We start from the raw sequence: 57,474 nt of genomic DNA on the forward strand, positions 1-57,474 counted from the left end.
CAGGGCAGGGGAGTAGCAGGCATAAAAAACCCCGGCGAACCGGGGTTTTTGTCGGACTTAATCGTCGAGGAAGCTACGCAGCACTTCCGAGCGGCTCGGATGGCGCAGTTTACGCAGGGCTTTGGCTTCAATCTGACGAATACGCTCACGCGTTACGTCAAACTGTTTGCCCACTTCTTCCAGCGTATGGTCGGTGTTCATATCGATACCGAAACGCATGCGCAGCACTTTCGCTTCACGCGCGGTCAGGCCAGCCAGTACGTCATGGGTGGCAGAACGCAGGCTCTCTGACGTAGCAGAATCCAGCGGCAGCTCCAGCGTGGTGTCTTCGATAAAATCGCCCAGATGTGAATCTTCATCATCACCAATCGGCGTCTCCATCGAGATCGGCTCTTTAGCGATTTTCAGTACTTTGCGAATTTTATCTTCTGGCATCAGCATGCGTTCAGCCAGCTCTTCCGGCGTCGGCTCGCGACCCATCTCCTGCAGCATCTGGCGCGAAATACGGTTGAGCTTGTTGATGGTCTCAATCATATGCACCGGAATACGGATGGTACGTGCCTGGTCCGCGATAGAGCGGGTAATCGCCTGACGGATCCACCAGGTCGCATAGGTCGAGAACTTGTAACCACGGCGATATTCAAACTTATCGACCGCTTTCATCAGGCCGATGTTACCTTCCTGAATCAGGTCGAGGAACTGCAGACCGCGGTTGGTGTATTTCTTGGCAATTGAAATAACCAGACGCAGGTTCGCTTCCACCATCTCTTTCTTGGCGCGACGCGCTTTGGCTTCACCGATCGACATGCGACGGTTGATATCTTTAACCTGCTCAATGGTCAGGCCGGTCTCTTCTTCGACCTGCGCCAGCTTCTGCAGGGAACGCATAACGTCATCCTGCACTTCCAGCAGCTTCTCAGACCACGGCTTGTTCATCGCCAGCGCCGCTTTGAACCAGCTCTCATTGGTTTCGTTGCCGGTGAACAGGGTGATGAAGTTTTTCTTCGGCATTTTGCACAGCTCAATACAGAGCTTCATGATCAGACGTTCCTGGGTACGGACACGTTCCATCATGGTGCGCATGCTGCCTACCAGGTAATCGAACTGCTTCGGTACCAGGCGGAACTGTTTGAAGACGTCAGAGAGGTTCTGGATTTCAGCAACGGCGGCGGCATGGCTGCGACCTTTGCTTTTGATCACGCTGCGGGTGGTTTCGTACTGCTTGCGCAGATCGGAGAACTTCTCGCGCGCCAGTTCCGGGTCGATGGAGTTATCGTCCTCGGAGTTGTCGTCTTCGTCTTCGTCTTCATCCTCGTCGTCGTTACGATCGGCTTCAGACAGCTCGGAGCCCACGTGCGTAGCTGTTGGGGCCAGATCTTCTTCTGCGTTAGGATCGACGAAACCGGTAATCAGATCGGAAAGGCGTGATTCACCTGCTTCAACTTTGTCGTACTGATCCAGCAGGTAAGTAATCGCTTCAGGGTATTCGGCAACGGAACACTGAACCTGGTTGATACCGTCTTCGATACGCTTCGCGATGTCGATTTCGCCTTCGCGCGTCAGCAGTTCAACGGTACCCATTTCACGCATGTACATGCGAACCGGGTCAGTCGTACGCCCGATTTCAGATTCAACGCTGGATAACACCTGAGCGGCAGCTTCCGCGGCATCTTCGTCAGTATCGGAGCTGTTTTCGTTCAGCATCAGATCGTCGGCATCAGGGGCTTCTTCAACCACCTGAATACCCATGTCGTTAATCATCTGGATGATGTCTTCGATCTGATCGGAGTCGACGATATCTTCCGGCAGATGGTCATTGACCTCAGCATAGGTCAGATAGCCTTGCTCCTTACCACGGGTGACAAGAAGCTTGAGCTGTGACTGCGGGTTTTGCTCCATAAGACGGTATCCACACTTCTGTTAATTAGATTGGTGTCGGTCGGCAGCGAGCCAACAATAGCAGTGAAGGCCTTTAATTCTTGCCGCTGCCTTCGTCGCGGCGTGGGCTTTGCCCATCAGTAATCGGCACTTAAGCCGCGTGTATAAATCGTTGGTGGTACAGGCCTGGCTTAACGCCCACGGCCTTAAAACAGCCACGCCGCCCTCCATCAGAACGGGCAGCGTGCTAAATTATTTTCGGGCAAACGCCTGACTGAGTGTCCAGAGCTCACGGCGCTCATCGGCGCTCAGTCCCTGGGTGCGTTCACGCGCTATCAGAAACTCCAGACGCTCTTCCAGAGCTGAGTCGTAGACGCTGGCCAGCGAGTCCTGAAACACCGCTTCGGCTTCTTCATCTACTATCATGTGGTTCCAGATCGCCAGCGTTTCAAGCGTCTGACTAAAATTTGTTCCGCGATATAACTCTAGTAGCTGTCCGGTGGTCAATCCAGGATTCTCATTACAGCGACCGACTAATTCAATAAACAGCGGTAAACCCGGCATTTTTGACTCAGACAGCCCGTCAAGCGAAGGCACCATCGACGCCAGCTGCGGGTTCTGAATCAGTAACGCAATCAGCACGCGCATGGTGGTACGCTTAAGCGGCGGGGCAACCGGCGCCGTTCCGCTTGTGGCCAGCTTTGGCATCAGCTTTTCAAGCTGATTGTCATCGAGAATACCCAGTTTATTCCCCAGCTCCTGACGCATATAAATACGTAAGGTCTCACCGGGGATCTGCGTAATCAATGGTAAAGCCAGCGTACTGAGGCGCGCTTTACCGTCGCGTGAGCTCAGATCCACCTGCGGCAGCAGGCTATCAAACAGAAACGAAGAGAGCGGCATTGCCTGCTCCATCCTCGCCTCGAAAGCGGCTTTACCCTCTTTGCGAACCAGCGTATCCGGATCTTCGCCATCGGGTAAAAACATAAAGCGTAGCTGACGACCATCATTCATGTAAGGCAATGCGGTCTCAAGCGCACGCCATGCCGCTTCACGTCCGGCCCGGTCGCCGTCGTAACAGCAGATCACGGTGTCGGTACTGCGGAACAGCAACTGAATGTGTTCAGCCGTGGTGGAGGTGCCCAGCGACGCAACGGCATAATCGATGCCATACTGCGCCAGCGCAACCACGTCCATGTATCCCTCGACCACTAACAGGCGGGCGGGTTCAGGATGATTTTTTACTGCTTCATACAGGCCATAGAGCTGGCGGCCTTTATGGAAAATCGGTGTTTCCGGCGAGTTCAGGTATTTCGGCGTTTCGTTACTCAGGACACGTCCGCCAAAACCGATGACGCGGCCACGCTTATCGCGAATCGGAAACATGACGCGGTCGCGAAACCGGTCATAGGTACGGCCTTTGTCATTGCTGACCAGCATGCCCGCTTCCATCAGTGACTCGCGGTCTTCGGATTGCTTGCCAAAACGCTTGAGAACGTTGTCCCAGCCGGCGGGGGCATACCCTATCGCAAAGTGATCGATGATTTCGGCGCTCAGACCACGACGATCGAGATAGTCGCGGGCTGGCTGCGCGCTGGACTGCTGCAGGCTCTGCTGATAGAAACCGTTCAGGCTCTCCATCAGCTGATACAGGCTCTGGCGCTGATGGCGTTCCATCTGGCTGGGCCCGCTGCCTGCTTCATAAGGCACGTCTAAACCGTGGGCGGTGGCTAACTCTTCGATACTCTCAACAAACTCCAGACGATCAAAGTTCATTAAAAAGTCGATGGCATTGCCGTGTGCGCCACAGCCGAAACAGTGATAAAACTGTTTTTCGCCGTTTACGGTGAAAGAGGGGGTTTTTTCATTGTGGAAAGGACAGCACGCGTGGAAATTCTTACCCTGCTTTTTCAGCTTAACGCGGGCATCGATAAGATCCACGATATCCGTGCGGGCAAGTAAATCGTTGATAAATACGCGTGGAATTCGTCCAGCCATACGCCCCGGTTTTTCAGCTCATAAACGGCAACAAGCCGCGCTTCCTTTCGGAAAGCACGGCCTTTTACTTGACTCTGTCTGCGTGAATCACGCGGTGGAGGCGGACCTCCGGAACGACTTAGTACAGACGAGTGCGGCGTGCGTTTTCGCGAGCCAGTTTCTTGGCGTGACGCTTAACTGCTGACGCTTTAGCGCGCTTACGTTCGGTAGTCGGTTTTTCATAGAACTCACGACGACGAACTTCAGCCAGAACGCCTGCTTTCTCGCAAGAACGTTTGAAGCGACGCAGTGCTACGTCAAATGGCTCGTTTTCACGTACTTTAATTACCGGCATGTAACTCTCACCTCGATAAAATTCGGTTTTGCTGCTGACTGCGGCGCCAGCACATTTCAAAATGGTGCAGCATTTTACTCCAACCCAGGTTGGTTTGTAAAGCACCATGGACAATTTGAAACCAACAGGAGCGTTTGCCTGTGCGGCTGCCGGTTTTTCCAGGGGCGGGAGTATAGCGCACTCTTTAGCCGACAGAAAATGACTTTTTACGCGGGATGGCCGCGCTGCATCTCCCATTGCTGTGATAAACTGCGCGCCGCAAGAATGAGGTGATGCAATGCGAATTCTGGGTATTGAAACGTCGTGCGATGAAACCGGCATCGCAATCTATGATGACGAGGCCGGATTACTGGCTAACCAGCTCTACAGCCAGGTTAAAGTGCACGCAGATTATGGCGGTGTGGTGCCGGAACTGGCCTCACGCGATCACGTGCGTAAAACCGTGCCGCTGATTCAGGCGGCGCTGAAAGAAGCCGGTCTGGCACCACAGCAGATCGACGCGGTGGCTTACACCGCCGGGCCAGGGCTGGTCGGGGCGCTGCTGGTCGGGGCGACGATCGGTCGCGCACTGGCGTTTGCCTGGAAAGTGCCGGCGGTGCCGGTTCACCATATGGAAGGTCATCTGCTGGCTCCGATGCTGGAAGAGAATCCACCGGCATTTCCGTTTGTCGCGCTGCTGGTGTCGGGCGGACATACTCAGCTGATCAGCGTCACCGGCATCGGGGAATATCTCCTGCTGGGTGAGTCGATTGATGATGCGGCAGGTGAAGCCTTTGATAAAACGGCGAAGCTGCTGGGTCTCGATTACCCGGGTGGGCCGATGCTGTCGAAAATGGCGCAGCAGGGCACGGCGGGGCGGTTCACCTTCCCGCGTCCGATGACCGATCGTCCGGGGCTGGATTTCAGCTTCTCCGGGCTGAAGACCTTTGCCGCGAACACCATTCGCGCTAATCCGGATGACGATCAGACCCGAGCCGACATCGCCCGCGCCTTCGAGGATGCGGTGGTGGACACGCTGGCGATCAAATGTAAGCGCGCACTGGATGAGACCGGCTTTAAGCGTCTGGTGATTGCGGGCGGCGTCAGCGCCAACCGGACGCTGCGCGAGCAGATGGCGATCATGATGCAAAAGCGCGGCGGTGAAGTCTTCTACGCCCGTCCTGAGTTCTGTACCGACAATGGTGCGATGATCGCGTATGCGGGCATGGTGCGACTGAAAGGAGGAACGCGCGGGGGGTTAGGCGTCAGCGTGCGACCGCGCTGGCCGCTGGCGGAACTGCCTGCCATCTGATGTGAAAAAAGCCGGCTTGCCGGCTTTTTTTATGGCTGAGATTTCTTTTTACGCTTCCAGATCTTGCCTTCCTGTCCCCGCCACAGCCGCTGAATATTATCGTGATGACGCAGCAGGATCAGACAGGAGAGCATGGAAACCGGGAAGGTGAACTGCGGTTTGAACCACCAGACGTAAAACGGCGCGATCAGCGCGCTGACGATAGCGCCCAGTGACGAGTAGCCGCTGAGCAGAACCGTTAACAGCCAGGTGCCGGTGACCAGGCCGGTCAGATCCCAGCCAATGGGCGCGATGGCACCGAATGCCGTCGCCACGCCTTTTCCGCCACGGAAGCGAAAGAACACCGGATAGATATGACCCAGGCAGGCGGCAATCGCGGTGAGGCCAAGATAAAGCGGGGGAACGTGCATCAGCCAGGCCAGCCAGACCGGCACCATTCCTTTCAGCACATCAAACACTAATACGGTGGCGGCTGCGGCTTTACCGCCCAGGCGCAGCACGTTGGTCGCCCCCGGATTGCCGGAGCCGTGCGTGCGGGGATCGGGCAGGCCAGCGACTTTACAGACCAGAATAGCACTGGAAATCGAACCGCAAAGATACGCGAAAATAATCATACCAAGCGCGAAAGCACTCATAACACCGTACCGTTCCCTTCAGGGTCGTTTTGATCTCTTCAACCGTGGATAATACGCATAATCCGCCGGAAGTGGTATCCGGCTTAGCCAAAAACAGAGAGTCTTATCATGGATATCGTATTTATAGAACAACTCACGGTGTTCACCACCATTGGCGTTTACGACTGGGAACAGGGCATACAGCAGAAGCTGGTGCTCGATGTCGAAATGGCCTGGGATAACCGGCTGGCGGCCAGCAGCGACGATGTGAAGGACTGCCTCAGCTATGCCGATGTCTCCTCGGCCATTCTGACGCATCTGACCGGCAGCCGTTTCGCTCTGGTGGAACGGGTTGCTGAAGAAATTGCGGATCTGTTGATGAACCGTTTCAATTCGCCTGGCGTACGCATAAAGGTCAGCAAACCGGGCGCTGTGGCCCAGGCGGCGCAGGTTGGCGTGCGAATCGAGCGCGGGACTATTCCTAAATAAATACGATGTGATTGCCATCACAATGAAACCAAACCAAATTACTGTCTGTCATAGCCTGTACCGATGCGTTACAGCAGGCGAATCGGTTAGACCTTAAGGTTTACTTCAGGCTAACAGCGGCATGATTTCAGGCGATAGCAGCGCGCTACCGCCTTTTTAATGGTTTTGAAACGGATAGAGGGAACATTTGATGGCAGATATTCATCAGCTTTGGGTAGCTGCAATCCTGGGCGTTGTGGAAGGGCTGACCGAATTTTTACCGGTCTCTTCCACAGGGCACATGATTATAGTGGGTCACCTGCTGGGCTTTGAGGGTGAAAAAGCCGAGACCTTTGAAGTTGTGATCCAGTTAGGATCGATTCTGGCCGTAGTGGTGATGTTCTGGCGCCGTCTGTTCGGGCTGATCGGCATCCACTTTGGCGAAGTGAAACATGAGGGTGTCGGCAGCGGTCGTCTGTCGCTGATCCATATTCTGCTGGGCATGGTGCCGGCGGTCGTTGTGGGTCTGGTACTGCACGATCAGATTAAAACGCTGTTTAATCCGATCAACGTGATGTACGCGCTGGTGGTCGGGGGTGTGCTGCTGCTGGCCGCCGAGTTCCTGAAGCCAAAACAGCCGAAAGCCGTGGGCGTTGATGATATTACCTATCGTCAGGCGTTTATGATTGGCTGCTTCCAGTGCCTGGCGCTGTGGCCTGGCTTCTCCCGTTCCGGTGCCACTATCTCTGGCGGGATGCTGATGGGCGTGAGCCGCTATGCCGCGTCGGAGTTCTCCTTCATCCTGGCCGTGCCAATGATGATGGGCGCGACCGTGCTGGATATGTACAAGAGCATCGGCTTCCTGACGATGGCCGATTTCCCGATGTTCGCGGTGGGCTTTGTGACGGCATTTATCGTGGCGCTGATTGCGATTAAAGCCTTCCTTGAGCTGATCAAACGCATCTCTTTTGTCTCGTTCGCCATCTACCGCTTTATCGTCGCGGCAGCGGTCTACATGGTCTTCATGTAAACCGCAGGCAGACTGCTAGTCAGTCTGCCCGATCGCCAGACCCTGCGCGACGGCGTCAACCCGTCGTCGCGTTAACTCCTCCCGCACTTCCGCACCTTTAAATCCCGCCTCGATCACGGTTTTAGTGGGAACCGCCTGCGCCAGCGCAAAAGCGCGACGCAGATAGTCACCCTGCGGATAGGCCATACTCTCCAGCCCGGCACGCCCGCGTGCATCCGCTTCACTGGTCAGCGCCATCTGTTCGACGCGCTGCGGCTTACGCCACGCATCAATCCGGTCGAACAGCGCCACCAGCGACGCCGCGGATTGCCGCTCAATGGTGTGCACCACGTCGTGAAATTCGGTCACGATCAGGGCCAGATCGCGAATCGCGTTGGGCACCCGTAGCCGCTGACACAGCGCCTCAACCAGCGGCACACCCGCCAGACCATGACCATGATGGCTGGGCCAACGCTCAGGCGGCGTCAGTGCCTTACCGACGTCATGGAACAGCGTGGCGAAGCGCACCTCGATCTCTCCGGAGAGCGCGGCAGCCATCGCCAGCGTCATCAGCGTGTGGACGCCGGTGTCGATCTCCGGGTGCCACTTCGCAGGGGCCGGGATGCCAAACAGATTGTCCAGTTCGGGGAAAAGCACCTTCAGCGCACCGCAGTCGCGCAGTACCTGAAAATAGACCTGCGGATTACGGGTGCTCAGTGCTTTTTCCGTCTCCTTCCACACCCGCTCAGCCGTAAGATTTGCCAGCTCTCCGCTCTCTGCCATCTGCTGCATCAGCTGCCGGGTTTCAGGGGCGATACGAAAGTTGAGGTGAGCAAAGCGCGCCGCAAAGCGCGCGACCCGCAAAACCCGCAGCGGGTCTTCACTGAAAGCCGCAGAAACATGGCGCAGCAGGCGCTGAGCGATATCACGCTGGCCGTTGTAAGGATCGACCAGCTCGCCATGCTCATCCTGCGCAATAGCGTTAATCGTCAGATCGCGCCGCTGTAAGTCCTGCTCCAGCGTCACGTCGGGAGCAGACCAGGTCACAAATCCGGTATAGCCTTTCCCGTTTTTCCGCTCGGTTCGTGCCAGCGCATACTCTTCGCGGCTGACAGGATGCAGGAAAACGGGAAAATCGCGACCGACCTGCTGATAGCCCTGCTCCAGCATGGCTTCAGGCGTGGCACCGGTCACCACCCAGTCTTTGTCTGTAACCGGCAGATTCAGCAGCGCATCACGCACCGCACCGCCAACAAGAAACGTCTTCACGTAAAACTCCAGAGAAAAAGAAATGATCGGCACGCCGGGCGCATCCCGCGCCTGAAATCAGCGGTGCATCTGGTTTTATTGTTGCACAGATTGCCCGGATTGCAGACATGCCAAAGGGGGGATCGTCTGATCCCCCCTTTAAAACCGGCAGAATGCGGTCAGTTCATCCAGCGATCGCTTTTCTTGCGGCGCGGCAGCATGTGCGGCAGTAACAGACCCAGCAGCAGGCCGACGCCCAGCACGCCGCCGCCATACATAAACCACTGCATGATGATGGTACGCTGCTTGTCATCCAGCTGAACGTTGGCGGCGCTGACTTTCTTCTGCGCGACGATCAGTTCATTTTTCAGCTTCTGATTTTCGTCTTTCAGCCCGTTGATGACACCGTCGCTGCTGGCGACTTTGTTCTGCATCTCGGCGGTGCGCTGGTTCCAGCTGTTGTCGATGTTATCCAGCTTGGCGGTCAGATCTTTGACCTGCTGCTCAAGCTGCGGCACCCGGGTGCGCAGGCTCGGATTTGCGCTGAGCTGCGACAGGGGGATCCAGGTGGTGCGGCCTTCCGAATCGCGGATCTGGCCATAATGGGTATCATTGTTGGTCTGTAACAGCTGTACCTCTTCCCCGGCATTCAGCTTACCGAGCAGGCGGAACTGGTCGCCGGGGCCGCTGCGCACCCAGGTCGAGAGTTCATCAGAGACATAGCGTTTTTCGTCGGCGTGGGCAGGTGCAAGGGTGCTGAGGGCCAGCAAAGTGATTCCAGCGAGTGTGATTTTTTTCATTCGATTTCGTTTGGCTTAATCTGACTAAAAATTTACCGGCACAGTCTGGAGAGGCCCCGCATAAATCTGAATGAGAACTATCCTGGTCTCATGGGAGTGCGAAAAGGTCTGCAAAGCGCAAAGAAAGCAGAGACAGCGCCGCTTCTGTGCATTAATCTTCGCCTCATAACCCCTTGCCCTCAGGCGACAGCGTAACCAGCCTGCTGTTAATCGCCTGAAATATGCAGGAAAAACCCTCTTAAGTGCCAGCGGCGTAGTGAATAAAAAATTATGACCATCGAAATCGAACTAAAGTTCATTGCAACTCCACAAGCGGCCGGGAAACTGGCTGAGTACTTCTCCACTTTGCCGCATCAGCATCAGGCGGCCCGTGAACTGACCAACATCTACTTTGAGACCGATGACAACCAGCTGCGACGCTGGGACATGGGCTTACGCATTCGTGGCATCGATAAACAGTATGAGATGACCCTGAAGGCCGCAGGGCAGACGCTGGGCGGACTGCATCAGCGCCCGGAATACAACGTTGAACTCAGCGAACCGGTGCTCGATATTGCGCGCCTGCCCGCCACGATCTGGCCGCAGGGCACCGATGTCGCGGCGCTCCAGTCGCGCTTACAGCCGCTTTTCACCACCCATTTCCAGCGCGAGATCTGGCTGATTACCGCTGGAAACAGCGAAATTGAAGTGGCGTTTGACCAGGGCGAGGTGTCGGCCGGTGAGTTTAGCGAACCGCTGTGCGAGGTCGAGCTTGAGCTGAAGCGTGGCGAACGTCAGGATTTGCTGACCTTTGCACAGCAGCTGGTGGCGCAGGGGGGACTGCGGATGGGCAGCCTGAGTAAAGCCGCCCGGGGTTATCAGCTGGCGCAGGGGAATCCGCCGCGCCTGATCAAGCCGTTCCCGCTGCTCAAAGCGGGGGCGAAAGCCACCGTGGAGCAGGGGATGGTCGCCGCCATGTCGGCTGGCCTCAGCCACTGGCAGTATCATGAAGAGGTCTGGCTGCGGGGCAACGCGGCAGCACAGGATGCGGTGCGCGAAGCGCTGGATCTGCTGCGCCAGGCGTTCAGCCTGTTTGGTGCGCTGGTGCCACGCAAAGCCAGCAGCGCGCTGCGTCAGCAACTGACCACGCTGGAAGAGACGCTGGTGAATGAAGAGCAGGCCGCTGCTGCCTTCTGTCTCTCTTCACTCTCCGTTGAGACCCAGCTGGCTCTGACTCACTGGCTGGCGGAATCTCAGTGGCGTCAGTGGATCGACGCCAAAGGGGAAACCAAACTACAGGGCTCCTTTAAACGCTTCAGCGACATTATGCTGAGCCGCGTGAATGCCGATCTGAGAGAGACCTTCAGCACGGTGAAACAGCCGAACGAATATCAGGACAAGGCGACCCGTCTGGCGCGTCAGCTGCTGACGGTTCACCTGCTGGCCGGATCCTACGCGCCTGAAACCGTCGCCAGCTGGCTGGAACCCTGGCAGCAGCTGCTGTCAGCCATTCATGAAAAGCAGGAGTCGGGCTTAGCCTGGCTGGCCTCGCAGGCAATGAAACAGTCGCCGTTCTGGCTCACCAGCGGCACAGGCCGCTAACCGCTTTCAGGTCACGCCATCAAGGAGGGCGTTATGTTGTCAGCACTTCCCGCATTGTTACGCGATCAGGCCGAAGAGGCCGCCCGACAGCTTGGGGTGCCGCTGGCCTCGCTCAGCCCGGTGGAGGCTGCCGGGCTGGCTTTCAGTGATTTCGTGCTGGAAAACCTGCAACAACATCCCGACTGGTGGCAGGCGATGCGCGACCAGCTGCCGCAGCCTGATGAGTGGCAACACTATTCCGCGTGGCTGAACCAGGCGCTGAGCACGGTTGACAGTGAAGCGAGCCTGATGCGGGAACTGCGGCTGTTTCGTCGTCGTATGCTGGTGCGGGTCGCCTGGATGCAGGCGCTGCAACAGGCGACGACCGTACAGAGCCTGCAGCAGCTCAGCGTGTTAGCGGAAGTGCTGATCAGCCGGGCGCGTGACTGGGTCTGGCAGGCCTGCTGTCATGATTTCGGCACACCCTGCAATGCCGATGGCGAGGCACAGCCGCTGCTGATCCTGGGAATGGGCAAGCTGGGCGGCGGCGAACTCAATTTCTCCTCTGATATCGACCTGATTTTTGCCTGGCCAGAAAACGGCACCACGCGTGGCGGACGGCGTGAACTCGACAACGCGCAGTTCTTTACCCGCATGGGGCAGCGGCTGATCAAAGTGCTCGATCAGCCCACCATGGATGGCTTTGTTTATCGGGTGGATATGCGGCTGCGCCCCTTTGGCGACAGCGGCCCGCTGGTGATGAGCTTTGCCGCGCTCGAAGATTACTACCAGGAGCAGGGGCGCGACTGGGAGCGCTATGCCATGGTCAAGGCGCGGCTGATGGGCGATGACCAGGATCGCTGGAGCCTTGAGCTGCAGCAGATGCTGCGGCCCTTTGTTTACCGGCGCTATATCGACTTCAGCGTGATCCAGTCGCTGCGTAACATGAAAGGGATGATCAGCCGCGAAGTGCGGCGACGCGGACTGAAAAATAACATCAAGCTGGGCGCGGGCGGCATTCGCGAAACCGAATTTATCGTGCAGGTGTTTCAGCTGATTCGGGGCGGACGTGAGCGCTCACTTCAGCTGCGTGCGCTGCTGCCAACGCTGGAGGCGATTAAAACGCTGGCTCTGCTCCCTGCTGAACAGGTCGATGCGCTGCGCGAGGCCTACCTGTTTCTGCGGCGGCTTGAGAATCTGCTGCAGAGCCTGGGCGATGAGCAGACACAGACCCTGCCGGAGGATGCGCTGCATCGCGCCCGGCTGGCATGGGCAATGGATTGTGCCGACTGGGGGACGCTGATGACGCAGCTCGACAGTCAGATGGCGGCCGTACGCACTATCTTTGACGAGCTGATTGGTGAGGACACCCCGGAAATCGACGACCAGCGTGAGCTGGCGGAGTTTCAGGTTCTGTGGCAGGACCAGCTGGAGGACAGCGAGCTGGCTCCGCTGGTGCCGCAGCTCAGCGACGAGCAGCGGCTGTCGCTGCATCAGACGCTGGAGGCTTTTCGTCAGGACATCAGCCGGCGCACCATCGGCCCGCGTGGCCGTCAGGCGCTGGATCAGCTGATGCCGCGGCTGCTGAGCGAAGTCTGCCTGCGCGAAGACGCGGCGGTCACGCTCAGCCGCGTGACGCCGCTGCTGCTTGGCGTGCTGACCCGCAGCACCTATCTGGAGCTGCTCACCGAATACCATGGCGCGCTGCGTCATCTGATCCGGCTATGTGCCGCCTCACCGATGGTGGCCAGCCAGCTGGCACGTCACCCCTTGCTGCTGGATGAACTGCTCGATCCCGCCACGCTCTACCAGCCCACCGCCACTGACGCCTATCGTGACGAACTGCGACAGTATCTGCTGCGTATTCCCACCGAGGATGAAGAGCAGCAGCTGGAAGCGGTGCGGCAGTTTAAACAGGCTCAGCATCTGCGTATTGCCGCCGCCGACATCGCGGGCACGCTGCCGGTGATGAAAGTGAGCGATCACCTGACCTGGCTGGCGGAGGCGATTATCGACTCCGTGGTGCGGCAGGCGTGGACGATGATGGTGCAGCGCTATGGCCGCCCCTCGCACCTGACCAGCGAACATGAGCGCGGCTTTGCCGTGCTGGGCTACGGCAAGCTGGGGGGCTGGGAGCTGGGTTACAGTTCTGACCTCGATCTGGTCTTCCTGCATGACTGCCCGGCAGACGCGGTGACTGACGGCGAGCGCAGCATCGATGGCCGTCAGTTCTATCTGCGTCTTGCTCAGCGCATCATGCATCTGTTCAGTACCCGCACCGCCTCCGGCATTCTCTATGAAGTGGATGCGCGGCTGCGTCCTTCCGGCGCGGCGGGCATGCTGGTCAGTACTTTTGACGCCTTTGACGACTATCAGCGCAACGAAGCCTGGACCTGGGAGCATCAGGCACTGGTCCGGGCGCGCGTGGTATTTGGCGAGGCGGCGCTGGGGGAACGCTTCAATGCCATTCGCCGGGCGATCCTCTCGCAGTCGCGCAGCGCGGAAGCCCTGCAGACCGAAGTGCGTGAGATGCGTGAAAAGATGCGCACTCACCTCAGCAACAAGCACAAAGGTCGCTGGGATATTAAAACGGACGCGGGCGGCATCACCGATATTGAATTCATCGCGCAATATCTTGTCTTACGCTACGCCGCTGAGCAGCCTGAACTCACACGCTGGTCAGATAATGTGCGCATTTTTGAGCTGATGGCGACGTACCACAAAATGGCCGCCGATGAAGCGGAGGCGCTGACGCAGGCTTACGTTACCCTGCGCGACGCCCTGCACCATCGTGCGCTGCAGGAGCTGCCTGGCCACGTGGAGCCAGAGGCCTATGGCGCGGAGCAGCAGACGGTGCTGAGCAGCTGGCAGCGCTGGCTGGTAACGCCTGCGTCTATCCTGGCGTGATGCTGATAGCACAAATCGCAACTGTGCTATCATCCGCGCACTATTTTTAATGCAGTCTGGAGTGTCTGGAATGAAAGTGACTCTGCCCGCGTTCGGTCAAGCCTCAGTGCTGGTCGTCGGCGATGTAATGTTGGACCGCTACTGGTATGGCCCAACCAGCCGTATCTCCCCTGAGGCACCGGTGCCGGTGGTGAAAGTGGACACGGTTGAAGAGCGTCCTGGCGGCGCAGCAAACGTGGCGATGAACATTGCAGCACTCGGTGCCGCGTCACGCCTGATTGGCCTGACCGGCGAAGATGATGCGGCGCGCGTGTTAAGCAGCACGCTGAAAGATGTCAACGTACACTGTGACTTCGTGGCGGTTAAAAGCCATCCGACCATCACCAAACTGCGCGTGCTTTCCCGCAATCAGCAGCTGATCCGCCTCGACTTTGAAGAGGGCTTTGATCAGGTCGATCCGGAACCGATTCATCAGAAGATGCGCGAATCCCTGGTGGCTGCCGGTGCGCTGGTGCTATCCGATTACGCCAAAGGCGCGCTGGAAAGCGTGCAGACCATGATTACTCTGGCGCGTGACGCCGGTGTGCCGGTTCTCATCGACCCGAAAGGCACCGATTTTGCCCGCTACCGTGGCGCGACGCTGCTGACGCCAAACCTTTCAGAATTTGAAGCCGTGGTCGGCAAATGCAAAAGCGAAGAGGAGATTGTCTCGCGCGGCATGCAGCTGATTGCCGATTTCGATCTCTCTGCGCTGCTGGTGACCCGCTCCGAGAATGGCATGACGCTGCTGCAGCCAGGCAAAGCGCCGCTGCATCTGCCGACTCAGGCGCAGGAGGTCTATGACGTGACCGGTGCCGGCGATACGGTCATTGGCGTACTGGCGGCGGCGCTGGCGGCAGGCGATTCACTGGAAGAAGCCTGTTTCCTCGCCAATGCAGCGGCCGGTGTCGTGGTCGGCAAACTGGGAACCTCGACGGTCAGTACCGTTGAGCTGGAAAACGCCATTCATGCCCGACCGGAGCAGGGGTTCGGCATCATGACGGAAGCGCAGTTAAAAGCCGCCGTTGAGATGGCGCGCCGCCGCGGTGAAAAAGTGGTGATGACCAACGGGGTGTTCGACATTCTGCATGCCGGCCATGTCTCTTACCTGGCGAACGCCCGCAAACTCGGCGATCGGCTGATTGTCGCGGTTAACAGTGATGCGTCAACCAAACGTCTGAAAGGGGAGAGCCGTCCGGTCAATCCGCAGGAAAACCGCATGATTGTTCTCGGTGCGCTGGAAGCGGTCGACTGGGTGGTGCTGTTTGAAGAGGATACCCCGCAGCGGCTGATCGCCAGCATTCTGCCTGACCTGCTGGTCAAAGGCGGCGATTACAAGCCGGAAGATATCGCGGGCAGCAAAGAGGTGTGGGCAAATGGCGGCGACGTACAGGTGCTGAACTTCGAAGACGGTATCTCAACCACCAACATCATCAAAACCATCCGCAGCAGCTGACAGCGGTATTAAGCGGGAGCCGTGCTCCCGCTTAACGGCTTATTCTGGCTTGTTATCCGCAGCAGGTTTCACCACATCGGCAGCCGGTGTTGATACCGGTGCTGCTGCAGGGGAGGTCGCTACGGATGACGGCGGGGTAACCGGCGCAGCAGGGGCAACTGGTGCGGTCGCGGTCGGCGGCGTACCTGCTGATGAACCCTGACTTTCCAGCTGAGCCAGACGCTGCTCCAGTGCCGCCATTTTCTCACGCGTACGCAGTAACACCTGCGTCTGCACATCAAACTCTTCACGGTTAACCAGATCCATCCGGGTCAGCTGCGCCTGGAGAACCTGACGAATTTTCTTTTCGACATCATCGCCAAACTCGCGAACGCCTTTAGGCATCGCGTCGTGAACCTGGCGGGCAAGTTGTTCAATTTTTTTCGTGTCGATCATGATGATTTCCTGGTTACGGGAGCTGTGTCAGCGTGTTTACCAACGTAATAAGTGTTAAGTGTAATGCCAGAAATGAAAAGGATAAACCTCAAATCGGTAACGCAGAAAATGCAAAAGCAATTGCGCTATTGATGATTGCCGCTACAAACGATCGGCGTTATAGTTGATTTGCTTATTCTCAGGGCGGGGCGCAATTCCCCACCGGCGGTAAATCAGCTCAGCTGAAAGCCCGCGAGCGCTTTATTCCACTGAAAAGCGGGGTAAAGGACAGCAGATCCGGTGCAATTCCGGGGCCGACGGTTACAGTCCGGATGGGAGAGGGTAACGACACCTGTCGGACAATTGTGTCTGCATCACGTTATTGCCACGTCTTTTTGACGTCACTCCTAAGCATGCCCTGATTCTGGTAACCCATACATTTTAAGGTTTTTATTACCATGAATCAGACGCTACTTTCTGAATTTGGCACGCCTCAACAGCGTGTAGAACGTGCTATCGCCGCCCTGCGTGAGGGACGCGGTGTGATGGTACTCGACGATGAAAATCGTGAAAACGAAGGCGATATGATCTTCGCCGCAGAAACCATGACCGTTGAACAGATGGCCCTGACCATTCGTCACGGCAGCGGCATCGTGTGCCTCTGCCTGACCGAAGAACGTCGTCAGCAGCTCGACCTGCCAATGATGGTGGAGAACAACACCAGCTCGTTTGGCACCGGCTTCACGGTGACCATCGAGGCTGCAGAGGGCGTTACCACCGGCGTTTCTGCTCAGGACCGTATTACCACGATCCGTGCGGCGATTGCTGATGACGCTAAACCCACCGATCTGCATCGCCCTGGCCATGTCTTCCCGCTGCGTGCGCGTGAAGGCGGCGTCTTAAGCCGTGGCGGTCATACCGAAGCGACCATCGATTTAGTGACGCTGGCCGGCTTTAAGCCCGCAGGCGTACTGTGTGAACTGACCAACGACGACGGCACTATGGCGCATGCGCCTGAGGCAATTGCGTTCGCGCGTCAGCACAACATGCCGGTGGTGACCATTGAAGATCTGATTGCCTGGCGTCGTGAACACGAGACGCGTCACGCCAGCTAATCGCTGACCGTCAAAAACAGGTCACGCATCGTGACCTGTTTTCCTTTCTGAGTTATTCAAATTTTCTGATAATCATCATCACGCTTATCAGCGTGCTAACGTCGGGAATGCGCGTATCGTAGTGGCTATCACCTAACCGATCCCGGGGGATCACGAATGAGCCAGTTACGCATGCCGGCGCTGTTTTTGGGCCACGGCAACCCAATGAATGCCCTTGAAGAGAACCGTTATACGGCCGCCTGGCGCCATGCAGGTGAGACTCTGCCACGCCCGCGGGCGATTGTGGCGGTCTCTGCGCACTGGTATACGCGCGGTACGGCGGTAACGGCGATGGCTTCCCCCAGAACCATTCATGATTTTGGCGGCTTTCCGCAGGCGCTGTTTGACACCCGCTATCCCGCACCGGGCTCGCCTGAGCTGGCGCAGCAGCTGGTGGAGCAGCTGGCACCGGTGGCGGTAACGCTGGATCATGAATGGGGATTCGATCACGGTTCCTGGGGCGTGCTGATTAAGATGTACCCGCAGGCCGATATTCCGGTGGTGCAGCTCAGCATCGACGGCACAAAACCTGCTGCATTTCACTTCGGGATGGGGCAGAAACTGGCCGCACTGCGCGATCAGGGCGTGATGATCGTCGCCAGTGGTAACGTGGTGCATAACCTGCGTAAGGTACGCTGGGGAGGCGGAGACGAGGTCTATCCCTGGGCCAGCCGCTTTGAGCAGTTTGTCCGCGATAACCTTGAGGTGCAGAGCGATGCCGCTTCCCATCCGCTGGTGAACTTTATGACGCATCCTGATGCGGCGCTGGCGAACCCGACGCCTGAGCACTATCTGCCGCTGCTCTATGTGCTGGGTGCGCGTCAGCCGGATGACGCCATCACCCTTCCGGTTGAGGGTATGGAGATGGGTGCCATCAGCATGTTGTCGGTTCAGGCAGGTTAGGTCGACGCTGAGAGGAAACAGGCCAGAGGCTGGCCTGTTCTTGTCGCGCTGTGTTAACCGATAAACGCGTGCGGATAGAAACGTGAAAGATCCTGAGTGATCAGCTCGCGATCTTCACGCAGGCCGATACCGGCGGGTTGATCGTCAATCAGCCAGCTGCCGATCAGCGTGTAGCTGTCACCAAACTTAGGCAGCGGATGAAACTGCTGGACGATCATTCCCTCTTCACCGTAAGGCCCGTCGACGCGGGCGATCTCCTGACCCTTCTCGATGATGCGGATGTTCGCGCCCTCGCGGGAAAACAGCGGCTTAACCACATACTTTTCCATCGGCGGGACATCATCTTCCGCAAACCAGGCGGGCAGCAGATTAGGGTGATTCGGGAACATCTCCCAGAGCATCGGCAGCAGGGCTTTGTTCGACAGAATGCTCTTCCAGGCCGGTTCGAGCCAGCGCACGCCAGCATCAGCCAGCTTGGTGGAGAACATCTCACGCAGCATGAATTCCCACGGATAGAGCTTAAACAGGTTGCTGATCACCTGATCCTGGGCATCGGTAAACTCGCCTTTTTCTCCCAGGCCAATTTCATCAATGTAGAGAAATTCAACCGGTAGACCCGCTTCGGTCGCGCAGTCCTGAAGATACTGCACCGTGCCGCGATCTTCTTCGGTGTCACGGCAGCAGGCGAAATGCAGCAGGTTAAACCCATGCTGCTGATGCAGGGTGGCAAAGCGCTCGATCAGTTTTTCCTGCAGGCTGTTGAACTGATCGCTGCCAGCCGGGAGCTGTCCGGCATTTAGCTGGTCTTCCAGCCAGAGCCACTGGAAAAAGGCCGCTTCATACAGCGAAGTCGGCGTATCGGCATTGTTCTCCAGCAGCTTGATGTCGCCTTTGCCATCCCAGGCGAGATCGAGGCGCGAATAGAGCGAGGGCTGACGCTGACGCCACGAATCCCGCACAAAATCCCAGGTGTGCCGGGGAATGCGGAAGCGGGTCAGCAGGGCTTCACTGTTGGCCACTTTTTCCACCACCTGCAGACACATCTGGTGCAGCTCAGCCGTCACCTCTTCCAGATGATCGATTTGCGCCAGCGTGAACTGGTAGTACGCCTCTTCGCACCAGTAGGGCTCGCCATGCATGGTGTGAAAACGAAAACCGAACTCGGTGGCTTTTTCGCGCCAGCCCGGACGCTCTGAAATGGCAATGCGTTCCATCGGGGATTAGCCTCCCATTGAGCGGCTGGAAGTACCGCTGGCGCTGCTGCGCTGCATGCTGTTCTGCTTCGCCACGGTTTCACCGAAGCCACCACGGGTAATGGTCGAGGTCGTCGCCGGTTTAGGAGCCAGCGCCGTTTTCGGCACGTTCATGGTTTTGCCGGAGGTCGCGGCACCATAATTACGGCCGGAGGCATCGACAAACTGGCCATTTGCCGGACTGCGCGGGTTTTTCGACGAGAAGAGTGGCTGCTGTGCGAAGCCTGCGCCACCGCCCATCATGCGACCCATCATGTAACCGGCCATCAGCGGCATCCAGAAACTGCCGCCACTCTGCTGGGCTTCAGCATTGGTGGTGCCGGTGCCCGCCTGAGCCGGGGTCTGCTGACACTGGTTTTCACCAAATTCAGCGACACAATCTTCACGTGTGGCATATTTTGGCGCGGTGCGCTCCGCCTCTTTTTTGGCTTCATTGAAGGCGGTGGTACATTGCGCACTCTGACCCGGATTGGCTTTAGAACAGTCATCGGCGTTCTGATACATCGAAACCGTTTCATCGTTCTGCTCGCAGCCTGCCAGCATAAATACCGCTGAAACCGCGATAGCAACAGGCGTTAAATGGCGCGCCTGCCAGCTCTTACGAAAAGCGGCATAGCGAATAGATTTTGTGCGTTTCATTATGATTATCCTGTGCCCAAAGGTAGCGCATAGAATAGGGGATGGGGGGGTAAAATTGAAGCTGAAGGCCTGATGCCGCAGGGATCTTTACTTAGTTATACGTTCAACAGAGAGACGGGCCGCAAAGCAGCCCGTCAGTGCTGATTAGTTACCGAAAGGGTTACCGCTTTTCTGGCGGGCCGCGGCAGGACGTGCAGCCTCTGCTGAGCCCGTCGCGACCGGACCGTTGTCCACGCGCGCGGTCTGCTGCGCGTTTTCCGGTGCCACGGTTTCCGGAGAGGTCGGGATCTCTTTACCCAGCTGGCTGTTCAGTTTCTGCAGGCTCTGCTCGTTGAGCGTGCCCAGCGCATAGCTGATGTTCAGCTGGTTAATCAGGTAGCTGTAGCGCGCATCAGAAAGCTGCTGCTTGGCATTGTAGAGTACGGTGGTCGCATCCAGCACGTCGACGATAGTACGTGTACCCACCTGATAACCGGCTTCTGACGCATCCAGTGAACTCTGCGCAGAGACAACGGCCTGTTTATAGGCGTTGATGCTGCTGATCGAGGCGTTCACGTTGTTGAACGATGAGCGCACGGTCTGCACCGCAGTGCGGTGAGCGCTTTCCAGCTGTTCGCTGGCGCTGACGAAACCGTACTGCGCCTGTTTCACCTGAGAGGTCACGCCACCGCCGCTGTAAAGCGGCAGGGAGAAGCTCAGACCCACCTGGTTTGAACCGGTGATGGAGTCGGTAGAGCCTGCGCTCTGGTTAGCACGGCTGCCGCCATATTTGCTGTTCGACATGCCGGTAGAGGCGGTCAGATCCAGCGTCGGCATATGACCGGTTTCCGCGGAGCGGATCTGCTCACGGGCCAGATCCTGGTTCAGACGTGCAGAGAGCAGCGACAGGTTACGACTCTCGGCCTGCTTGAGCAGCGCGCTGACCGCTTCCGGCTTATCGGTTCTGAAACGGTCGATGTTCAGCGACGCCAGCGACAGGTAGTCCATGCCGGTGATCTGACGCAGCGTCTCTACGTTGTTATCCAGATTGTTTCGCGCGGTCACTTCGTTAGCCAGCACGCTGTCATACTGCGCGCGGGCGTTCTGAACGTCAGTGATGGCCACCAGGCCGACGTTAAAGCGCTGAGTCGTCTGGTCCAGCTCACGATAGATGGACTGTTTCTGCGCTTCGGTGTAAGAAAGCGTATCAATCGCTTTCAGCACGTTGAAGTAGGCGGTGGCGGTGTTCAGAATCAGATCCTGCTGTGCAACCTGATAGGTCACATCCTGAATACCGGCCGCTTTTTCCTGCAGGGTCAGCGCGCGCCATTTCGACATATCGAAAATGGTCTGGGTTAATTGCAGCGAGCCACTGGTCGTGTTGGAATGGAGGCCGCTGTTATCGCGATAACCGCTGTTGTAGGTGTAATCTGCACCCAGGCCGAGCTGTGGTAATAATGGGCTACGCGCTTCGTTAATTTTCTCAAAAGCAGAATCGCGATCGGCTGCGGCGCTGCGCAGATCCGGGTTGCTCAGACGTGCCTGCTGGTAAACCTGCAGCAGATCTTCGGCCTGGCCGGTAAAGCTGAAACCGCCCAGGCTCAGCCCAATAAAAAATGGGAGCAGTTTTTTCATTTGCATTCCTTTTGTTGCAGCAAATTGCAGTGCGTGCGCTGCCGGGTAAGCCAAAAATTATCGCCGATTCTAGCAGAGGGCAACTGTGAGATAAGTTGGCTGAACGTGCCTTCTCCCTCTAATTTACGTAAATAATTCAGAAAGAACACCCTACATGGAGCACGGTCAGAGGCTTTTTTCGCTCCACCCAATCTGCATAAGGAACCTGATGATGCCGGAAGAAAAAAAATCCCCCGTGACTTTCACAAAAAACGATGTAGAAATTATTACACGCGAAACCGTCTATGATGGTTTTTTTTCCGTTGTACGTTACCGCTTCCGCCACCGCCAGTTTAATGGCGAAATGAGCGGCGAAGTGCAGCGCGAAGTTTTTGAGCGCGGACATGCCGCCGTGCTGCTACCTTATGATCCCTTACGTGATGAAGTGGTGCTGATTGAACAGATCCGCATCCCGGCTTATGACAGCAGTGCCTCGCCCTGGCTGCTGGAGATGGTCGCCGGCATTATCGAACCGGGGGAGTCGGTTGAGCAGGTCGTGCGTCGTGAAGCCGTGGAAGAAGCAGGATTAGAGGTCGGCCGGATTAAGCCTATGCTGAGCTATCTGGCCAGCCCTGGTGGCACCAGCGAACGACTGTCGGTGCTGATTGGGGAAGTGGATGCCAGCCTGGCAGAGGGATGCCATGGTCTGGAGGAAGAGAATGAGGATATTCTTGTCCATGTGGTGAGCCGCGAACAGGCTTATCGCTGGGTGGAAGAGGGGATTATCGATAATGCGGCGTCTGTCATCGCCCTGCAATGGCTGGCGTTGCACCATGAAAAACTACGTGAAGAGTGGATACAAAAATGAAACAGCGCTATACCCCTGATTTTCCCGAAATGATGCGGCTCTGCGAAACCAATTTCGCCCAGTTACGCCGCCTGCTGCCGCGCAGCGATGAGGCGGGCGCATCGGTGATCTATCAGGTGAGTGGCGCCCGTTATCAGCTGACCATTCAGGAGTCGACCCGCTACACCACGCTGGTGGAGATTCGCCAGGTCGCGCCTGCCGTGAGTTACTGGAGCCTGCCTTCAATGTCGGTACGGCTCTATCATGATGCGATGGTCGCTGAAGTGTGTTCAACTCAACAGATCTATCGCTTTAAAGCGCGCTATGATTATCCTAATAAAAAATTGCATCAGCGCGATGAAAAACATCAGATAAACCAGTTTCTCGCAGACTGGCTGCGCTACTGCCTGGCACATGGCGCAATGGCAGTTCCGGTCTGCTGATGCGTATAATGCAGTAAATGGCGTGGAGACGAAGGAAACGCTTTGGATAGCCTGCTAACTCTTCCTGTGGCGAACGGTTCCGAAATCAGGATTTTACAAATCACGGACACCCACCTGTTCGCTGGAAAACATGAGTCGCTACTTGGGGTGAATACCTGGTCGAGCTATGAAGCGGTCGTGGAGGCAATTACTGCGCAGCAGCGCGACTACGACCTGATCATTGCCACCGGCGATCTGGCTCAGGACCACTCAGTGGAGGCCTATCAGCATTTTGCTGAGGGTATCTCACGTTTGCCCCGCCCCTGCGTCTGGCTGCCGGGAAATCACGATTTCCAGCCCGCGATGGTCGATACGCTGGCAGCCGCCCATATCAATGCCCACAAGCAGGTGCTGCTGGGCGAACAGTGGCAGATCGTCCTGCTCGACAGCCAGGTGCCCGGTGTGCCGCACGGCATGCTGAGCGACTACCAGCTGGAGTGGCTCGATAACGCGCTGGCCCGCTTTCCACAACGACACACGCTGGTCCTGTTGCATCACCATCCGCTGGCCTCAGGCTGCACCTGGCTCGACCAGCACAGCCTGCGCAATTCCCATCAGCTTGACGCGGTGCTACAGCGCTATCCGCTGGCCCGGACGCTGGTATGTGGTCACATTCATCAGGAGCTGGATCTGCTGTGGCATGGCCGCCGGGTGCTGGCGACGCCATCGACCTGCGTGCAGTTCAAACCCCACTGCACCAGCTTTGCGATTGATACCGTCGCGCCAGGCTGGCGCTGGTTTACCCTGCATCCGGATGGCGGCGTCGAGACCGAGGTTAACCGGCTCGACACCGACGCTTTTCGTCCCGATTTAGACTCAGAAGGATACTGACGCGTGGCGGCACTGCTCTATCTGCACGGTTTTAACAGCTCGCCGCAGTCGGCGAAGGCGACGCAGTTCCGGCAATGGTTAGAGACGCATCATCCGTCGATTAAGATGATTGTGCCGCAGCTGCCAACCTTTCCGGCGGACGCTGCCGCCCTGCTGGAAGAGCTGGTCCTGAGCCACAGCGGTGAAACCCTGGGGCTGGTCGGCTCGTCGCTGGGGGGCTATTACGCCACCTGGCTGTCACAATGCTTTATGCTGCCAGCGGTTGTCGTCAACCCTGCGGTACGCCCCTTTGAGCTGCTGGCCGATTTCCTCGGCGACAATCAGAATCCCTACACCGGCCAGCAATATGTGTTAGAGTCACGCCACATTTACGATCTGAAAGTAATGCAGATCGAACCGCTGGAAGCGCCCGATTTACTCTGGCTGCTGCAACAAACCGGCGATGAAGTTCTCGATTACCGTCAGGCGCTCGACTACTACAGCGCGTGTCGCCACACGGTAGAAGAGGGCGGAAATCATGCATTTACTGGATTCGAGCGCCATTTCCCGCAGATTCTGGACTTTCTTGGTCTGAATCACACCTGAGTAACGCGGAAATCGCACCCCATTTCACCCATCTGACAGACATTTACGATGAGTCAATCAAATTATAACGCGGATGCCATTGAGGTCCTGACTGGCCTTGAGCCTGTTCGCCGTCGCCCGGGGATGTACACCGATACGACGCGGCCCAACCATTTGGGTCAGGAAGTGATTGATAACAGCGTCGATGAGGCGCTGGGCGGCCACGCGAAGCGGGTTGAAGTGATTCTGCACGCCGATCAGTCGCTGGAAGTCATTGATGACGGGCGCGGCATGCCGGTGGATATTCACCCGGAAGAGGGCGTGCCAGCCGTCGAGCTGATCCTCTGCCGCCTGCATGCGGGCGGCAAGTTTTCCAACAAGAACTACCAGTTTTCGGGCGGCCTTCACGGCGTCGGGATCTCGGTCGTTAACGCCCTCTCTAAACGCGTCGAAGTCACGGTGCGCCGTAATGGCGAGATCTATGACATGGCGTTTGAGAATGGCGACAAAGTTCAGGATCTGACCGTGACCGGCACGGTGGCGAAACGCAACACCGGTACGCGCGTCCACTTCTGGCCCGATGAGAGCTTCTTCGACAGCCCGCGTTTCTCGGTTTCGCGCCTTTCACATCTGCTGAAAGCCAAAGCGGTACTCTGTCCGGGCGTTGAGATAATCTTTAAAGACAAGCTCAACAACACCGAACAGCGCTGGTGCTATGAAGATGGCCTGACCGACTATCTGTGTGAAGCCGTGAACGGCCTGCCTACGCTGCCTGAAAAACCGTTTGTCGGCAGTTTTGCCGGTGATGTGGAGGCGGTGGACTGGGCGCTGTTGTGGCTGCCGGAAGGCGGTGAGCTGTTAACGGAAAGCTACGTCAACCTGATCCCGACCATGCAGGGGGGAACCCATGTTAACGGTCTGCGTCAGGGACTGCTGGATGCGATGCGTGAGTTCTGCGAATACCGCAATATCCTGCCGCGTGGCGTGAAGCTCTCTGCGGAAGATATCTGGGATCGCTGCGCCTATGTGCTGTCGGTGAAGATGCAGGATCCGCAGTTTGCCGGTCAGACCAAAGAGCGCCTGTCATCACGTCAGTGTGCCGCCTTTGTGTCGGGCGTGGTGAAGGATGCCTTCAGCCTGTGGCTGAACCAGAACATCCAGACGGCAGAACTGCTGGCTGAACTGGCGATCTCCAGCGCCCAGCGGCGTATGCGGGCCGCCAAAAAGGTGGTGCGTAAGAAACTCACCAGCGGGCCGGCGCTGCCGGGCAAGCTGGCGGACTGCACCGCCCAGGATCTGAATAAGACAGAACTGTTCCTGGTCGAAGGGGACTCGGCAGGCGGATCGGCCAAGCAGGCCCGCGATCGTGAATATCAGGCGATCATGCCGCTGAAAGGCAAGATCCTGAACACCTGGGAAGTCTCGTCCGATGAGGTGCTGGCGTCGCAGGAAGTGCATGACATCTCGGTGGCGATCGGTATCGATCCCGACAGCGAAGATCTTTCTCAGCTGCGTTACGGCAAGATCTGCATCCTGGCGGATGCGGACTCGGATGGGTTGCACATCGCCACGCTGCTCTGTGCGCTGTTCGTGAAGCATTTCCGTTCCCTGGTCAAAGGCGGGCACGTCTACGTCGCCATGCCGCCGCTTTACCGTATCGACCTCGGCAAAGAGGTTTACTACGCGCTGGACGAAGATGAGAAAGAGGGCGTGCTGGAGCAGCTGAAACGCAAAAAGGGTAAGCCTAACGTACAGCGCTTCAAAGGGCTGGGTGAGATGAACCCGCTGCAGCTGCGTGAAACCACGCTCGATCCGAATACCCGCCGTCTGGTGCAGCTGACCATCAGCGATGAGGATGCGGATCAGACCCTGCGCATGATGGATATGCTGCTGGCGAAAAAACGTTCCGAAGACCGGCGCAACTGGTTGCAGGAAAAAGGCGATATGGCCGACATCGAAGTGTAAAAGCAGGACGCGAAAGCGTCCTGTTCTTTTATGCCCGACGCATCACCCGTGAACGGTGGCCGGAAAGCCAGTCCACTCAGCAGAGACAGTAACCCTTGTGAAAATTACCCTGGAAGAGCTACGCGCCTGGGTGGCGGTGGTGGACAGCGGCTCGATTACGGCGGCGGCCTCTCAGCTGGCGCAGACCAGTTCCGGTATCAGTCGGGCACTGTCGCGGCTGGAGAGTAAACTGCAGACCACGCTGCTGCATCGCACCACCCGACGGCTGGCACTGACCGAAGAGGGGCAGGTCTTTCTGGAGCATGCGCGCCAGATTCTGGCCTCGGTTGAACAGGCTGAAGAGCAGATTGCCCTGCGGCGTGAAATGCCGTCAGGACGGCTGCGGGTCAACGCAGCGACGCCCTTTATGCTGCATGTGATCGTGCCGCTGGTGGAGGATTTCCGCGCCCGCTATCCGCTGATCCAGCTTGAACTGAACACCGACGATATTCTGATCGATCTGCTGGAGCAGCAGACCGACGTGGCCATTCGCATTGGTGAACTGCGTGACTCCACGCTGCGCGCCCGGATGCTGGGCAGCAGCGCGATCCGGCTGATGGCGAGTCCGGCTTATCTGGCGAAGGCGGGCACACCGCAGAGCGTTGCCGATCTGGCGCAGCATCAGACCATTGGCTTCAGTCATCCTGAGATCCATAACCTCTGGCCGGTCTGGCAGGCGGAAGGGGAGTTTATGCGGGTTAAGCCGACGATCGCGGCTTCCAGCGGAGAGACCATCCGGCAGCTGGCGCTGGCAGGACAGGGGATTGCGCGCCTTTCCGACTTTGTCAGTCGGGAAGATTGCGCCGCCGGGCGACTGGTGCCGGTGCTGGCAGCGGAAACCCGCGAGCTGCGGCTGCCAGTGCATGCGGTCTACTACCGAAACACCACGCTCTCTTCGCGCATTGGCTGCTTCCTGGATTTTCTTCGCAGCGAGATCGACCGTCGACAGCTGCTCTGAGCCGTCTGTCAGAAAGAAAAAACCCCTGTCGCGGGACAGGGGTTCAGATGAGAAATCTGGCCGGATTTGCTGTGATACCGTGCCTGCACAGGGAACAGGGTCAGATCGGAAAGACGCAAAAGCCGCCATCCCTGGCATGCTCGGCCCGCGCCATCCCTGGCGCGGGACGCTTTCCTCTTCTGACCCTGTTCCCTGCGTGTTGCGCTAATCTGTTGCTGCCAGAGGCTCTCTGGTTTACGTTTTCTGCGGTCTTTACTGACGACCCGGAGCAGAAAGATCAGCGACAATCAGGCGCTGGGTTCCAGCACCAGAATCTTCACATCCACCACGTCATCTTTGATCAGCGCGCGATGGGCATCCATGTGCGGCATCTGCTGATGCTGCTCCAGATGGCGCAGCGTTTCCCACTGTTCCAGCATAAAAATAGAGTCGGGGGAGTTCTGCTTCCACGGCACCTGAGCCTGATGATCCAGCAGCGCGTCATACTGATGGCAGCCATCTTCTGCCAGCACCTGCGGGATCAGCTTGTTCACGGCATCAAGCACGGCCTGACGGCGTCCGGGTTTGACACAAATTTCTGCTACAACAGTTAACATTCGCGAATTCCTCTTTCGTGGGAAAAGTGTAAGTCTCCACCCTCTATCTTAGGCAAAAACCTGGCTAAGATGGTTCCGATAAGCGGCGATGTCGCGTGGCACGTCCGGGGCTTTAATCACGTCGTTGCAGATAAAGGTCGGCAGCGCTTCCATTCCCAGGAACTGATTCGCTTTGTGGAAGTGCAGATAGAGACCATCCACGCCGACGCCTTCAAAGAACTGCTCCGGATCGGTAAAGGCCTGCAGCGGCGCGTTCCAGGTCAGTGACAGCATATATTTTTTGCCCTGCAGCAGGCCGCCGGAACCATACTTTTTCGCAGCATCGGAGCGGGTACGACCATCGCTGGCGTAGAGCGAGCCGTGGCCTTCGGTGAAGACTTCGTCGATGTAACGCTTCACGGTCCAGGGCTCACCCATCCACCAGCCCGGCATCTGATAAATCACCACATCGCTCTCAACGTACTTCTGTACTTCATCCGCTACCACGTAGTCGCTGTCCGCGACGGTGACAGAAACCTCATGTCCCATGTCACGCAACTGACTGGCCGCCACATCGGTCAGGGTGTGGTTCAGTTCGCCTTTAGAGTGGGCAAAGGTTTTGCCACCATCGATAATTAAAATTTTGCTCATCAACTGTTTACCTCATTGTCTGAATATGGGGCTCAGCTTACGCGCGCTGCGGCCGCAGAAAAATGGGATGTTGATCACAAGACTTTTGCTATGACAGCAATAATCGGCCCGTCTATGGCACGATGAGTGGGCAAACTCATCATGAAAAAAACACCAATGAAAAAAATCGTCTTCGCTTTGCTGCTGGCCAGCGGTGCTGTCCAGGCTCAATCTCATCTCGACACTATCCTCAGTTCTAAAGTCCTGAAAGTCTGTACCACCGGCGACTACAAGCCTTACAGCTTCCTGCGTCCCGATGGTCAGTATGAGGGCCTGGATATCACGATGGCTGACGCGCTGGCGACCTCGCTGAACGCTAAGGTGCAGTGGGTGCCGACCACCTGGAAAACCCTGATGCCCGACTTTCTGGCGAAGCAGTGTGATATCGCCGTCGGGGGCATTTCGGTCACCCTGAAACGCCAGCAGACTGCCTGGTTCGCCCAGCCACTGGATGTCGATGGCAAAATCCCGCTGGTGCGCTGCGCCGATAAAGCGCGCTTTCAGACGATTGAGCAGCTCAACCGTCCCGATGTGCGCCTGATTGAACCGGCAGGCGGCACCAACGAAGCCTTTGTTCACAGCCATCTTCCCAACGCATCACTGACGCTGTTCCACGATAACGTCACCATCTTTCAGCAGCTGGTGGACAACAAGGCGGATGTCATGATCACTGACGCCTCCGAAGCGCGCTATCAGCAGCAGCACTATCCGACGCTCTGTGCCCTGAATGCTGACAAGCCGCTGCAGTATGGTGAGAAGGCGTACATGATTCCGCGTGACGACATCAGCTGGAAGCTCTATGTCGATCAGTGGCTGCACCTCAGTACCGCGACCGGGGAATACCGTGATATTGCCCGCCAGTGGATGGGTGCCGCGCGCTGACCTGCTCCTGCCTGACGACGCGAGGCGTGCCGGTCGCTGACTGGCAGGCCCTGGCGGCTGAAATCGCGCGGGTGCACGGCGCGCAGACCCGCGCTTCCCCTGTGACTAACACCAGCGAATAAGGTACTATCCTCGCCAAACCACCGCCGGGTGTCCCGCCGTTGTGGGCCACGATGTGAGGATGAGAAATTAATGAGTGAACTGACTCAGGATGGTGCAGAGCGTCTTGCCCTGCATACGTTTACCGAGAACGCGTACTTAAACTATTCGATGTACGTCATCATGGACCGCGCCCTGCCTTATATTGGCGACGGGTTAAAGCCGGTCCAGCGCCGTATTGTCTACGCCATGTCCGAACTGGGACTGAACGCCAGCGCAAAATTTAAAAAATCGGCGCGTACTGTCGGTGACGTGCTGGGTAAATACCATCCGCACGGCGACAGCGCCTGCTACGAAGCGATGGTGCTGATGGCGCAGCCTTTCTCCTACCGTTATCCGCTGGTTGATGGCCAGGGAAACTGGGGGGCGCCGGACGATCCCAAGTCGTTTGCCGCGATGCGTTACACCGAATCGCGCCTGTCAAAATATGCTGAAGTGCTGCTGAGCGAACTGGGGCAGGGGACGGTCGATTATCAGCCGAACTTCGACGGTACGCTGCAGGAGCCGAAGATGCTGCCGGCGCGCCTGCCGAACATTCTGCTCAACGGCACCACCGGTATTGCAGTCGGTATGGCGACCGACATCCCGCCGCACAACCTGCGCGAAGTGGCGCAGGCGGCGATTGCCCTGATCGACTCGCCAAAAACCACGCTGGAACAGCTGCTCGATATTGTTCAGGGGCCTGATTATCCGACCGAGGCGGAGATCATCACGCCGCGTGACGAAATCCGCAAAATCTATCAGTCCGGGCGTGGCTCCATCCGCCAGCGCGCGGTCTGGAAAAAGGAAGAGGGCGAGGTGGTTATCACCGCGCTGCCACATCAGGTTTCAGGCGCGCGCGTGCTGGAGCAGATCGCCAGCCAGATGCGCAATAAAAAGCTGCCGATGGTCGAGGATCTGCGTGATGAGTCGGATCATGAGAACCCGACCCGGCTGGTGATCGTGCCGCGATCCAACCGCGTCGATCTCGATCAGGTCATGAACCATCTGTTCGCCACCACCGATCTGGAAAAAAGCTACCGCGTTAACCTCAACATGATCGGGCTGGATAACCGTCCGGCGGTGAAAAATCTGCATGAGATCCTGACCGAATGGCTGGTGTTCCGTCGCGAAACGGTAAAACGCCGTCTTAACTACCGACTGGATCGCGTGCTGCGTCGCCTGCATATCCTGGAAGGGCTGCTGGTGGCGTTCCTCAACATCGATGAGGTGATCGAAATCATCCGCACGGAGGATGAGCCGAAGCCGGTGCTGATGTCGCGTTTTGGCATCAGTGAAACTCAGGCCGAATCGATTCTCGAACTGAAGTTACGCCACCTGGCAAAACTGGAAGAGATGAAAATCCGTGGCGAGCAGGCGGATCTGGAAAAAGAGCGCGATCAGCTGCAGGCCACGCTGGCCTCAGAGCGCAAGATGAACACCCTGCTGAAGAAAGAGCTGCAGGCTGACAGTGCCAGCTACGGCGATGAGCGTCGTTCGCCGCTGCGTGAGCGTGAAGAAGCCAAAGCCCTGAGTGAAACCGAGCTGGTGCCGTCTGAGCCGGTCACCATTGTGCTGTCGCAGATGGGCTGGGTACGCAGTGCTAAAGGGCACGATATCGATCCGGCGGGCCTGAGCTACAAAGCGGGTGACAGCTATCTGGCTGCCGCACGCGGCAAGAGCAATCAGCCGGTGGCCTTCATCGACTCCACCGGTCGCAGCTACACCCTGGACCCGACGTCGCTGCCTTCTGCACGCGGACAGGGCGAGCCGCTGACCGGCAAGCTGACGCCACCGCCGGGCGCCGTGGTTGAACAGGTGCTGATGGAAGCTGATGACCAGCGTCTGCTGATGGCCTCGGATGCGGGTTACGGCTTTATCTGCACCTTCAGCGATCTGGTGTCGCGCAACCGCGCCGGTAAAGCGCTGCTGACGCTGCCGGACAACGCCCGCGTGATGACGCCGATGGCCGTGCATCATGAAGATGACATGCTGCTGGCGATCACGCAGGCGGGACGGATGCTGATGTTCCCGGTCGGAGAGCTGCCGCAGATGTCGAAAGGCAAGGGCAACAAAATCATCTCCATTCCTTCCGCGGAAGCGGCCGCCGGTCAGGATAAACTGGCCTGGCTGATGATCCTGCCACCGGGCAGCGCGATTACGCTGCACGTCGGCAAGCGTAAAATGTTGTTGCGCAGTGAAGAGCTTCAGAAATTCCGCGCCGATCGCGGACGTCGCGGCACGCTGTTACCGCGCGGCCTGCAAAAAATTGATCGTGTTGAACTGGATGCGCCTGCGCGTCCGGCGAGCCCGGATAGCGAAGCGTAAACAACCCGGCTGACCCCGCGTCAGCCGTGGCTCAATGAGGGAACTATGCTACTGATTCTGCGTACCATTATTGTCATCATCTATTCGATTTTGATCTGTGTGTTTGGCTCTGTCTGGTGTCTTTTTTCACCGCGCGATCCGCGTCACGTCGCCACCTTTGGCCATCTGTTTGGCCGCTTATCGACGGTGTTTGGCCTGAAAGTCGAACTGCGTAAACCGGAAGGGGTGGAGAACTACGGGAATGCGATCTACATCGCGAACCACCAGAACAACTACGACATGGTCACCGCCGCCAAAATTGTGCAGCCCTCGACGGTCACGGTCGGTAAAAAGAGCCTGTTGTGGGTGCCGTTTTTTGGCCCGCTCTACTGGCTGACCGGCAACCTGCTGATTGACCGTGACGACCGTGCTAAAGCGCGCGGCACCATCGGTGAGCTGGTGGATCAGTTCAACCGCAAGCGCATCTCCATCTGGATGTTCCCGGAAGGCACGCGCAGTCGGGGCCGTGGCCTGCTGCCGTTTAAAACCGGGGCATTCCACGCTGCTGTCGCGGCGGGCGTGCCGATCATTCCGATTGTGGTCTCCAACACCCATGACAAGATCAACCTTAACCGCCTGAAAAATGGCCTGGTCATCGTTGAGATGCTGCCACCGGTTGACGTAAAGGCGTTCGAATCGGTTTCGGTGCGTAAGCTGGCTACCCACTGTCGCGAACTGATGGCCGCGAAGCTGGAAGAGCTGAACGCCGAAGTGGCCGAGCGCGAAAAAAACGGAAAAATCTGACCGGCGAGCCGTTCGCCGAACTATCCTGCATGGATGCCACACGGCGTGGCAGTGACTGCCCGCCGTCGTGAACGCAGCACAGCAAAAACAGAGCAATAAAAACAGGGTCGGCGCGTTAGCGCCACGCGTAAAGGGTCAGAAGTTTTATGTCTTTCAGCAGACGTCAGTTCATCCAGCTTTCTGCCGGAGTGGCGCTTAGCGCCGGTATCATCCCTCATGCGGCCCGTGCCGCGTCTTCTGCCAGTGGCGACACACCGCTTCCGGTTCCGCCGTTGCTGGAGTCCCGTCGCGGCCAGCCGCTGTTCCTGACGATGCAGCGCAGCCACTGGTCCTTTAATGGCGACAACAACAAAGTACCGGTCTGGGGCATCAATGGTCTCTACCTGGGGCCGACCGTCCGGGTTTACAGCGGCGATGACGTTAAGCTGATCTACAGCAACCGGCTGAATGAACCGGTCTCCATGACCGTCAGCGGCCTGCAGCTGCCAGGCGCCCTGATGGGCGGCGCGCCGCGCATGATGTCGGCCGGGGTTGACTGGGCACCGGTCCTGCCGATTCGTCAGGCCGCCTCGACCTGCTGGTATCACGCCAACACGCCAAACCGCATGGCTCCGCATATCTACAATGGACTGGCGGGCATGTGGCTGGTGGAGGATGACGTCAGCAAGCAACTGCCGTTGCCAAAGCACTACGGCGTGGATGACTTCCCGATTATTATTCAGGACAAGCGGCTCGATAACTTTGCCACGCCGGTCTATGACCCGCCGCAGGATGGCGGCTTCCTGGGCGATACGCTGCTGGTGAATGGCGTCCGCAATCCGTACGTCGAAGTGTCACGCGGCTGGGTGCGTCTGCGTCTGCTGAATGCCTCAAATGCGCGACGCTATGAGATGGTGCTCAGCGATAATCGTCCGTTTATGGTTATTGCCAGCGATCAGGGTTTTCTCTCTGCCCCGGTGGCGGTGCAGCGTCTCTCGCTGGCACCCGGTGAGCGCCGGGAGGTGCTGATAGACATGTCGCAGGGCGATGAAGTGTCGATTACGGCGGGAACGGCGGCGGGCATCATGGATCGGCTGCGTGGCTTCTTCGAGCCCTCATCGATTCTGACCTCTACCCTGATCCTGACCCTGCGGCCCACCGGTTTACTGCCGCTGGTGACCGATAACCTGCCGATGCGGCTGCTGGCCGATCAGATTCTGGATGGGGCGTCGGTTCGCACCCGCGAATTCCGTATCGGCGACACGATGCCGGGCATCAATGGCGCGCTCTGGGATATGAACCGGATTGATACCACCGCGCAGCAGGGCACCTTTGAGCGCTGGATCCTGCACGCCGACCGGCCACAGGCGCTGCATATTCAGGGCGTCATGTTCCTGATTAAAAGTGTCAATGGCGCACAGCCGATGGGCGAAGATCGTGGCTGGAAAGATACGGTGTGGGTCGATGGCAGTGTGGAACTGATGGTCAGCTTCCCGCAGAGTTCGTCAGACCATTTCCCGTTCGTCTATTACAGCCAGACGCTGGAACTGGCCGATCGTGGCACGGCCGGTCAGCTGGTGGTACAGCCTTCTGCATAACGCACAGGGTCAGGCGGGGAGACCCGCCTGACCCACGCTTTCTGCTCCGCAGCCGCAGAGCGGTCAGTGCGTTACCGGGCTTAGTTAAAGGTTTCCGGGTCCGGCCCCAGACGATTGCCGCTGTCCAGCTTCGCAATATCACTCACTTCATGCTTATCCAGACGGAAGTCGAACACCTTAAAGTTCTCTTCGATACGGGCTGGGGTCACAGATTTCGGGATCACCACCAGGCCACTGTCCAGATGCCAGCGGATGACGATCTGGGCCGGGGTCTTGCCATACTTCTTCGCCAGCGACTTGATGATCTCCTGATCGAACACCCCTTTGCCGCCCTGCGCCAGCGGACTCCAGGATTCGGTCTGAATCTGGTGCATCGCGTTCCAGGCGTGAAGGGTGCGCTGCTGCAGCATCGGGTGCAGCTCAATCTGATTGACCACCGGGGTGACACCGGTTTCATCCATCAGTCGCTTCAGATGCGCTTCATGGAAGTTGCAGACGCCGATACTTTTCGTCAGTCCCTGCTGCTGCAGCTCAATCATCTTCTTCCAGGCATCCACATAGTGATCTTTTTCCGGGCAGGGCCAGTGCATCAGGTAGAGATCGACCTGATCCAGCTGCAGTTTCTGCAGGCTGGTTTCCATCGCCTGCTGAACGTTCTGCTGATCGTCATTCCACAGTTTGGTGGTGACAAAAATCTCTTCACGCGGCACGTCGGTTTCCTGCAGTGCCTGACCAATCGCCTCTTCATTTTTGTAGGCCGCGGCGGTGTCGATTGAGCGATAGCCGACTTCCAGCGCTTTCAGCACCGCATGACGCGCATCTTCAATGCTGGCCTGCCACACGCCGAGTCCCAGTTGCGGCATCATATTGCCATCGCGCAGTTTAATAATGGGCTGGTCTGCCATAGTTGCTCCTTTCCGTTGCGGTTAACCCGTGAGATTTCACTGTGCTTAAGTCTAGCCAACAATTTTCAGCCTGCTCAGTGAAGCGCTCCGCCCGCGTTCTGAAGCCCTGCCTGATTCGGTAAAATTCTTGCCTGATTCTCCAGCCCGCTGGTGATTTGCACATCCGCGCGGCACACTGGATTTTTACCCGTAAAGGAGTCGCTATGGCGCACGATGCACTGTGTCACCGGCTGGCACAGCAGGTAGTTAACTTAATGACTCAGGGTCGCGACCGGCTCTGTCAGGTCGAAAATGTGTCGCTGATCTACGCAAATCAGTATCGTCCCCGGACGCCGATGATGTATCAGCCCGGCATTGTCATTTTGTTTCAGGGCAGCAAAACCGGCTACCTTGGCAGCACCGTCTTTCAGTATGACGCCAGCAAATATCTGATGCTCACCGTGCCGCTGCCGGCGGAGTGCGAAACCTGGGCGTCGCCGGAAACCCCGATTGCCGGGCTGTGTCTCAATGTGGACACCGCCAGCCTGCAGGATCTGCTGATCGAAATCGGCGATGACGACCAGTTTCAGCCGCAGCCGCTGACCTCCGGTATTCACTCGGCGTGGCTGACGCAGCCGATGCTCTGTGCCGCCGAACGCCTGCTTGATGTGATGACTCAGCCGCGCGAAGCGCGGGTGCTGGGACCGCACATTGTGCGGGAGATTATCTATTACGTGCTGACCGGCCCGATTGGCGGCGCGCTGCTCTCACTGGTGAGCCGGCAGACCCAGTTCAGCCAGATCGCGCGTGCGCTGCGCCGGATTGAGAATCACTATGCGGATAACCTCAGCGTCGATGCACTGGCGGCAGAAGTGAACATGAGCGTTTCCGCTTTTCACCATAACTTTAAAGCGGTCACCCAGACGTCGCCGTTGCAGTACCTTAAGCGCTATCGTCTGCATCAGGCGCGGCTGCTGATGTTGCACGATGGGCTGAAAGCGAGCGCGGCGGCGGTGCGGGTTGGCTATGAAAGCCCTTCACAGTTTTCGCGGGAGTTTAAGCGCTACTTTGGCGTAACGCCGGGGGAAGAGGTGAGTCGGGTCAGGCAGACGGTCGCGGATCCGTCCGCCTGAGAGGCGGCAGATCCTGGCACCGCGTGCTGCGATCAGGCCTGTTTCTGTCGACGTTTTTTCCAGATCACCAGAATGCTGCCAAACAGGCCGACCACCAGCAACACCATCGGCAGCACCATCAGGATCGCCATCACCTGATCTTCATGACGCTTGATAAACGGCACCTGGCTGATGCCATAGCCAAAGGCGACCACAATGCCGACCCACAGCACGCCGCTGAGCCAGTTAAAGAGCTGGAAGCGACTGTTCTGCAGGCCCGCAATTCCGGCCATGGTGGGCAGAATGGTGCGGATAAACGCGAGAAAGCGGCCGACCAGCAGCGCCATCAGGCCGTGACGGTTAAACATATTCCAGGCACGCTGATGATACTGCGCGGGCAGATGCATCAGCCAGCTCTTCACCAGGCGGGTATTGCCCAGCCAGCGCCCCTGCAGATAACTCAGCCAGCAGCCGAGGCTGGCGGCGGTCGTGAGGATCACCATCGTGGGGACAAAATCCATGACCCCTTTGGCCACCATCGCACCCGCCAGTAACAGCAGGCTGTCGCCCGGCAGGAAGGAGGCAGGTAACAGACCATTTTCCAGAAACAGCGTCAGAAACATCACGCCATATACCACCCATACCACATCCGGATTTGCCAGCGCGGCAAAATCCTGATGCCAGAGCGCCTGGACAATCTCGTGTAAAACACCCATTAGCGATTCCATCACGTCACAAGGAACTATTCGTCTGCATTCCGCGCGCGCAGTGACTGCACTGACACGCTGAACGATACGGGATAAATGTTAACAACAAATCCGTCATAGCCCGGCAAACTCACTGGTCAGCCGCGACCCGGTTTATCTTCTGTTTACTTTTTTCTTTGCTCAGCGCGTCAGACGCGCAAAACCGGCTTCCAGATCGGCGACCAGGTCATCCACATGCTCCAGACCGATGTGCAGCCTGACCAGCGTACCGGTGAAATCCACGCCGCCCGCCGGACGAATCGCGGCCAGTTCCTCAGGCTGATTGGCCAGGATCAGCGATTCATAGCCGCCCCAGGAGTAAGCCATGCTGAAATGATGGAAGTGATCGAGATATTCCGCCAGCTGCGGGGCGCTCAATTTTTCCTGCAGAATGAATGAGAAGAGGCCGCTGCTGCCGTTAAAGTCGCGCTGCCAGAACGTATGGCCTTTGCTCTGCGCCAGTGCAGGATGGTTGACGCGGGCCACCTCGGGCCGTGCTGCCAGCCACTCCGCGACCTGCAGGGCGCTCTCTTCATGCTGACGCAGACGGGTGCCCAGAGTGCGCAGGCCGCGGCTCGCCATATAGGCGGTATCGGCATCGACCATCTGGCCCATCAGATAGGAGTTTTCGCGCAGCTGATCGATGCAGCGCGCATTGGCGACCGCCGTGCCGATCATCGCATCGCTGTGTCCAATCAGATATTTGGTCCCAGCCTGAATCGAGATATCGACGCCGTGCGCCAGCGCATCAAACAGGATACCGGCTGCCCAGGTGTTATCGAGCATGATGATCGCCTCGGGCGCGATGGCGCGCACCGCCGCCACAATCGCCGGAATATCCTGCACTTCCATGGTAATTGAGGCGGGGGACTCCAGAAACACGACGCGGGTGTTGGGCTGGACCAGCGCACCGATTTCGCTGCCGATGCTGTGATCGAACCAGCTGGTCGAGACATTCATCTTCGCCAGAATTCTGGTGCAGAAATCCTGCGTCGGTTCATAGACCGCGCCGCTCATCAGGAGATGATCGCCCGCTTCGACGAAGGCCAGAATCGCATTCGCCACCGCTGCCGCACCGCAGGGGTAGAGCACGCAGCCCGCGCCGCCTTCCAGCTCCGTCATCGCATCCTGCAGCGCGAAGTGCGTCAGGGTGCCACGACGGCCATAAAAGAGTTCACCTTTTGCCCGTCCTGCGGTCGCGCGTTTTTTTTCCGCGACCGTATCAAAAACCAGCGAGGAAGCGCGCTGAATCACGCTGTTCACCGAACCCTGGGTATAACGCTTGCTGCGTCCTGCACTGACGAGCGTGGTATCAATTTTTCTGGTGGTCATGAGTCGCCCTTGCCGCTTCTGACTAAGCTCTCACGTTACCACGAAACGGCCAGCAGGGTTGAGACTCAATGGCGATTATCAGAACAGAGAGCAGGATAAAAAGCGGGTTGAAAGCCGCGCGGGTTACGGCAAAGCGGGCGGTCAGAGTTTGTAAATAGTAATGAGAACTACTATCAATTCGCCATTATTTTGCTATTATTCGCGCTTGTCCCGCATCCCTGTATATGAAGTTGGAGAAGCAGCGTGGTAGCCAGTGATTTGATGCAAACGGACCTCTCCGTTTGGGGCATGTATCAGCATGCCGATATCGTGGTAAAGGTGGTCATGATTGGCCTGTTGTTGGCCTCCGTAGTGACCTGGGCGATATTCTTCGGCAAATATGCCGAACTCAGCGCCGCGAAGCGCCGCCTGAAGCGCGAGCAGCTGGCGCTGGGCGAAGCGCGCAGTCTGAATGACGCCGCCCGCATTGCCCAGTCGTTTACCGATCACAGTCACAGCGTCGTACTGCTGAACGATGCGCAGAATGAACTGACGCTGTCGGCGGGTGTGGAAGATACCAACGGCATTAAAGATCGCACCAGCTTCCGCCTGGAGCGCCGCGTTGCTGCGTTCAGCCGCCACGCCGGACGCGGAAATGGCTTCCTCGCGACCATCGGCTCTGTCGCGCCCTTTATCGGTCTGTTCGGCACCGTCTGGGGCATCATGAACAGCTTTATCGGTATCGCCAAAACCCAGACCACCAATCTGGCGGTGGTGGCACCGGGTATCGCCGAAGCGCTGCTGGCGACCGCGATTGGCCTGGTCGCGGCGATCCCGGCGGTGGTGATCTACAACGTCTTTGCCCGCATGATCGCCAACTACAAAGCCTCGCTGGGTGATGTCGCTGCGCAGGTGATGCTGCTGCAGAGCCGTGACATCGACCTGGGCACCGTGGCCACTGAGGTTCCGCGTCCTGCAGCGGCTCAGAAACTGCGCTTAGGGTAAGTTCTTATGGCAATGCGATTAAACGACGATCTGCAAACCGATGGTGAAATGCATGAGATCAACGTGACGCCGTTTATCGACGTCATGCTGGTGCTGCTGATCATCTTTATGGTGGCCGCGCCACTGGCCACGGTCGACGTGCGCGTCAATCTGCCCGCCTCTACCAGCGCGCCGCAGCCGCGTCCGGAAAAACCGGTTTACCTGTCGATCAAAGCGGATAAGCAGCTTTACGTCGGTAACGACGCGGTGACGCCGGACTCACTGGTGAATGTGTTGACCAGCCAGACCCAGGGCAACAAAGAGACCACCATTTTCTTCCAGGCCGACAAGTCGGTTGATTATGAAACGCTGATGAGCGTGATGGATAAGCTGCGCACGGCGGGCTACCTGAAAATTGGTCTGATGGGTATGGAAACCGTGAAGAAATAGCGGGTTATCCGGCACGACAAAGAGGCGACTGAGGCAGTCGCCTTTTTTTATGGCCCTCTGCTGACCAGATGATATCTGGCCGATCCGCCGTGACACCGATCACTTATGCTGGCTGGCCTGTATTGTTAATTTGTTGTTACTTATGTACATAGAATTGTAAAGTGCAATGGTGAGCCAGGTCACATTATTCTCGCGGCAGGCAGGCTAAAACGGCTAAAAAACAACAGGAAGCCGTTATGAGTCACGCCCCGTCTTTACAAAAGCCCCCGAAAAGCGCCGCCCGAACCATCTTCAACGTCACCAGTGGTAACTTCCTGGAGATGTACGATTTCATGGTCTTTGGCTACTACGCCACGGCCATTGCTAAAACCTTCTTCCCCGGCGATGACCCGTTCGCTTCCCTGATGCTGACCCTGATGACCTTTGGCGCAGGCTTTCTGATGCGCCCGCTGGGGGCGATTATTCTGGGCGCGTACATCGACCATCATGGTCGCCGCAAAGGCCTGCTGCTGACGCTGGGCCTGATGGCGATTGGCACCCTGACTATCGCGCTGGTGCCGGGTTACGCCACGCTGGGCGCTGCGGCGCCGATTCTGATCCTGCTGGGACGTCTGCTGCAGGGCTTCTCCGCGGGCGTTGAGCTGGGGGGCGTGTCGGTCTACCTGGCCGAAGTGGCGCCGAAAGGGCGCAAAGGCTTTTTCGTCAGCTGGCAGTCGGGCAGTCAGCAGATTGCGGTGATCTTCGCCGCCCTGCTGGGTCTGATGCTGAACCATCTGCTGGCGAAAGAGGCGGTGACGGAGTGGGGCTGGCGTATCCCGTTTGTAGTGGGCTGTCTGATTGTGCCGTTCCTGTTTTATATCCGCCGCACGCTGGAAGAGACTGAAGCGTTCAGCAAACGCAAGCATCATCCGCGCATGACGGAGATCATGCGCTCGGTCGCCAGCAACTGGGCGCTGGTGCTGGCGGGGATGCTGATGGTGGTCACTACCACGGTGATGTTCTACATGATCACCGCCTTTACCCCGACCTTTGGCAAAACCGTGCTGATGATGAGTGATAAGCAGGCGTTCATGGTGACGCTCTGCGTCGGCGTCTCCAATCTCTTCTGGCTGCCGCTGATGGGCGCGCTGTCGGACCGCATCGGGCGTCGTCCGCTGCTGATCGCCTGTACCCTGCTGATGATTGTCACCACCTGGCCGGTGCTGCACTGGCTGGTCGGTTCAGCCAGCTTCGCCCATCTGCTGGAAGCCGAGCTGTGGCTGTCGTTTCTCTATGCCAGCTACAACGGGGCGATGGTGGTCTATCTGGCAGAGATCATGCCTGCTGAGGTGCGCGCGGCCGGTTTCTCCATGGCGTACAGCCTGGCGACGGCGCTGTTTGGCGGCTTTACCCCTGCCATCTCCAGCTACCTGATCCACGCCACCGGCGACAAGGCGATGCCGGGCGTCTGGCTGACCTTTGCGGCCATCTGCGGGCTGATCGGCACCCTGCTGATTGGCCGGATGGTGAAGCAGTATCAGCTGCGCCACAGCGGTACGCCGGTCAGCGCCTCGCTCTAAAAGGCTAAATCGACCACCACGCTGTCGCTGTAGTTTCCGGCGGGCGGCGTGGCCTGCGTCGTCAGGATGCGCGCGGTGTAGTTAAAGCCGCGCGTCAGTCCATCCGCAGAGACTGCGGTCGAGGTCGTGCTGCTCCAGCGCTCCGTCCCTGAGGGTCCCCAGCGATTGCTGGTCGTGCCTTTGTAGATCTCATAGCTCAGACGATTCGTTCCGCTCGCCATATTCCTCACGCTGCTCACCGGATAGCTGCCGTTACTCAGGCCGACCGTATAGGTGCTGCCTTTGCTGCACAGCACATTGATGGTCTGCGACACCGCAGAGAAGCTGCCGACCAGCGGCGCGCTGCCGAAGCTGATGTTGGGCGAGGTAATGGTGGTGCAGTCATTGGTGAGCGTAGCGGTCACGGTTATCGGGATCACGCCACTGCCGTTCTGTTCGCTTAAGCAGACGTTTCCCACGCTGACACTGGTACAGACGCGATACGTCACGGCCATGTTCAGCGTCACCTGATAGGTGCCGGCGGCCACCACCTGACCGGGAACGGTGCGCAGGTAAACCGGGATAGCGAAGTTGAGGCTGCCCAGTAACCCCGCCAGATTGACCAGCGTCTGTGACCCATAGACGTAGGCCGCGCCGCCAATCGTCAGTTCACTGGCGCAGGCGCTGTCGGTGCAGAGCCGCACCGGCACATTATCGCTGCCGGTGTCACCGCTACGTTTCAGGGTGCCGCGCGTGCCGCTGACATTCGTCGCGCCGGTCAGCTGAAACGTAATCTGGTTATTACCCAGCAGCGAGAGCGCGCTGCCCGAGCCACAGTTGACGTTGGCGTTGGTGGTGGTGGCATTCACAGTGGTATTCGCCACAAATGTCGTGAGGGAGCCGAAGCTGGCGGTGGAGGCGGGAAGGGTACAGGCAGCATAACCCAGCGACGGCAGACAGAGCAGCAGGCCCGCAGGGATCAGCCATTTCAGCACAATTTTTATCATGGTCGCGCTCCGGAAGAGAAAGTATCAGCGGGCGTGGCGGCGCTGCCCGCGGCCGGTGCAGGCAGCGGACAGGTCAGCGGGCCATAGGTTTTCAGCGCCCGCGGCTGACCGCTGGCGATGTGCAGTTCGGTTTCACAGCGGCGGCCGTCGGGTGTGACTACCGCGATCGGATTGCTGACCGTCAGCGCCTCCATCCAGACAATCCCATCCCAGCCCACATACTCCGTGGGATGATCGGGCCGCACGACCTGGCTTGAGACCGGCAGTGGCTGGCCCTGCGCATCGACCAGAATCACGCTGGCCGATCGCAGCCTCTCTACCGGGAAGTTGAGCAGATAGCCACTCTGACGCCGGACGGCAACGCGCTGCTCAACCTGCGGCGTGGTCATATCGGCGGGCAGATCCAGGGTGTCGATATCATATTTAGCCGGGTAGTAGCTGCTGATGGTGGGCACCAGCAGATAGCCCTGCGGGTTGGTTCGTCCCATCGACTGATTCTCGTAGCGGACGTTGACGTCGGGGTAGCGGGTTTTCACCAGCACAAAGGCGTCGTTGATGGCGTTGGCGGCAAAGACGCTGTTGTCCATCAGCACCAGCGCGCCGGAGAGATCGGCCCACTGCGTGAGGTTGTCGTCGTCGCCATAAAAGCCTCCCGAGGCGTCAACCTGGTTGTTGCGGTAGCGCAGGCTGCCCTGACGGTAATCGCCGCTGTCACCGCTCTGATTCGCCCAGGAGGCATCCCAGGCGAATCCGCCGTCGCTGGGCATGGCGCGTGAGGCGTAGACGCGCTGGCTGTTGCGGCCGCGCCGGTCGCGTTCGGTGCTGATTGCGGCACTGCCCTGTTCGCCAAAGGGGATCACCAGCGAGATGGCGCCGGTCCAGCTCTTCTCCTGCTGATCGCGGCTGGCGGAGACGTAGAGGCTGCTGTTGCCCCACAGGTTTTTACTCCAGGAGAGATTCCACAGGCGGGTGCGGTCGCCCTGACCGTCGGTAATATCGATAAAGGCGGCGCCGACGCTGCCAAAACGGTTCAGTGAGACGCTGGCGCTGTACTGCGCACTGCGGCGCGACAGCGCGAAGCGGCTATCTGCCTGACTTCCGGCACGGCTGCCGACCAGCGCCAGGTTGCCAAAGTCGCGGCTGCGCCGGGTCTGCTGCGTGCCGAAATTGAACCAGCGGTTGTTGTACTGATAACCCCAGCTGTACTGCCCGCCGCGCTCGCCATCCAGCTGACTCTGCGCCACCGCGCCGTTTACCACCCCCCAGCTGCCGACGCGCAGCTGGCCGCCCAGCCCGCCCATTGCCAGGTTTTCGCTGCCCTCGGCCTGGCTCTCCAGCGTCAGCCAGTCGGTCATGCCATAACGATACGCGCCGCTGGCAGCGGCCTGTCCGTAATCGAAATTTTTAATGCCGTAGTTCTCGCGGATCGCCCCGGCGGAAAAGGCGTAATCCGACAGTCCCGCTTTCAGCAGGTTACTGGAGACGTAAAAGGGCATGGTCGTGGTGACGCGTCGGCCTGTTGCATCGGTGGTGGTGATCACTGCATCACCCGCGCCGTTGACGAACGGGACATTGGTCAGCGACCAGGGGCCAGGCTGCACGTTCGCCTGGCTGGAGCGATAGCCATTAATAAACAGATCCACAGTGGAGGGGACGGCGGCCTGGCCGGAAAAGGCGGGCAGCGGGTAGGTGACCAGATCGGGCCGGATGCTGAAGTCGCGACCGATGCGGATGCCGCCGAGCCGCACGCTGCTGCCCCAGGCGAGCGAGTCGCTGACCAGATCCCCGACCCGCCAGCTCACAGCAGTATTTTCATCTTCGTTGCTCCACCAGGTGTCGTAGCGGATGTAGCCATTATCCTGATAAGAGGAACTGCCTTCCAGCTGCTGCTGCCAGACGCCGTTGCTGGAGAGGTGCCCGGCCTCCCCGAACAGCCGCAGCTCATTCCAGGCGGAGAGGCGGGTGCCGCTGTTGTCGGTGCGGCTGGCGTAAAGATCGTAGTTAAGCAGCGCGCCGCTGCTGGTCCGTCCCGGATAGCGCGGCCCGTTTTTCGCCTCGCCGATCACCTGGCCGGGCAGCCACTCTGGCGGCACGGTCAGCAGCAGCCGCTGCCGCGCAGCATCATAGTCCACCCTGACCAGAGGCAGGCTGCTGACATCGACCTGCGGCTGCTGGCCCAGCTTTTCCCGCGGCAGACCGGCACGCTGCAGATCGCCGCTGCGCAGCCAGAAGTGACCGTCGCGCTGCTCTGCCGGTACGATATTGCCCTCTGCCTGCTGATTCACCACCAGCTCCAGCATATATTGCTGGCCGCTGTCGCGGGACTGCAGGCTCGGCGGCGGTGGCAGGGAGGAGTAAGTCTCCGCCAGCACGCTATCCGGCGAGCAGGCGTAGCAGAGGCTGGCAACCGCCAGCGCACAGGGATGAAGCGGGTAGCGTTTCATTCAGCACTTACTTCTGAGCCGCGCTGCGCCACGGGCGCTTGTTGACCTCAGCGCTCAGCTCGCCGCTGACCGGGGAGGTGAGCGGCCAGCGATGCATGCTGTCCGCCAGCACATAGCCATACAATCCTTCCCCCAGCTGGCGACCGCCAATCGTGACATTGCTCAGCCGGGCGTGGCCGCTGCCGCTGTTAGTCAGCTGAAGCCAGCGCTTGCCGCCGTCGCTGACCTGCTGCCAGCGCAGCACCGGCCGGGCGCTGTCGGTGTTCAGCCCGGTGCCATAGACAAACAACGGCACGGAATAGCGCATCTGAAACGTCAGCCCGGCCTGATTCTCACCGGGATTGCGCGGCGCCGGGATCTCATCCAGCACCACCCGATAGGCCAGCTCTTTACCGGCCGCAGGCGGCGTCTGTTTAATCAGCCTGACCAGCTGCTTCTGGCCCGGCTCCATCCGCACCATCGGCGGGCTGGCCACCACCTGCTGCTGAGTCTGATACTGCTCCTGGCCGCTGACCTGCTGCCAGCTGAAGACGCGGATCTGCATCAGCGTGGTGCTGTTACCGCGATTTTCCAGCCAGAGTTCGCTGGCTTTCTCGTCAGGATTAATGGCGGGATCGATGGGCCAGATCATCACCGAGTTAGCGGCGAAGGCCGGAGAGAGCAGGGTGGGGCTCAGCAGCAGCAGAGCGCACAGTGACTTCATGATCATATCCTTGTTTTTTATCGCCTCACCAGCTCAGGGTGACGGTCAGCGTGTCGGTATAAACGCCGGCGCGCGCGGTGCCGGGAAGTTGCAGCTGGCCATAAATCGGCAGCGTAATGTTACCGGCATTGCTGTAGCTCAGCGGCACGGCCTGGTTGATCGGGATCACCGTGGTGCGGCTGGCATTGCTAAAGAGCATATAGGGAACGGTATTGCTGAAATTGGGCAGCTTCAGGTTGCGGGTGGTGGTGTAGTTGTTGCCCTGATTGATGCTCATGCTCAGCGTAGTGCCGGGTGTGCAGGCGAGATTGATGGTCGTGCTCTGCAGAAAGCTGGCGTTGACGGTCGCTGTCGCCACGCCAGACTGCGTGCCGAAATTGAGCGTGCCGAAAACGCCGGTATTAGTACCGGATATCACGCAGCCTGCCACAATCGATGCGGAGACCTGAAAGGTGCTGGTGGGCAGCCCCCAGGCGCTGACGCTCCCTGTCAGCAGAGGCAAAGCACGTGCGATCATCAGGCAGGATCGCCAGAGAACCACCCTCATTGACCTGCGGCTGCAGTTAATAGTTCACGGCGACGTTAATGGTATCGGTGTAGGTTCCGGCCGGAATCAGCGGGTTAAAGCCGCCGCCGACCACCCGGCCATAGATGGCGTAGTTGGTGCCCAGCGTCGGATCGTTGGTGCCGCTGGCGGCAATCGGCGTATTGTTGGCGATCGCGGTAGTGAAGGAGGCATCGCTGTAGAGGGTATAGGCGATGCCCTGCGCATTGTCCGATCCCAGCAGCAAATAGCGCGGTGACGCAGAGGCGGTGCCATAGATGGTTGCTGGCGCCGCGTTGCTGCTGGTCACCACCACGTTATAGTCCTGACCGGTGGTGCAGCGCACGTAGATGCCGTTACCGGCGGCGCCCACCAGGGTGGCGTTCAGCGTATCAAAGGTGGCGGCGCTGCTACCAAAGTTCAGCGTACCGAAGTTAACGCCTGCCGTGGCGGACTGACCGTTGACCAGGCAACCGGTGGTCAGCGTGAGGGTGGCATTGATGGTCCCGGAGGTGGTTGCCGCCTGGGTTAAGGTCGGAAGTGACAGCGTTAAGCCCGCAGCAGCACACAGAAAAAGCTTGAGTTTCATAATATTTCCTTACGGATTATCAGGAGTCAGTGCTTTTTCACCTGGTATTAATTAACGATTCGGCCCAAAAATAAAAAATAAATAAAGCAGTGCCCGCAACGGGACTGTCTTAAGAAAAATCTCAGACTTAAGGGTGCTGATTTATATCAGTTTTACTTACTATAGAACAGTTAACGCGTCTGGCGAAGTGCTCCTGATTATTTTTCACTAATCTAATGGTCACTTCAGCCGATAACCCAGTAATAGCAAGGTGTGTAAGCGTAACGGGAAAGCAGAAATCCCTGCTTTTTTCCTCGCGTACAGGCTTTCCGCTTCGGTAATATGTTGCTGTATCAATCAGACATAATAACGATTTACCGGCTCGCTTAGCGGATGCGGGAACAGGATGCTGCGCATCGTTCTCCTGCGCTGGCGGGCGGGTTTTGCCGGAAATAATTCCTGGCGAAATACCGGCATTAAATAACTTTTACCCCCGCGGGGGTTTTCAGATGACTTATCAGACTTTACACAGCACCCGTTCAGCACGGGTGGTGAGGAGTGGCACATGCTGCAGATCACCTGGGATAACGTCCTGATCGGCATTTCGCTGATCGTGGCGTTTGTTGCCTCTTTTACAGCCCTGGATACCGCCGGACGGGTGGCGGTCTCCCAGGGCTGGCCTGCCCGATTCTGGCTGCTGGTCGGCGGCACCGCCATGGGAATTGGCATCTGGGCCATGCACTTTATCGGCATGCTGGCGATGATGATGCCGATGACGATGCGCTATGACGTGCCGCTGACGGCAGGCTCGCTGCTGGTGGCGATTCTGGCCGCCATGCTGGCTTTCGGACAGACGGTGGGAGGCGTACATCTCACCCGTTTCCGGCTGCTGCGCGGCAGTCTGATCCTGGGCGCGGGGGTGGTGGTCATGCACTATCTCGGCATGTCTGCGCTGCTGATTGAACCGGGACCTGACTGGAATCCTCTGCTGGTCGCCCTCTCTGTGCTGATCGCCTTTGTGGCCTCTGCGCTGGCGTTGTGGCTGGCGTTTCATCTGCGCCAGGGGGAGCAGCATCTGCTGCTGATGCGCAGTCTGGCTTCCCTGGTGATGGGGATCGCCATCGCCGGTATGCACTACGTGGGCATGGCCGCCGCACGGTTCAGCCCGAGCAGCACCATGCAGCCGCATGGCCTCAGCAATCCGGGGCTGGCGGTATGGGTAACGCTGATTACCCTGCTTATTCTGAGCGTCACGCTGCTGAGTTCCATGCTGGATGCTCAGCTGCGCGCGGCACGGCTGGCGGCGCGGCTCAATCGCGCCAACCAGGAGCTGCGCCAGCTGGCGATGCACGACAACCTGACCGCGCTGCCGAACCGGGTCATGCTGGAGCAGCAGCTCGATCTGGCGATTAAGCAGGCGATGCTGCAGGAGAGCCGCTTTGCCGTGTTCTATATGGATCTGGATGGCTTCAAAGCGGTGAATGACACCTGGGGACATCACGTCGGTGACCGCCTGCTGGTCGCAGTCGCGGAGCGGCTGCGCAGCCAGCTCACGACCACGATGCTGCTGGTGCGTCTGGGCGGCGATGAGTTTGTGCTGATGGCAGAGGCGCTGGATATCACGCCGGCCCGTCAGCTGGCGCAAAAGCTGGTTAAGGTGATCAGCACCCCCTTTGAACTTGACCGCTATGTGCTGCACGTATCACTCAGCGCCGGCATTGCAATCTTTCCGCTGCACGGGCGAAACCGGCATGAGCTGCTGTTCAATGCGGATGCGGCGATGTATCACACCAAACACAACGGGCGCAATGGCTGGTGTCTGTTTGAACCGGCGATGAGCGATGCGACCCAGCATCAGCTGGAGCTGGCGAACGATCTGTGGGAGGCGATAGAGCGCCAGCAGATGCGCCTGTTCTATCAGCCCAAATTCAGTTCCGGCGGCACCCTGTTACTGGGATTCGAGGCGCTGCTGCGCTGGCAGCATCCGCTGCGCGGGTTACTGACGCCGGAGCTGTTTCTGCCGCGTGCCGAAAAGACCGGCCAGATCGTCGCGCTTGGCAACTGGGTGATCGAGGAGACCTGCCGCCAGCTGAGAAGCTGGCACAATCAGGGCCACAGTGACTGGACGGTGTCGGTGAACCTCTCCGCCCTGCAGTTTCATCAGCGCGATCTGCTGACCACGCTGACCCGGACGCTGGCGCACTTCCAGCTGCCAGCCAGCGCGCTGATGCTGGAGATCACCGAAACGATAGCCATGCGTGACCCGCTGTTCAGCCAGCAGCGCATCCGCGAACTGCAGCAGGCGGGTATCAGCGTCGCCATTGATAATTTTGGCATCGGCTATGCCAACCTGCTGCATCTCAAAGATCTGGATGCCTGCGAACTCAAAATCGACCGCAGCTTTATCAACTGCCTGCGGCCCGGCAGTGAAGATGCAACGGTGGTCAGCGCCATGCTGACGCTGGCGCAGAGTCTCAACCTGCGGATGGTGGCGGAAGGGGTGGAAACCGAAGAGCAGCAGCATTTACTCACCAGCTTAGGCTTTGATGCCCTGCAGGGGTATCTGCTGGGTAAACCGACCCCGGCGGATCGGGTTGACGCGTTCCGTTTCGCCTCACGGCGGCAGCCGGTGGCGTCACTCTCCGGCTGAGTGTCACGATAGTTTTCAGCAATCAGAGTAAGTGAAAGCACGCAGCCTGCGCGGCTCATTAACCGCCGGGCGGTGCCGATAACAAAAAGAACACTCTCCTCTGTCTAACCACAAGCACGGCTTTTTGCGGGAATGCACTATGTTAGCGACCTCATACGACTCTTTTATTGTTATCGTCTCGATTCTGGTCGCGATGCTGGCTTCGTTTACCGCGCTGGATATGGCAGGGCGGGTGGTGCATTCGACCGGCAAAGTCGCGCTGGTCTGGCTGTTCGGCGGCGGTTTTTCCATGGGGATCGGCATCTGGGCGATGCACTTTATCGGCATGCTGTCGATGAATATGGATATGGTGATGAGCTACAACGCCTCACTGACTGCGCTCTCTGCCGCCATCGCGGTGTGTGCGTCGATATTTGCGCTGTGGCTGGTCTGCCATAGCGATCTGCCCTGGCCGCGGCTGGCGGGCGGCGCGCTGATCCTCGGCAGCGGCGTGGTGGCGATGCACTACACCGGCATGGCGGCCCTGATGTTCTCGCCCGGTATCGTCTGGCAGTGGGGCTGGGTGGGACTGTCGGTAATCATCGCCCTGGCGGCCTCTGGCGCGGCGCTGTGGCTCGCCTTTAACCTGCGCGAGGGGCAGACCAGCCGGGTCACGCTGCTGCGGATTGGCGCCGCAGTGGTGATGGGGTTTGCCATTGCGGGCATGCACTACACCGGCATGATGGCCGCCGAATTTCCCGCGCACAGTCATTCGGTGGGGCAGGGCGTCAACAGCAACTGGCTGGCGATTCTGGTCACCGTGGTCACCCTCTCTATCCTGGGGATTACCCTTCTGGTCTCCATGCTGGATGCGCGGATGCAGGCGCGCACCTCGATTCTCGCCAGCTCTCTGGCGGAGGCGAATCGCGAGCTGGCCCAGCTGGCGCTGCACGATAACCTGACGCGGCTGCCAAACCGCATCCTGCTGGAAGATCGGCTGGAGCAGGCGATCAACAAAGCGAACCGTGAACAGACGCAGTTCGCCCTGATGTTTATGGATCTGGATGGCTTCAAGGCGGTTAACGACGCCTTTGGTCACCATATTGGTGACAGTCTGCTGGTTGGCGTAACCGAGAGAATGAGTCAGCAGATGACCGGCTACTACACGCTGGCGCGGCTTGGCGGCGATGAGTTCGTGCTGCTGGTGGAGATTGACGATCCCAATGATGCCGCGGCCGTCGCCGATAAGCTGGTCAAAGCGGTGGATCGTCCGTTTGATATCTCCCGCTATGAACTGGTGGTTTCCCTGAGTCTCGGCATTGCCGTCTATCCCGGCGACGGGGTGGATGAGCGGGAGCTGATGTTCAATGCGGATGCGGCGATGTACCACACCAAAAATAATGGCCGCAACGGCTATACCTTCTTTCAGCCCTCCATGAATATTCAGGCACAGAGTCAGCTGCAGCTGAATAACGATCTCTGGCAGGCGCTGGATAATGATGAGCTGCGCCTCTTCTACCAGCCAAAATTCTGCGCCCCGCGTGGTCCGATCCTGGGTTTTGAGGCGCTACTGCGCTGGCAGCATCCGCAGCACGGCCTGCTGTCGCCCGACAAATTTCTGCCGATGGCGGAAAAGACCGGGATGATTGTCAATATCGGCAACTGGGTGATTCAGGAAGCCTGCCGCCAGCTGCGCCAGTGGCATCTGCAGGGGCACCCGCACTGGTCGGTGGCGGTTAACCTCTCGGCGTTGCAGTTTGAGCAGTCGAATCTGGTGGAGACGGTGGTTGAGGCGCTGGCAAAACATCAGATTCCGGCCGAGCTGCTGACCCTGGAGGTGACAGAAACCACCGCGATGCGCGACCCCGATGAGAGCGTGCGTATCCTGACCGAGCTGACCCGGCTGGGCGTGAAAGCCTCGATTGATGATTTCGGCACCGGCTACTCGAGCCTGCTCTATCTGAAGCGATTACCGGCCAGCGAACTGAAGATCGACCGGGCCTTTGTGAACGAGCTGCAGCATCAGAAAGAGGATGCCACCATCGTGTCGGCCATCGTGGCGCTGGCGCAGTCGCTGCAACTCAAAGTGGTGGCTGAAGGGGTAGAAACTGCCGAACAGCAGGCGTTTCTGACCAGCCTGGGCTGCAATACGCTGCAGGGCTATCTGCTGGGCAAGCCGGTTCCGCCGGAGCGGGTGCCGGAGCTGACCGACTTTGTCGCGGCAGAAACTGAAGAAACGGTGGCCAGCACGGGCCTGATTGCGGATGTCGATCGGCCGCTGACGCCCGAGGTGGCAGCGGTCTGACGCGCGCGTCGGGGTTGAAAAAGCGTCCCGTGCGCGTTGCATCAGTGCAATGGGGCTGTAGAAGCGGTTCATGCCGCCTGTCATTGGCCGCCGCGCGTGGTAAAGTCACTCGGTCAGACAAGGAGAGATGAGCCGTGGCGAAATACCAGCGATTGATGGATGAGATTCAGCAGCAGATAGAAGCCGGCATCTGGCTGCCGGGCACACGCTTACCCTCATTGCGCCAGCAGGTGGCGCAGCAGGGCGTCAGCCTGATGACGGTGCTGCACGCCTATGAGCTGCTGGAGAGCCAGGGCTGGATCGTCTCCCGTCCCCAGTCGGGATACTACGTCGCGCCCCGCGCGCTGGCACCCGCGCCCATGAGCGTGGCGATCAGCGAGCAGGTGGATATCAACGACTTTGTATTTGATGTGCTGCAGGCAACGCGCGATCCGGCGATTGTGCCGTTTGGCTCCGCCTTTCCCGACCCCGCGCTGTTTCCGCAGCGTCAGCTGATGCGCTCGCTGGCGAATGTCTCCCATCACCTCACGCCAACCGATGCGCTGCATAACCTGCCGCCCGGTAACGCCACGCTGCGACAGCTGCTGGCGCAACGCTATGCGCGTCAGGGCATCACGCTGTCACCGGATGAAATTGTCATCACCAGCGGGGCGCTGGAGGCGCTGAATCTCAGCCTGCAATCCCTTACCGAGCCGGGCGATTACGTGGTGATTGAGCATCCCGGTTTTTATGGCGCGCTGCAGGCGATTGAGCGGCTCAAGCTGAAAGCGCTGGCGATCCCGGTGGATGCAAAACAGGGCATCGATCTTGTCCAGCTGGAGGAGGCGCTGCAGCGCTGGCCGGTAAAAGCCTGCTGGCTGATGACCACCCTGCAGAACCCGCTCAGCGTCACCCTGACCCCGGAACGCAAACAGCAACTGGTGGCGCTGCTGGCGCGCTATCAGGTGCCGATGATTGAAGATGATGTCTATGCCGAACTCTGGACAGGCGATGTCGCGCCGCTGCCGGCCAAAGCCTGGGATCGTCAGGGCAACGTGCTGCACTGTGGGTCATTTTCAAAATCGCTGGTGGCGGGATTTCGCGTTGGCTGGGTGGCGGCGGGACAGCATGCGCAGCGCATTCAGCGGCTGCAACTGATGAGCACGCTCTCGACCAGCGCGCCCATGCAGCTGGCGCTGGCGGATTTTCTGGCGACACGGCGTTATGACACCCACCTGAAGCGCCTGCGGCAGATCCTGGCGAAGCGACAGCAGATGGTGCGCCAGGCGCTCCTGAAGGTGCTGCCACCCCAGGCCACACTCAGCGAGGCGCTCGGCGGTTATTTTCTCTGGGTGACGCTGCCGGAGCGGATCAATACCACCCGGCTTTATCAGCGCGCGCTGGCACAGGGGATCAGTATTGCACCGGGACAGTTATTTTCGGCAGGCGAGCAGTTCAGTCACTGCTTCAGGCTGAATACCGCCTGGCCGTGGGACAGCCGGGCCGAGGCGGCAATCGAAACGCTGGGTCGGTTAATGGCGGAAAGCGGGGCAGATTAAACCCGCGCCGCTTCCTGATGGCCCCAGGTCAGGTAGTAGACATCATAAAAATCGACTTCGCCTTTTTGCGACAGCAGACGCTGGATGCCGCTCTTCACCCGTTCCGGCGTCTCAGGCAGCGACAGAATCCGCGAAACGGCCTGCTCGCGCACCGGCTGAACGTAATACCATTCACCGTTGTAGCAGACGCGCAGATCGAGTGCGTCGATATCCTCAAAGCGATATTTCGGGTTGATGTCCATCAGCATCAGCAGGCTCATCACCAGGACAAAGATGGTCGCAAACCAGAAGGCGGGCCAGCCGAGCATCTCGGTAGTGAAAATCAGCGCAACGCACAGGCCATAGCACAGGTACATCACCGCCCAGAGGCCGGGATGGTTTTTCAGAAACGAGAGGCTGAAGCGCGGCAAATTGTCGCGACGTTCTTCGCGGTTAAGCGTGGCGATCTCGTCAATCAGGATTTGTTTAATAGCGTCCATTGGTTACCTCTCTGTGATCTGCTAGCGATTAGAACAGATAACAGTCAAGGATATCAGAAACAGATCTGTGCGATTTTTATATAACAGTTGAACCGTGACCAGAGTCCTGCTCCGGGCGGCCTGACATTTTGCAACATTTTACCGTAGTCAGAACCGCTTCCCGTGGTGGTGCAGGGCGGGTAACACCCTGTAGTTAACGCCGCATTTGGCTTTAGTCAGCAATATCAGTCAATTATCTCAATTCTGTCGCCTGGCGCACATTGCATTATGGCGCAGGTTTGCCACACTGATAAAAAAGCGGAGAACCTGCATGCGTACCCCATCCTCCAGTCTGTTATTGATGATGTCTTTTGCCGCTGGCACCTTTTCGGCCGGGGCGTCTGACAATCCTCAGCACCTGATGCTCGCCATTCCGTCGGGCGGCGTGCCGAATAACCCGTTACCTCTGATTATCTGGCCACGCGTGGTGCCGGAAGAGGAGGAGATCGCCGCATGGTTTGAGAAAACCTTCGAAGAAAACGGCTGGCCACCCGCCTGGCGCTATCCGATTTTTCCTTACACCCACTACCACCCCAACACCCATGAGCTGCTGGGTGTGGCTGAAGGCTGGGCGGAAGTGCTGTTTGGCGGTGACAGTGGCCGGATGGTGACGCTGCGCGCCGGCGATGCGGTGCTGATCCCGGCAGGCGTCGGCCACCGGCAGGTCAGCGCCAGTGAAGACTTTATGGTTGTCGGAGCCTATCCGCGTGGCATGTCGCCCGAGACACTGCGCGATGAGCCAGCGAAACTGAAAATGGCGCAGGAGCAGGTGAAAAAAGTGCCTCTGCCGACCCAGGATCCCTTCACCGGTAAAGAGGGCGCACTGACAGAAATCTGGCAGCCGATTGCCGCCATGCAGCCGCAGCCATAAGGGAAGGTGCTTCAGACACGCTGCTGAATAACGATGCGCGAGCCCGTCTCGCGCTTTTCCCCTCTCTTCCCGGAATCCCGCTCTGCGCCTTAGGCGCGCGCGCTCGCCCCGATCGCGACACCATTGAACATTTGCTCACCGCTGCCGATAACTCCCCTGTTAAGATTAGTTATTCTTCTTAATACACTTGTCTTCACAGCCCATTTCCGCTGTAGTCTCCGCAGATGTATTAAGAACATTCCTAAGCCATGACCAGGCTACCGAGCAGCAGGCAAATAACAATGGATAATAACTCTGATGTCATCTATCGCATGCTGGTACAAAGCGTGATCGACTACGCGATCGCCATGCTCAAACCGGACGGAACCGTCGCCAGCTGGAATGAAGGCGGGCTGAACGTTCTGGGTTACAGGCCAGAAGAAATTATGGGTCAGCATGCCGCCGTGTTTTACAACGAAGAGGATCGTCGTCGCGGTCTGCCGCAGCGGGAACTCGATATTGCCGCCACCGTGGGACGTTATGATTACGAAGGCTGGCGCTGCCGTAAAGATGGCAGCACCTTCTGGGCGCATGTGGTGATCTATCCCATCCGCAATGATGTGGCGCAGCTGGTGGGCTTCGCTGTGGTCTGCCGCGACTGTACCCGGCAGCAGGAGCAGCAGCGCAAAGAGCGGGAACAGGAGGCGCGCTTCCGTCTGCTGGTGGAGGGCGTCACCGATTACGCCATCTATATGCTGGATATCGACGGCAACGTCGTGAACTGGAACGCCGGCGCCCAGCGCGCCAAAGGCTATGTAGCCGAAGAGATTGTCGGCCAGCATTTTTCCCGTTTCTACAGCGCGCAGGATCGTCTGAATCACGTTCCCAGCCAGAACCTGCAGATCGCCTATCGCACCGGCCGGTTTGAAGATGAGGGCTGGCGCTACCGCAAAGATGGCAGCGCCTTCTGGGCGCACGTGGTGATCGACACGATCCGTGACGATCAGGGTAAGCTGCTGGGTTACGCGAAGATCACCCGCGACTGTACCGAACAGCAGCGCGTACGCAATGAGCAGCGCGAGCAGGAGCGACGCTTCCGGCTGCTGGTGGAGGGCGTCACGGATTACGCCATCTATATGCTGGATATCGACGGCGTGGTGGTGAACTGGAACGCCGGTGCCGAGCGCGCCAAAGGTTACCGGGCTGAAGAGGTCGTGGGTCAGCACTTCTCGCTGTTTTACAGCGCTCAGGAGCGGCTGAACAGAACGCCGGAAGCTAACCTCGGCATTGCGCTGAAGACCGGTCGCTTCGAAGATGAGGGGTGGCGCTACCGCAAAGATGGCAGCGCCTTCTGGGCGCACGTGGTGATCGACGCGATTCACGACGATGACGGCAAGCTGATCGGCTTCGCCAAGATCACCCGCGACCGGACGGAACGCCGTGAGCAGGAGCAGCAGGTGCTGCGCGCCCGCGATCTGGCGGAAGCCCAGAGTACCCAGAAAACGGCGCTCTCCCGCTTTCTGGATAACATCATCGCCAACATCCCCTCCTGCGTGATTGTCGAAGATGCCATTACCCGCGAGATTCTGCTGGTCAACGACCGTACCCAGCAGCTGTTTGGCCTGTCGAAATCGCTGATCGTCAACAAACGGCCGCATGAATGCATGTCGCCTGAGTTAAGCGACTATTTCAACAATCTGGCGGATGTGGCGCTGCGCAGCGAGGGGATGCATGAGCGTGAACAGCTGCTGATGACCGCCAGCGGTGAGCGCATCCTGCACACCCGCGCCACCGCGATTAATGGTCAGGATGCACGGCGTAACTATCTGATGCTGCTGGTGGAAGATGTGACCGACCAGCGCGCCGCGGATGCCCGCATTCACCACATGGCGCATCATGACAACCTCACCAGCCTGCCGAACCGTATCCTGTTCCGCCAGCGCCTGAGCGAAGCGCTGCGCAACGCCGGTCAGACGCCGCGTCAGACCGCCGCGCTCTGCCTGGATCTGGACAATTTCAAGAATGTGAACGATGCGCTGGGCCACCAGATTGGCGATGAGCTGCTGCGCAGTGTGGCGAAGCGGCTGCGCAACGTGCTGCGCGATCAGGATACCCTGGCGCGTATCGGCGGCGATGAGTTCGCCATCGTGCTGCCGTCGGTTGCCAGCGGCGAAGAGGCGAGCGTGGTCGCGCAGCGGCTGATCGAGGCCATTCGTCCGCCGGTCAACATCGAAGGTCATAACCTCTCGGTCGGGCTCAGCGTCGGTATTGCGCTCAGCACCACCATCACCAACACGCCGGAACAGCTGCTGCGCTGTGCCGACATGGCGCTGTATGAGGCCAAACGCAACGGCCGTAACCGCTTTGAGCACTTCACGCTGGAGATGGACGACGTGGCACGCAGCCGCCGCCTGATTGAAAATGACCTGCGCGATGCGATCAGCGGCGGGCATCTGCGGCTCTACTACCAGCCCATCACCAATGGCGACCACCACACCATCATTGGCTATGAAGCGCTGATGCGCTGGCATCATCCCATCCGTGGCCTGATCATGCCCAACGACTTCATTCCGATTGCGGAAGAGACCGGCCTGATTCATATGCTGGGCGCATTTGCGCTCTATGAAGCCTGTCGTGAAGCGGCGAGCTGGGAAGGCAACCAGTCGGTGTCGGTTAACCTCTCACCGCTGCAGTTTAAAAACAGCTCGCTGGTGCCGGTGGTGGAGGGCGCACTGCAGGAGTCCGGGCTGGATCCGGCGCGGCTGGAGGTGGAGATCACCGAATCGGTGCTGCTGGATGATTCGCTGGGGAATATCCGTACCCTGCAGAATCTCAAGGCGCTGGGCGTGCAGATTGCGCTGGATGATTTTGGTACCGGCTATTCGTCGCTGAGCTATCTGCGATCCTTCCCGTTCGACAAAATCAAAATCGACAAATCCTTTATTAACGACATGGGGGACAGCCGTGAGGCGCTGGCGATTATCCGGGCCATTACCGGCATGAGTCGCAGTCTGGATATCCAGATCACCGCCGAGGGGGTGGAGAGCGATGAGCAGTTTATGAAGCTGCGCGATGAGGGCTGTACGCTGTTCCAGGGCTTCCTGTTCGGGCGTCCTCAGCCGTCGG

At 58.6% G+C, this 57,474-nt stretch carries 49 protein-coding genes and 1 riboswitch (2 of these 50 running past the window's edge); of the genes, 28 read left to right on the plus strand and 21 right to left on the minus strand.

The genetic code is table 11. The annotated features are described in order from the left end of the window. On the plus strand, positions 1-16 hold the end of the coding sequence (gene mug, locus OJ965_RS05580) for a G/U mismatch-specific DNA glycosylase (protein ID WP_058956436.1). The gene continues 515 nt to the left of window position 1, outside the view; the window shows 16 of its 531 coding nt (coding positions 516-531); the start codon falls outside the window, past its left edge; the stop codon is at positions 14-16. Between the two features lie 41 nt (positions 17-57). Here the strand turns inward: mug and rpoD are convergent, their stop codons facing one another. The 3 genes from rpoD to rpsU all read right to left on the minus strand — a co-directional run bounded on the left by rpoD (position 58) and on the right by rpsU (position 4,210). Continuing rightward, positions 58-1,899, minus strand: coding sequence for an RNA polymerase sigma factor RpoD (rpoD, locus tag OJ965_RS05585; protein WP_009087305.1), 1,842 nt, complete (start codon positions 1,897-1,899; stop codon positions 58-60). Positions 1,900-2,130: 231 nt separating this feature from the next. Continuing rightward, positions 2,131-3,876 carry a DNA primase gene (gene dnaG / locus OJ965_RS05590; protein WP_009087304.1) on the minus strand — a complete coding sequence of 582 codons (1,746 nt, stop codon included), beginning with the start codon at positions 3,874-3,876 and terminating at the stop codon, positions 2,131-2,133. Positions 3,877-3,994: 118 nt separating this feature from the next. Further along, entirely contained in the window at positions 3,995-4,210 is a 216-nt protein-coding gene (gene rpsU / locus OJ965_RS05595) for a 30S ribosomal protein S21 (RefSeq protein ID WP_001144069.1), read from the minus strand. A 277-nt stretch (positions 4,211-4,487) separates the two neighbouring features. Between rpsU and tsaD the strand changes: the two genes are divergently transcribed. Continuing rightward, positions 4,488-5,501 (plus strand): tRNA (adenosine(37)-N6)-threonylcarbamoyltransferase complex transferase subunit TsaD, encoded by a 1,014-nt coding sequence (gene tsaD, locus OJ965_RS05600; RefSeq protein ID WP_140924915.1) that lies wholly within the window; start codon positions 4,488-4,490, stop codon positions 5,499-5,501. A gap of 29 nt (positions 5,502-5,530) precedes the next feature. On the opposite strand, the gene plsY is transcribed toward tsaD, so the two are convergent. Further along, positions 5,531-6,136, minus strand: coding sequence for a glycerol-3-phosphate 1-O-acyltransferase PlsY (gene plsY / locus OJ965_RS05605; protein WP_009087302.1), 606 nt, complete (start codon positions 6,134-6,136; stop codon positions 5,531-5,533). Positions 6,137-6,244: 108 nt separating this feature from the next. On the opposite strand from plsY, the gene folB reads away from it, so the two are divergent. Further along, a complete protein-coding gene (folB, locus tag OJ965_RS05610) occupies positions 6,245-6,604 on the plus strand; it encodes a bifunctional dihydroneopterin aldolase/7,8-dihydroneopterin epimerase (RefSeq protein ID WP_010249061.1) in 360 nt (119 codons plus the stop codon). A gap of 190 nt (positions 6,605-6,794) precedes the next feature. Continuing rightward, complete coding sequence (gene bacA, locus OJ965_RS05615) at positions 6,795-7,613, plus strand: undecaprenyl-diphosphate phosphatase (protein WP_009087300.1); 819 nt, start codon at positions 6,795-6,797, stop codon at positions 7,611-7,613. 15 nt (positions 7,614-7,628) lie between these two features. On the opposite strand, the gene OJ965_RS05620 is transcribed toward bacA, so the two are convergent. Further along, on the minus strand, positions 7,629-8,861 hold the full coding sequence (locus OJ965_RS05620; RefSeq protein WP_265138200.1) for a multifunctional CCA addition/repair protein: 1,233 nt from the start codon (positions 8,859-8,861) through the stop codon (positions 7,629-7,631). 158 nt (positions 8,862-9,019) lie between these two features. Further along, positions 9,020-9,640, minus strand: a complete 621-nt coding sequence (locus OJ965_RS05625; protein ID WP_009087298.1) for a TIGR04211 family SH3 domain-containing protein — start codon at positions 9,638-9,640, stop codon at positions 9,020-9,022. A gap of 270 nt (positions 9,641-9,910) precedes the next feature. Between OJ965_RS05625 and OJ965_RS05630 the strand changes: the two genes are divergently transcribed. The 3 genes from OJ965_RS05630 (at position 9,911) to hldE (ending at position 15,602) form a co-directional block, all read left to right on the plus strand. After that, the gene (locus OJ965_RS05630) at positions 9,911-11,221 is read left to right on the plus strand and encodes a CYTH domain-containing protein (protein WP_046102563.1); all 1,311 of its coding nucleotides are present in this window, start codon (positions 9,911-9,913) and stop codon (positions 11,219-11,221) included. Between the two features lie 33 nt (positions 11,222-11,254). Beyond that, a complete protein-coding gene (glnE, locus tag OJ965_RS05635; protein WP_265138204.1) occupies positions 11,255-14,107 on the plus strand; it encodes a bifunctional [glutamate--ammonia ligase]-adenylyl-L-tyrosine phosphorylase/[glutamate--ammonia-ligase] adenylyltransferase in 2,853 nt (950 codons plus the stop codon). Positions 14,108-14,177: 70 nt separating this feature from the next. Beyond that, positions 14,178-15,602 (plus strand): bifunctional D-glycero-beta-D-manno-heptose-7-phosphate kinase/D-glycero-beta-D-manno-heptose 1-phosphate adenylyltransferase HldE, encoded by a 1,425-nt coding sequence (gene hldE, locus OJ965_RS05640; protein WP_009087295.1) that lies wholly within the window; start codon positions 14,178-14,180, stop codon positions 15,600-15,602. 39 nt (positions 15,603-15,641) lie between these two features. Here hldE and ubiK read toward each other — a convergent pair whose 3' ends face one another. Beyond that, a complete protein-coding gene (gene ubiK, locus OJ965_RS05645; protein WP_009087294.1) occupies positions 15,642-16,037 on the minus strand; it encodes a ubiquinone biosynthesis accessory factor UbiK in 396 nt (131 codons plus the stop codon). A 170-nt stretch (positions 16,038-16,207) separates the two neighbouring features. After that, positions 16,208-16,364, plus strand: a riboswitch (FMN riboswitch). A 110-nt stretch (positions 16,365-16,474) separates the two neighbouring features. Here ubiK and ribB point away from each other — a divergent pair. Beyond that, entirely contained in the window at positions 16,475-17,131 is a 657-nt protein-coding gene (ribB, locus tag OJ965_RS05650; RefSeq protein ID WP_009087293.1) for a 3,4-dihydroxy-2-butanone-4-phosphate synthase, read from the plus strand. Positions 17,132-17,287: 156 nt separating this feature from the next. Next, entirely contained in the window at positions 17,288-18,073 is a 786-nt protein-coding gene (ygiD, locus tag OJ965_RS05655; RefSeq protein WP_265138208.1) for a 4,5-DOPA-extradiol-dioxygenase, read from the plus strand. A gap of 53 nt (positions 18,074-18,126) precedes the next feature. Here the strand turns inward: ygiD and OJ965_RS05660 are convergent, their stop codons facing one another. The 3 genes from OJ965_RS05660 to tolC all read right to left on the minus strand — a co-directional run bounded on the left by OJ965_RS05660 (position 18,127) and on the right by tolC (position 21,579). Then, positions 18,127-19,287 carry a glutathionylspermidine synthase family protein gene (locus OJ965_RS05660; RefSeq protein WP_265138210.1) on the minus strand — a complete coding sequence of 387 codons (1,161 nt, stop codon included), beginning with the start codon at positions 19,285-19,287 and terminating at the stop codon, positions 18,127-18,129. Positions 19,288-19,293: 6 nt separating this feature from the next. After that, a complete protein-coding gene (locus tag OJ965_RS05665) occupies positions 19,294-19,965 on the minus strand; it encodes a DUF1190 family protein (RefSeq protein ID WP_265138212.1) in 672 nt (223 codons plus the stop codon). 144 nt (positions 19,966-20,109) lie between these two features. Next, entirely contained in the window at positions 20,110-21,579 is a 1,470-nt protein-coding gene (tolC, locus tag OJ965_RS05670) for an outer membrane channel protein TolC (protein WP_058956432.1), read from the minus strand. A 211-nt stretch (positions 21,580-21,790) separates the two neighbouring features. Between tolC and nudF the strand changes: the two genes are divergently transcribed. The 6 genes from nudF (at position 21,791) to OJ965_RS05700 (ending at position 27,244) form a co-directional block, all read left to right on the plus strand. Beyond that, positions 21,791-22,426, plus strand: coding sequence for an ADP-ribose diphosphatase (gene nudF, locus OJ965_RS05675; protein WP_009087285.1), 636 nt, complete (start codon positions 21,791-21,793; stop codon positions 22,424-22,426). Continuing rightward, entirely contained in the window at positions 22,423-22,848 is a 426-nt protein-coding gene (locus OJ965_RS05680; RefSeq protein WP_009087284.1) for a DUF1249 family protein, read from the plus strand. The genes nudF and OJ965_RS05680 overlap by 4 nt, the downstream gene beginning before the upstream one ends. A gap of 42 nt (positions 22,849-22,890) precedes the next feature. Beyond that, positions 22,891-23,718, plus strand: coding sequence for a 3',5'-cyclic-AMP phosphodiesterase (cpdA, locus tag OJ965_RS05685; RefSeq protein WP_058956430.1), 828 nt, complete (start codon positions 22,891-22,893; stop codon positions 23,716-23,718). A gap of 3 nt (positions 23,719-23,721) precedes the next feature. Beyond that, on the plus strand, positions 23,722-24,303 hold the full coding sequence (gene yqiA, locus OJ965_RS05690; RefSeq protein WP_009087280.1) for an esterase YqiA: 582 nt from the start codon (positions 23,722-23,724) through the stop codon (positions 24,301-24,303). Positions 24,304-24,351: 48 nt separating this feature from the next. Next, a complete protein-coding gene (gene parE / locus OJ965_RS05695; protein WP_009087278.1) occupies positions 24,352-26,247 on the plus strand; it encodes a DNA topoisomerase IV subunit B in 1,896 nt (631 codons plus the stop codon). Positions 26,248-26,344: 97 nt separating this feature from the next. Next, positions 26,345-27,244, plus strand: coding sequence for a LysR substrate-binding domain-containing protein (locus OJ965_RS05700; protein ID WP_009087276.1), 900 nt, complete (start codon positions 26,345-26,347; stop codon positions 27,242-27,244). Between the two features lie 287 nt (positions 27,245-27,531). Here the strand turns inward: OJ965_RS05700 and OJ965_RS05705 are convergent, their stop codons facing one another. Together OJ965_RS05705 and OJ965_RS05710 are read right to left on the minus strand one after the other, a co-directional pair. Beyond that, positions 27,532-27,840, minus strand: coding sequence for a putative quinol monooxygenase (locus OJ965_RS05705; protein ID WP_009087274.1), 309 nt, complete (start codon positions 27,838-27,840; stop codon positions 27,532-27,534). A gap of 48 nt (positions 27,841-27,888) precedes the next feature. After that, positions 27,889-28,470: an NAD(P)H-dependent oxidoreductase gene (locus OJ965_RS05710; RefSeq protein ID WP_009087272.1), complete on the minus strand. Its 582-nt coding sequence runs from the start codon at positions 28,468-28,470 to the stop codon at positions 27,889-27,891. Between the two features lie 156 nt (positions 28,471-28,626). On the opposite strand from OJ965_RS05710, the gene OJ965_RS05715 reads away from it, so the two are divergent. The 4 genes from OJ965_RS05715 to ftsP all read left to right on the plus strand — a co-directional run bounded on the left by OJ965_RS05715 (position 28,627) and on the right by ftsP (position 34,217). Then, positions 28,627-29,391, plus strand: coding sequence for a transporter substrate-binding domain-containing protein (locus tag OJ965_RS05715; protein WP_111208169.1), 765 nt, complete (start codon positions 28,627-28,629; stop codon positions 29,389-29,391). A 192-nt stretch (positions 29,392-29,583) separates the two neighbouring features. After that, entirely contained in the window at positions 29,584-31,857 is a 2,274-nt protein-coding gene (parC, locus tag OJ965_RS05720; protein WP_046102558.1) for a DNA topoisomerase IV subunit A, read from the plus strand. A gap of 45 nt (positions 31,858-31,902) precedes the next feature. Further along, entirely contained in the window at positions 31,903-32,640 is a 738-nt protein-coding gene (locus OJ965_RS05725) for a 1-acylglycerol-3-phosphate O-acyltransferase (protein ID WP_265138221.1), read from the plus strand. A 146-nt stretch (positions 32,641-32,786) separates the two neighbouring features. Then, positions 32,787-34,217, plus strand: a complete 1,431-nt coding sequence (ftsP, locus tag OJ965_RS05730; protein ID WP_009087261.1) for a cell division protein FtsP — start codon at positions 32,787-32,789, stop codon at positions 34,215-34,217. Between the two features lie 80 nt (positions 34,218-34,297). Here ftsP and dkgA read toward each other — a convergent pair whose 3' ends face one another. Next, positions 34,298-35,122, minus strand: coding sequence for a 2,5-didehydrogluconate reductase DkgA (gene dkgA / locus OJ965_RS05735; protein WP_140029533.1), 825 nt, complete (start codon positions 35,120-35,122; stop codon positions 34,298-34,300). Between the two features lie 203 nt (positions 35,123-35,325). Here dkgA and OJ965_RS05740 point away from each other — a divergent pair, with 203 nt between their 5' ends. Further along, a complete protein-coding gene (locus OJ965_RS05740; RefSeq protein ID WP_265138223.1) occupies positions 35,326-36,234 on the plus strand; it encodes an AraC family transcriptional regulator in 909 nt (302 codons plus the stop codon). Positions 36,235-36,266: 32 nt separating this feature from the next. On the opposite strand, the gene OJ965_RS05745 is transcribed toward OJ965_RS05740, so the two are convergent. Together OJ965_RS05745 and metC are read right to left on the minus strand one after the other, a co-directional pair. Beyond that, complete coding sequence (locus tag OJ965_RS05745) at positions 36,267-36,929, minus strand: DedA family protein (protein ID WP_009087255.1); 663 nt, start codon at positions 36,927-36,929, stop codon at positions 36,267-36,269. A gap of 171 nt (positions 36,930-37,100) precedes the next feature. Beyond that, positions 37,101-38,291 carry a cystathionine beta-lyase gene (gene metC, locus OJ965_RS05750; RefSeq protein ID WP_265138225.1) on the minus strand — a complete coding sequence of 397 codons (1,191 nt, stop codon included), beginning with the start codon at positions 38,289-38,291 and terminating at the stop codon, positions 37,101-37,103. 261 nt (positions 38,292-38,552) lie between these two features. Here metC and exbB point away from each other — a divergent pair, with 261 nt between their 5' ends. The 3 genes from exbB to tcuC all read left to right on the plus strand — a co-directional run bounded on the left by exbB (position 38,553) and on the right by tcuC (position 41,263). Beyond that, positions 38,553-39,275, plus strand: a complete 723-nt coding sequence (gene exbB / locus OJ965_RS05755; protein WP_009087251.1) for a tol-pal system-associated acyl-CoA thioesterase — start codon at positions 38,553-38,555, stop codon at positions 39,273-39,275. A gap of 6 nt (positions 39,276-39,281) precedes the next feature. After that, positions 39,282-39,704 carry a TonB system transport protein ExbD gene (gene exbD, locus OJ965_RS05760; protein WP_009087249.1) on the plus strand — a complete coding sequence of 141 codons (423 nt, stop codon included), beginning with the start codon at positions 39,282-39,284 and terminating at the stop codon, positions 39,702-39,704. Between the two features lie 236 nt (positions 39,705-39,940). Continuing rightward, entirely contained in the window at positions 39,941-41,263 is a 1,323-nt protein-coding gene (gene tcuC / locus OJ965_RS05765) for an MFS transporter (protein WP_046102555.1), read from the plus strand. Here the strand turns inward: tcuC and OJ965_RS05770 are convergent. From OJ965_RS05770 to OJ965_RS05790, 5 genes are read right to left on the minus strand one after another with little or no spacing between them, the layout of a single operon-like run. Continuing rightward, positions 41,260-42,249: a Csu type fimbrial protein gene (locus OJ965_RS05770; protein ID WP_265138227.1), complete on the minus strand. Its 990-nt coding sequence runs from the start codon at positions 42,247-42,249 to the stop codon at positions 41,260-41,262. The genes tcuC and OJ965_RS05770 overlap by 4 nt on opposite strands. Then, positions 42,246-44,693, minus strand: a complete 2,448-nt coding sequence (locus tag OJ965_RS05775) for a fimbria/pilus outer membrane usher protein (RefSeq protein WP_265138229.1) — start codon at positions 44,691-44,693, stop codon at positions 42,246-42,248. The genes OJ965_RS05770 and OJ965_RS05775 overlap by 4 nt, the downstream gene beginning before the upstream one ends. A gap of 7 nt (positions 44,694-44,700) precedes the next feature. Beyond that, entirely contained in the window at positions 44,701-45,396 is a 696-nt protein-coding gene (locus tag OJ965_RS05780; RefSeq protein ID WP_058956422.1) for a fimbrial biogenesis chaperone, read from the minus strand. Positions 45,397-45,421: 25 nt separating this feature from the next. Then, complete coding sequence (locus OJ965_RS05785; RefSeq protein WP_265138233.1) at positions 45,422-45,913, minus strand: Csu type fimbrial protein; 492 nt, start codon at positions 45,911-45,913, stop codon at positions 45,422-45,424. 46 nt (positions 45,914-45,959) lie between these two features. Further along, positions 45,960-46,529, minus strand: a complete 570-nt coding sequence (locus OJ965_RS05790) for a Csu type fimbrial protein (protein ID WP_009087237.1) — start codon at positions 46,527-46,529, stop codon at positions 45,960-45,962. 544 nt (positions 46,530-47,073) lie between these two features. Between OJ965_RS05790 and OJ965_RS05795 the strand changes: the two genes are divergently transcribed. The 3 genes from OJ965_RS05795 (at position 47,074) to OJ965_RS05805 (ending at position 52,980) form a co-directional block, all read left to right on the plus strand. Beyond that, positions 47,074-49,158, plus strand: a complete 2,085-nt coding sequence (locus OJ965_RS05795; RefSeq protein ID WP_265138236.1) for a putative bifunctional diguanylate cyclase/phosphodiesterase — start codon at positions 47,074-47,076, stop codon at positions 49,156-49,158. Between the two features lie 139 nt (positions 49,159-49,297). Next, on the plus strand, positions 49,298-51,442 hold the full coding sequence (locus OJ965_RS05800) for a putative bifunctional diguanylate cyclase/phosphodiesterase (RefSeq protein ID WP_265138237.1): 2,145 nt from the start codon (positions 49,298-49,300) through the stop codon (positions 51,440-51,442). Positions 51,443-51,576: 134 nt separating this feature from the next. Then, positions 51,577-52,980, plus strand: a complete 1,404-nt coding sequence (locus OJ965_RS05805) for an aminotransferase-like domain-containing protein (protein ID WP_009087230.1) — start codon at positions 51,577-51,579, stop codon at positions 52,978-52,980. On the opposite strand, the gene OJ965_RS05810 is transcribed toward OJ965_RS05805, so the two are convergent. Continuing rightward, positions 52,977-53,459 carry a YlaC family protein gene (locus OJ965_RS05810; protein WP_009087228.1) on the minus strand — a complete coding sequence of 161 codons (483 nt, stop codon included), beginning with the start codon at positions 53,457-53,459 and terminating at the stop codon, positions 52,977-52,979. The two genes, OJ965_RS05805 and OJ965_RS05810, sit on opposite strands and share 4 nt — an antisense overlap. Positions 53,460-53,769: 310 nt before the next feature. On the opposite strand from OJ965_RS05810, the gene OJ965_RS05815 reads away from it, so the two are divergent. Beyond that, positions 53,770-54,369 carry a cupin domain-containing protein gene (locus tag OJ965_RS05815; protein ID WP_009087226.1) on the plus strand — a complete coding sequence of 200 codons (600 nt, stop codon included), beginning with the start codon at positions 53,770-53,772 and terminating at the stop codon, positions 54,367-54,369. 281 nt (positions 54,370-54,650) lie between these two features. After that, positions 54,651-57,474, plus strand: partial view of a bifunctional diguanylate cyclase/phosphodiesterase gene (locus OJ965_RS05820; protein WP_265138241.1) — the 5' portion only. 32 nt of this gene lie beyond the right edge of the window; 2,824 of the gene's 2,856 nt are visible here — the first part of the coding sequence; it begins with the start codon at positions 54,651-54,653; its stop codon lies beyond the right edge, outside the window.

Source organism: Pantoea anthophila (genome assembly GCF_026104315.1).
Classification (GTDB): Bacteria; Pseudomonadota; Gammaproteobacteria; order Enterobacterales; family Enterobacteriaceae; genus Pantoea; species Pantoea anthophila.

Coding starts and splice junctions, on each gene's coding strand:
- OJ965_RS05810 (WP_009087228.1), bottom strand. CDS start 53,459: ATGGACGCTATTAAACAAATCCTGATTGACGAGATCGCCACGCTTAAC.
- tcuC (WP_046102555.1), top strand. CDS start 39,941: ATGAGTCACGCCCCGTCTTTACAAAAGCCCCCGAAAAGCGCCGCCCGA.
- OJ965_RS05710 (WP_009087272.1), bottom strand. CDS start 28,470: ATGAGCAAAATTTTAATTATCGATGGTGGCAAAACCTTTGCCCACTCT.
- OJ965_RS05790 (WP_009087237.1), bottom strand. CDS start 46,529: ATGAAACTCAAGCTTTTTCTGTGTGCTGCTGCGGGCTTAACGCTGTCA.
- ribB (WP_009087293.1), top strand. CDS start 16,475: ATGAATCAGACGCTACTTTCTGAATTTGGCACGCCTCAACAGCGTGTA.
- OJ965_RS05625 (WP_009087298.1), bottom strand. CDS start 9,640: ATGAAAAAAATCACACTCGCTGGAATCACTTTGCTGGCCCTCAGCACC.
- rpoD (WP_009087305.1), bottom strand. CDS start 1,899: ATGGAGCAAAACCCGCAGTCACAGCTCAAGCTTCTTGTCACCCGTGGT.
- ftsP (WP_009087261.1), top strand. CDS start 32,787: ATGTCTTTCAGCAGACGTCAGTTCATCCAGCTTTCTGCCGGAGTGGCG.
- OJ965_RS05745 (WP_009087255.1), bottom strand. CDS start 36,929: ATGGGTGTTTTACACGAGATTGTCCAGGCGCTCTGGCATCAGGATTTT.
- dkgA (WP_140029533.1), bottom strand. CDS start 35,122: ATGGCAGACCAGCCCATTATTAAACTGCGCGATGGCAATATGATGCCG.
- OJ965_RS05725 (WP_265138221.1), top strand. CDS start 31,903: ATGCTACTGATTCTGCGTACCATTATTGTCATCATCTATTCGATTTTG.
- nudF (WP_009087285.1), top strand. CDS start 21,791: ATGCCGGAAGAAAAAAAATCCCCCGTGACTTTCACAAAAAACGATGTA.
- folB (WP_010249061.1), top strand. CDS start 6,245: ATGGATATCGTATTTATAGAACAACTCACGGTGTTCACCACCATTGGC.
- OJ965_RS05715 (WP_111208169.1), top strand. CDS start 28,627: ATGAAAAAAATCGTCTTCGCTTTGCTGCTGGCCAGCGGTGCTGTCCAG.
- dnaG (WP_009087304.1), bottom strand. CDS start 3,876: ATGGCTGGACGAATTCCACGCGTATTTATCAACGATTTACTTGCCCGC.
- tolC (WP_058956432.1), bottom strand. CDS start 21,579: ATGAAAAAACTGCTCCCATTTTTTATTGGGCTGAGCCTGGGCGGTTTC.
- parE (WP_009087278.1), top strand. CDS start 24,352: ATGAGTCAATCAAATTATAACGCGGATGCCATTGAGGTCCTGACTGGC.
- OJ965_RS05785 (WP_265138233.1), bottom strand. CDS start 45,913: ATGATCGCACGTGCTTTGCCTCTGCTGACAGGGAGCGTCAGCGCCTGG.
- OJ965_RS05665 (WP_265138212.1), bottom strand. CDS start 19,965: ATGAAACGCACAAAATCTATTCGCTATGCCGCTTTTCGTAAGAGCTGG.
- plsY (WP_009087302.1), bottom strand. CDS start 6,136: ATGAGTGCTTTCGCGCTTGGTATGATTATTTTCGCGTATCTTTGCGGT.
- OJ965_RS05630 (WP_046102563.1), top strand. CDS start 9,911: ATGACCATCGAAATCGAACTAAAGTTCATTGCAACTCCACAAGCGGCC.
- glnE (WP_265138204.1), top strand. CDS start 11,255: ATGTTGTCAGCACTTCCCGCATTGTTACGCGATCAGGCCGAAGAGGCC.
- ygiD (WP_265138208.1), top strand. CDS start 17,288: ATGAGCCAGTTACGCATGCCGGCGCTGTTTTTGGGCCACGGCAACCCA.
- rpsU (WP_001144069.1), bottom strand. CDS start 4,210: ATGCCGGTAATTAAAGTACGTGAAAACGAGCCATTTGACGTAGCACTG.
- bacA (WP_009087300.1), top strand. CDS start 6,795: ATGGCAGATATTCATCAGCTTTGGGTAGCTGCAATCCTGGGCGTTGTG.
- exbB (WP_009087251.1), top strand. CDS start 38,553: ATGCAAACGGACCTCTCCGTTTGGGGCATGTATCAGCATGCCGATATC.
- exbD (WP_009087249.1), top strand. CDS start 39,282: ATGGCAATGCGATTAAACGACGATCTGCAAACCGATGGTGAAATGCAT.
- OJ965_RS05660 (WP_265138210.1), bottom strand. CDS start 19,287: ATGGAACGCATTGCCATTTCAGAGCGTCCGGGCTGGCGCGAAAAAGCC.
- metC (WP_265138225.1), bottom strand. CDS start 38,291: ATGACCACCAGAAAAATTGATACCACGCTCGTCAGTGCAGGACGCAGC.
- OJ965_RS05795 (WP_265138236.1), top strand. CDS start 47,074: ATGCTGCAGATCACCTGGGATAACGTCCTGATCGGCATTTCGCTGATC.
- OJ965_RS05740 (WP_265138223.1), top strand. CDS start 35,326: ATGGCGCACGATGCACTGTGTCACCGGCTGGCACAGCAGGTAGTTAAC.
- OJ965_RS05770 (WP_265138227.1), bottom strand. CDS start 42,249: ATGATAAAAATTGTGCTGAAATGGCTGATCCCTGCGGGCCTGCTGCTC.
- OJ965_RS05800 (WP_265138237.1), top strand. CDS start 49,298: ATGTTAGCGACCTCATACGACTCTTTTATTGTTATCGTCTCGATTCTG.
- parC (WP_046102558.1), top strand. CDS start 29,584: ATGAGTGAACTGACTCAGGATGGTGCAGAGCGTCTTGCCCTGCATACG.
- ubiK (WP_009087294.1), bottom strand. CDS start 16,037: ATGATCGACACGAAAAAAATTGAACAACTTGCCCGCCAGGTTCACGAC.
- hldE (WP_009087295.1), top strand. CDS start 14,178: ATGAAAGTGACTCTGCCCGCGTTCGGTCAAGCCTCAGTGCTGGTCGTC.
- OJ965_RS05680 (WP_009087284.1), top strand. CDS start 22,423: ATGAAACAGCGCTATACCCCTGATTTTCCCGAAATGATGCGGCTCTGC.
- OJ965_RS05705 (WP_009087274.1), bottom strand. CDS start 27,840: ATGTTAACTGTTGTAGCAGAAATTTGTGTCAAACCCGGACGCCGTCAG.
- OJ965_RS05780 (WP_058956422.1), bottom strand. CDS start 45,396: ATGAAGTCACTGTGCGCTCTGCTGCTGCTGAGCCCCACCCTGCTCTCT.
- OJ965_RS05815 (WP_009087226.1), top strand. CDS start 53,770: ATGCGTACCCCATCCTCCAGTCTGTTATTGATGATGTCTTTTGCCGCT.
- tsaD (WP_140924915.1), top strand. CDS start 4,488: ATGCGAATTCTGGGTATTGAAACGTCGTGCGATGAAACCGGCATCGCA.
- OJ965_RS05775 (WP_265138229.1), bottom strand. CDS start 44,693: ATGAAACGCTACCCGCTTCATCCCTGTGCGCTGGCGGTTGCCAGCCTC.